Here is a 56,881-nt window from a genome sequence, read left to right as displayed (position 1 = left end):
ACCTCCTCGGAGATGAAGGGCGAGTCCCCGGAGGACACGGTGCGCACCTTCTCCAGCTACGTGGACCTCATCATCATGCGCCACCCGACGCCGGGCTTCGTCGAGAAGACGGCCTGGTTCATGAACCGGGTCAAGCGGCCGGTGCCGGTCATCAACGGCGGCTCGGGCAAGGACCAGCATCCCACCCAGGCGCTCCTGGACGCCTACACCCTCCATCGCAGCCTGCCGGGCGGACCGGAAGGCAAGACGCTGGTCATGGTCGGGGACTTGAAGCGCGGCCGCACCGTGCGCTCGCTCTCCTACCTCATGAAGAACTACCAGGGCGTCAAGCTGGTCTTCGTGTCCCCGCCCCAGCTGCGCATGGAAGCGGACATCCTCGACTTCCTCAGGCGCCACTCCATCCCCTACCGCGAGACCGACGACCTCGGCCCGGTCCTGCCCGAGGCGGACGCCATCTACATGACCCGCATCCAGGACGAGCACGACGCCGCCGGGGAGTCGAAATCCCTGGACTTGAGCCGCTTCCACTTCCGCGCCGAGCACCTCAAGGCCATCAAGCCCACCGCCATCATCATGCATCCCCTGCCCCGCCGCCAAGAGATCGAGACCTCGGTGGACGAGGACGACCGGGCCGTGTTCTGGCGCCAGGAACGCAACGGCATGTGGGTCCGCGCGGCGCTGATCTCCTACATCTTCGGCGTGGACGGCCAGATCCCGGCCCCCGGGAAGCACTGAGTCGGAGCAGGCCATCTGGACTTCCCGGCCTAGGACCAGGCCCGGCAACAGGCCCTGATATCCATAGGCCATCTTCCTCCGCCCGCCTGCCCTCGAAGACCTAAGCCCGCCGCAGCAGGGTATAAGTAGAATTGGGATACTATATTGATGTTCCGGAGGATCTCAATGCCCTGGCGCCACCTTTCCTTGTTCAAGAGCATCGTCTCTGTCGCCTTGTCCGCCGCTTTGGTCGCCCTCTCCCCGGGCTTCGCCGCCTATGAAGCCGCGGCCGCGACGATGACTTCCGCCGCCGGCGTCGCCAGACAGACCGGCGTGGCCCCCATCACGACTCTGAGCAGCATCGCCATCGGCTCCAACCTGAACACCACCTTGGCCCCGGCGCAGGACCTACGCCTCTCGGGTTCCCTGTCCGCGGGCATCGCTCCGGCCGTGAAGGTCGGCATGACCGCCGCGCCGGTCTCCCCCATCAGCCAGATCCCGTCTTTGGCCGCCCCTCTCCAAGCCCCTTCTCTCTACCAGACTCGGACTCTCTCCAAGACTCCGGCGCCTGCAGCCGCCACGCCCGTGGCCCAGAAGATCACCGGCCTCTCGCAGCAGGTCGACGTCACCCTCAAGTCCGCGGGAGACATCTCCCACGCCGGAGCCGAGGCCGCCAACGGCGTCGGAGCCCGGATCGAATCCATCATGACCGGCGCCCCGGCCGCCTCCTGGGCCGACGGCGGCTTCGTGGCCGCGGCGGAGTCCATGGGCGACCTGTCTGCGGGCGTTCAGCTGGCCCGGCCCGCGGGCGAAGAGATCGCGCTGGCCGCGCAGGCCTACTATGGGAAGAGCGAGACCAAGGTGGTCAGCGGCATCCCCGAGATGAAGGACCAGAACCCGGGCCCCAAGAAAAACAGCCCCTTCTGGCCCCGCGTCATGGCTTCCGGCCTGGCGCTGCTGCCCGCGGCGCTCCTGGGCTGGCCGCTTCTAGCCGGCGGTTCGCTTGTGGCCGGCGGAGCCGTGGTCCTGGCCAGCGTCCTGCTCGCGGTCCTGCCCTTCGTGGGCGACCAGACCCCTAAGGCGGTCCGGGTCCTGCCCGGCGCCGCGCTCCTCGGCCTGGGCGCTCTGGCCATAGCCTTCGGCTCCTACGGCATCGGCACGCTCGTGGCTTTGGGCGGCTGGGGCCTGATGCGCTACGGCAAGTCCCCCCAGGACGGCAACGATTATGACAGCGGCAAGTCCCTCTCCGCCTTCTTCGGCGGCCTCGGCGCCATCACGGGCGCGGGGCTGGCACTGCTCTCCCCGGCCGGCTGGCTGGCCGCGGGTCTGGGCATCCTGTCCTATCCGTTCGCGGCCCTGCTGCTGATGCATCTGCCCTCCTGGGTCGGCTACGGCATGACCTCTGCCTTCAGCAACATGTTCGAGAGCATCCGCGGCCTGGACAGGGTCGAGTCTTCCTTAAGACGCGACACGAACGCCTATGAGCGCCTGACCGCCTATACCCGAGCCCAGCTGAAGCAGTCCTTATGGAACGCGGTGTGGCTGGCCGGCATCTGGGTCCCGATCTGGCTCTCACAGCTCGTGCAGTGGGCCTTGTCCGTGGCGGGCGGAGCGGTGGTGGGCGCGGCGCAGGCCCCGGTCATGTTCCTCTGGGGCGCGGCTCACGAGCTCAAGGCGGATTCCAAGCCGACCAAGTTCCTCGCGGCCTGGGCGCACTTCATGTTCGACAACGTGCAGGGCGCCAAGAAGTCGCTCTTCAACCGCGTGGAGGAGCCGCTCATCCCTTACGCGAACTCCCGCAACAAATTCGTGAGCCTGCCGGCGACCTTCGCGATCCGGCTCCTGCAGTGGGCCTGGCTCGCCTACGCCGTGGTCGGCACGCCGGTCCTGGGCATCGCCGGCTTCTTCCGCGCTTTCGGCAAGCTCTCCGAGACTTATGACGATGCCAAGCACGACCCGCGCCGCATGCACGTGGACCGCAATGACCGGCCCGGAACGCAGCCCGGCCCGCAGGACCCGGACCAGCCGGGACAGCCGGGCACGAGCAACATCATGCCGCGCCTGATAGCGGCCGGGCTGGCGCTGCTGCCGGTCTACTTCCTGGGCCTGCCGCTGTTGGCCGCGGCCGGGCCGCTCGTCGGCGGCGTCTATCTGGCCGCGACCTTGAGCCTGGCCGCCTTGCCTTTCGTGCCGGCCAAGACCCCGAAGCTGGTGCGCCAGCTGCCGGGGTTCCTGCTGGCCGCGATGGGCCTGGGCATGCTCTATCTCACGCCGGTGCTGCCCTTCAGCCTGCTGGGCTTGCTCGCGCTGGCCAAGACCAACGCGTTCTGGATGGCGGCCCTCTCCATCGTCGGAGGCTGGGGCCTGACGCGCTATCTGGGCAAGGCGCTGGCCGAAGGCAAGTCCACCTATTCCGTGGACGACCCGGAATACATCGGCGCCTTCTTCGCCGCCGTGGCCGCGGCCGCGGGCGTGGGCATCGTGCTGACCGGCCTGGCCGGCCTGCTCCCCTTGTCCGTGACCGTCCTGGCGTATCTGACCAGCCCGCTGCTGCTCATGCACCTGCCGCGCTGGGTGTTCAGCGGCTTCGCATCCGTCTTCGAGGGGCTCTGGACGAGCTTCAAGGACTCCTACCGCCTCGTCAGCGTCTGGGACCGCGAGACCGACTTCTACAGGAACCTCAGCCATCACGCCCGCTACTGGCTGGACAAGAGCGTGTGGAACGGCTCGTGGCTCTCCGTCATCTGGGTGCCCATGGGGCTGATGATGCTGGCCGACCTCGCGGTGAGCGCGGCCTTGGCCCTGGTCTGGGGGACCCTGCGCGCCCCCTTCAATTACGCCAAGGGCGCGATCGATGAGGCTTACCCGAAGTCCGCGGCGGCCCGGTTCTTCTCCGGCTTCCTGAAGGCCTGGGAGGAGCACACCGAGGGCAAGGCGACCAAGGAGTCTTTCCTTGCGCTGGCCGAGCCGCTGCTCAAGGGAGCCAGCGACAAGACGGCGGTTAGCGGCCGGCCAACGCTTGCGGCCGCGGCCAGTTTCCTGGGCCTGCGCCTGGCGCAGCTGGCCCTGCTGACCGTCCTCCTTCTGGGGACGCCGCTCATGGCCCTCTTCAGCGCGGCCCGCGGCGTGAGCGACGCGCTCAAGGGCGAGCCGCCCGCCCAGCCGCCGGCCGCTCCGGCCTCACAGGCCCTCGCGGCAAGCCAGCGCAGCTCAGAGAGCGGCAGAGCCAATCCCGCCCTGCTCGGGACCCTCGCAGCCCTGGGGCTGGCGCTCTTGGCCGGCGTCGGTGTCAATGCGGCCCTCGCGCTGCTGACGGGGACGCTTTTCGGAGCGGTGGCCATCGGAGCCGGTCTGGCGGCACTCGCCGCCGCGGCGATACTGGCGTTCAACACCATCGGCACGGGACGCGGGCAGCCGCTCTGGAAGGACATCATGGCCGGGGTCCTGGGTCTGGCGGGGGTCTTCGGCGTGGGCGCCGGCGTCCAGGCGCTCGTCGTTTCTCTGACTTTGGCCGCCGCGGGCTACGCCGTGGTGGGCATCCTGGCCGCCATCGGGCTCGTCGCCGTCCTCAAAGGATTGGGAAAGACCCGCAGGTCCTGACTCAGCTTCAGGGCTGGTCCGCCCGCCGTAAAGCCGCAGGCAGCTTTGCGGCCCACCTGGCCGGAGCCCGTTTTTATTGTAGAATCCAATCATGAAACGCGCCACCTCCACGCCCGCGGCAGGATTCGAGTATCATCCCCCGTTCCCGCTGGGCAAGGACCGCACCAAGTACCGCCTGCTGACCAAGGCCGGAATCAGCGTCTCCAAGTTCGAAGGCCAGCCCATCCTCAAAGTGGAGCCCCAAGCCTTGGCTGGGCTGGCCAAGGAGGCCCTGCGCGACATCCAATTCCTCTTGCGCCCCGCGCACCAGCGCCAGGTGGCCGACATCCTCAAGGACCCCGAGGCCTCGGCCAACGACAAGTTCGTGGCCCTCACCATGCTGGAGAACTCCGTCATCTCCGCCAAGTTCGAGCTCCCCTTCTGCCAGGACACGGGCACGGCCACCATCGCGGCCTGGAAGGGCCAGCAGGTCTGGACCGGGGCCGACGACGCGCAGTGGCTCACCTGCGGAGTCTGGCAGACCTACACGCAGGAGAACCTGCGCTACTCCCAGACCGTGGCCCTGGACATGTACGAGGAGAAGAACTCGGGCAATAATTTGCCCGCACAGATCGACATCTACGCCACGGCGGGCATGGAATACAAATTCCTCTTCATCGCCAAGGGCGGCGGCTCCGCCAACAAGACCTATCTCTTCCAGGAGACCAAGGCGTTGCTCAACTGCGCCAGCCTCAAGAAGTTCCTCATCGAGAAGATGAAGTCCTTGGGCACGGCCGCCTGCCCGCCCTATCACGTCGCCTTCGTGGTCGGCGGGACCTCGGCCGACGCCTGTCTCAAGACCGTCAAGCTCGCCTCGACCGGCTACTATGACGCGCTGCCCGCCAGCGGCGACAGCCACGGCCGAGCCTTCCGCGACCCGACCCTGGAAGGCGAGCTCCTGGAGGCCGCCCGCAGATCCGGCTTCGGCGCCCAGTTCGGAGGCCGGCACTTCGCCCACGACGTGCGCGTCATCCGCCTGCCCCGCCACGGCGCGTCCTGCCCCGTGGGCATGGCCGTCTCCTGCTCGGCGGACCGCAGCATGCTCGCCAAGATCGACGCGGCCGGGGTCTGGCTCGAGGAGATGGAGCGCCGCCCCGAAAAGCTCATCCCGGCCGAGTACCGCAAGAAGGGCGTAGACGACGCGGTCCGCATCGACCTCGACCGCCCCATGCCGGACATCCGGGCCGAGCTTTCCAAGCATCCGGTGGCGACCCGGCTGTCGCTGACCGGCCGCATCATCGTGGCGCGCGACATCGCCCACGCCAAGTTCAAGGAGCGCCTCGACCGCGGGGAGGGCCTGCCGCAATACCTCAAGGACCATCCCGTGCTCTACGCCGGTCCCGCGAAGACCCCGCCCGGCAGACCCTCCGGGTCCTTGGGGCCGACGACTGCTGGGCGCATGGACTCCTACGTGGACCTCTTCCAGGCGCAAGGCGCGTCCTTGGTCATGATCGCCAAGGGCAACCGCAGCGCGGCGGTCGCGGAGGCCTGCCACAAGCACGGCGGCTTCTACCTGGGAACCATCGGCGGCCCGGCCGCGATCCTGGCGGAGCGCAACATCAAGAAGGTCGAGCTGCTGGAGTACCCGGAGCTGGGCATGGAGGCGGTCTACGCCATCGACGTCAATGACTTCCCGGCCTTCATCCTGGTGGACGACAAGGGCAACGACTTCTACCACAAGCTCTCGTTCATCGGCGAGGTGAAGAGCCTGCCCCACCGTCCTAGCGCGGCCGAAGCGCTGAAAGGCTATGTGGAAAACCGCTGAAGGCTCCACCGGACGGCTGGTCCAGCTCTGCCTGGCCTACTACTTCTTCTACGTCATCTTCGGCGTAGCCACGAAGTGCTTCACCGGCCACTACGCCGTGGTCGCGCCGGTCATGACGGACATGGAGTTCCTGGTCTGGAGCACCTTCGGCGGCTCGCTCATCTGCCTGGTCGTGGTGCTGGTCGCGGGCTGGTGGCGGACCGGGAACAAGCCCGGCCGGTACGTGGAACTCGGGCCGGTGCGCCTGCCCGCCGAATTCCTCTACATCATCCCCTCCGGCATCATGACCGCCGTGGTCATCCCCACCACGACCTTGATGTACATGCTGCTCAAGTCCGTGATGGTGGCCATGATCATCATGCGCGCCAGCGTCATCGTGATCAGCCGCCTGATCGACGAGGCGCAGATCCGCCAGGGCATCCTCCGGAAGAAGGTCTACTGGGAGGAGAACGTGGCGATGATCTTCGCCGTGTCCGCGGCCGCCACGCAGATCTTCCTGGCCCGCAGCGAGGATTTCGACTTCCTGCACAACGCGGCGGCGATGGCCGTGCTCTCCGCCTACATCGGCGCCTACTCCATCCGCATCTACATCATGAACTACTACAAGAACACCCGGCCCAAGGGCGCGCCGCTCGACAACAAGTGGTTCTTCTCCATCGAGCAGATCTCGGCCTCCGTGGCCATGGCGCTGATCGCCCTGGGCGTCTTCGCCAGCTCGTCCCAGGCCCGGCCCGTGCTGGAGTTCCACGCGGCCCTGGTCAACATCCACCCCAAGTGGCTGCCCGCGACCGGGGCCGGCGCGGTCTACGGCATGGTGGCCTTCTTCTCGGTCTTCATCTTCATGTTCAAGGGCCGCACGGCCACCTTCGCCGGCCTGGTCAACCGCCTGACCTCCTTGGTGGCCGGCACCACCGCGACCTTGCTGTCATACTTCATCTTCGGCGCCAAGTTCCCCAGTCCGGCTGACTGGGGCTCCTTGGCTCTCATCCTCGTGGCCGTAGGCTTCCTGTCCCTGGCCGAGAAGAAGCGCGTCTGGGAGCTGGCCAAGGCCAACGAGATACCAATACGACCCGTGGAGGTCAAATCATGAACGAAGTCCTCGACACCGTCCTTCTGCTCGCCCTGCCCGCCTCGGGCAAATCCGAGGTGCGCCGCTATCTGGAGCTCATGCCCGCCGAGCCCCGCCGCCAGGACTTCCACATGGGCCCCAGCGTCCAGCTCGACGATTTCCCCTACGTGCACATGATGCGGCGCGTCGACGACGAGCTGGTGCGCCTGGGCCACGAGCGCGTGTTCTTCCAGTCCCCGGAGCAGCCCTTCCGCAACCCTTTGGATTGGGGCACCTTGATCGAGCTGGTCAACGAGGACCACGAGGACCTGCTGCAGAAGAGGCTGCTCATCCCGAAATCCGCGGCCTTGGACCTCCTGGACCGCCTGGACCGCGCTTCGGTCAAGGTCGGCGCCCCGGCGCGGCTGGTTCAGCTCGATAAGTCCTGCCGGATGAAGCTGGCCGAGGCCCTGGAGACCGAAGCCCGCAAGATGGTCAAGGAGAAGCAGGAGAGCTATCCCAGCACCTTGGAGGGCAAGACCTTGGTCATCGAGTTCGCCCGGGGCGGCCCGCTGCACTCCCAACAGCCTTTAGCCGAGCCGTTCGGCTACCGCTATTCGCTGGCCCGGCTCTCGCCCAAGCTGCTGGAGAAGGCCGCCATCCTCTACATCTGGGTGACCCCCGAGGAATCGCGCCGCAAGAACCAGGCGCGCAGCAACCCCAAGGACCCGGGGTCGATCCTGCACCACGGCGTGCCGCTGGATGTCATGCTCAACGACTACGGCCAGGACGACATGGAGTGGCTGCTCAAGAACTCCGAGCGGCCCGGCACGGTCACGGTCAAGGCGCACGGCAAGACCTACCATCTGCCCGTGGCGCGCTTCGACAACCGGGTGGACAAGACCTCGTTCTTGCGCGAGGCCCAGGGCTCCTGGAAGCCGGCGGCGGTCAAGGCCGTGCACGAGGGCCTGCGCGAGGCCTTGGACCACCTGGCCGGCGTGGCCAAGCGCTAGGAGGCAGAATTTAAAGCGGCGGGCCAGAGGAGACGCCAATGGACATCCTACTGTGTGCATTCGCGGCCGCATGCCTGTTCGCGTGGACGCCGAGTCAGGCAGGGCAGATGGTCAGAGTGCATCTGCCCGATTCATGCAAACCTCTGATGGAGGCGGCCCGCGACGGGAATGCGGCAAGGATCGAACACGCATTAAAGGGCGGAGCTGATCCGAATTGCCGGATGGAACCAGGAAAGACTACGGCGCTCATGGTCGCGGTTACCAACGGACCCCTTGCCGCCGCTGAACCCTTACTGCGGAGGAAGGCCAATCCAAACGCACAGGACAGTGCCGGCGCAACAGCGCTAATGTTCGCAGCTCAGCTAGGCAAGGAAGACATAGTGAAGGCGCTTCTAAAGCGCGGGGCGAGGACCCGGATTAAGGCAAAAAATGGCGTGACAGCAATCGACTTGGCCAAAGACGCGGGGCATAAAAGCGTTGTCGCTATCTTATCAACGGCGAAGCGATGAGAGCTTGCGCTACCGGTCTCCGCCCAACATTCGCTTCAGCCGCGCGCGCTATTGGACTCCACGAGGCGCGCCGCCGAGCCCGGCGTTGAGCCAAAAATCCAAATACACGGCCCGTTCAGCGCCTTTCCTCGTCTCCGATTCCGCGTTGCCTCACGACACGATCCCACCACGGAACTTTTCCAGCCCTCAATCGTATATAGAGTAAGGCCCCGATGCCGCACCTGGCGCCCTCTAGGTATAACTGTTATACTCTCTATGGAGCACTTCGAGTTCGACCCCAAGAAGGACCGGATCAACAAAGAGCGCCACGGAGTCGACCTCTCCTGGGCTCAAGAGCTATGGGACCAGCCCCACGTCATCATCCCAGCCAGGGACGTCGTCGGCGAAAGCCGCTTCCTGATCCTGGCCAAGGCGGACGGCAAGTGCTATTCTGCCGTCTTCACGAAACGAGGCTCAGCCATACGGCTCATCAGCTGCCACAGAGCGGACCGCCGCTTGGAGAAGTCATATGAAAGCCACATCCAGGACGAAGAAGATGCGCAAGAGCATTAGCGCCGCCGCATTCGACAGGAAGTTCGACCGCGGCGAGGACATCTCCGCCTTCCTCGACCTCGAGAAAGCCGCCGTCGTCCGGCGGGTCAACGTCGATTTCCCGTCCTGGATGGTCGAACTCCTCGACCAAGAGGCCCTCAAGCTCAACGTCTCGCGCCAGGCCATCATCAAGATGTGGATACGCGAGCGTCTCGACCCATCCCATCGCCTGACGCGCTGAGCCCCAGCCGGCAGGGCCTGAAACCTCAGAACCCGAAAGGCTCGGGACTCGCGGCCCACACCCGGCCCGAATGCACCGTCAAAGCCACGGCGCCCTCGGCCACATTGCTCAGACCCCGGCCTCCCGGAGACAGCACCGCCCGCCGCAGAGGATAGCGCACCCCGCTCGCCGACAGCCTGGCCCGTGATGTGGCCGCCAAAAGCGAGAGCATCCCCCCTCGTTTGACCCCCAGCCGGTAGCGGCCCGGCCCCAACAGCGTGGCCAACCCCCGGTCCACCATGACCAAGCTGCGCCGGCAGCCCCAAGCCTCGGCCAAAGCCAGGTTGACCAAGGAATGGTCAAGCCGACCGCCCAGGATCCCCGCCACATAAAGCCGGGAGATGCCGGCGCGCGCCAAAAAAGCCAGCGCCTTCTCGAAGTCCGAGGAGTCCTCGCCGAAATCGCACAGGAACGAGGTCCCCCGCCAGGACCGCGGCAGAGGCTTGGGCACCGAGTCCATGTCCCCGATCACCACGTCCGGCCGCAGGCCCAGCCGGACCGCGTGGCGCGCCCCCCCGTCAGCGCAGACCAGCACGGAGCAGCGCCGCGCCAGGCGGCGCACCAGACCCGGCTCGGGAAGCCCCCCGTTGAGCAGCAGGAGGGCGGCAGAGTCCCGCTTCATCAAGGCTCTGTCGGCGGCGGGACCGTGTCCTCGCACTCGGGCTGCCCCGAGGTCTCCACCTGCAAGGTCACGTGCGTGATGCCGAAGCGCTCCTTGAGCAGCTTGGCGCCCGCGCGCAGGGTCGCGGCGGTGTGAGCGTCGGACTCCACCACCACGTGCCCGCTCATGGACTCCGTGCCCCGCGTGACGGACCACAGATGAAGGTCATGGACCGAGCTGACCCCGGGCAAAACGCTCAGCGCGGCGCGGATCTGCTCCAGTTCCAGGTGCGACGGGGTGCCCTCAAGCAGGATGTGCACCGAGTCGCGCACCAGCCAATACGAGGTCACCACGATCCCGGCGCAGATGACGGCGCTCACCAAGGGGTCCGCCTGGCGCCAGCCGAACTCCAGGATGACGATGCCGGCGATGACCGCGCCCACCGAACCCAGGGCGTCGGAGAGCACGTGCAGGAAGGCCCCGCGCAGGTTGATGTTGGAGCGGCTGGAACGGTAGAGCACGGCTCCGGCGGCCAAGTTGCTCAAAAGCCCGATGACCGCGATGACCAGCATCTCCTTGGCCTTGATATCCTGCGGCGCGAAGAACCGCACGTAGGCCTCGCGCAGGATGACGCCGGTGATGAGGATCAGGGTGACCCCATTGATGAAGGCGACCAGGACCTCCACGCGCTGATAGCCGAAGGTCCGCTTGGGATCGGCCGGACGCCGCGCCATCCGGGCCGCGAAGAGTCCCAGACCCAAAGCCGTGAGATCGAAGCCCATGTGCAGGGCGTCCGAGACCAAGGCCAAGCTGCCGGTCCACCAGCCGCCCACCAACTCCACCACGAAGAAGACCGCGGTGATGCCCAGGGCCCAGGTCAAAGACTGGACCGCTGAAAGCCCGTGATGCGCGTGGCCGTGGGAATGCCCGTGCTCGTGGCCGTGGCTCATGACCCCTTCCTGACCTGCCGCGCCACCTCGTAGAGGAGCACGCTCGCCGCGCAAGAGGCGTTGAGGCTCTCGACGCCGGCGGCCGCCTGCGGGATGCTGACCACCTCGTCGCAGAGCGAGGCCACCAAAGGCCTCATGCCGTAGCCCTCGGAGCCGATGACCAGCACCAAGGGCGTGTTGAAGACCGCGTCCCAGGCCGGACGGCCCGCCGCGTCGGCGCCGTAGACCCAGAAGCCCGCTTCCTTGAGGCGCTCCAGCGCCTGGCCCAGGTTGACCACGCTGACCACCGGGAGCTTCTGGATGGCGCCCGCCGAGGCCGCCACCACGGCCCCGGTGACCGGCGCGGAGCGCCGCTCCGGCAGGATGAGGGCTTTCGCCCCCAGGTTGACCGCGGAACGAGCGATGGCGCCCAGGTTGTGCGGGTCCTGGACCTCGTCCAAGGCCACCAGGACGAGCCCCTTGCGCGAGTCCTCAGGGAAGCGTTCCAGCAAGCCCTTCAAAGACCCGCCTTCGTGCAGAGCGGCGCGCAGGGCCACGCCCTGATGGCGGGCGCCGCCCGCGACCCGGTCCAGTTCCCGTCGGTCCACGTAGCGCAGGCGCACCCCCGCCTCCCGGGCCAGACGCATGAGCTCCTCGAACTCCGGGCCCCGGCTGCCCTCGGCCACTAGGAGCTCCTTGGCGCTGCCCGGCTTGCCGCGCAAGGTCTCGAGCACGCTATGGAAGCCGCTCAGCCATTGGGCGTCGGACCCCTGCTCCCGGCGGGACATCCGGCTACTTCCTCCGCCAGCGCTGGCCCTGCTTGGTATCCTCGACCAGTATGCCGCGGCTGTCCAGCTGCTTGCGCAGCTCATCGGAGAGCTTGAAGTCCTTGGCCGCGCGGGCCTGGGCGCGCCGGTCCACGAGCTCAGCGTCCTCGGCGGAGAGGGCGGCCTGCGCCTCTTCCTTGAAGAGGCCCAAGGCCAGGACCTTCTCCGCCTCTTCCACGAGAGCCTTCTTGGCGCCGTCCGGGGCATCGCTGTGGAGGCAGTCCCAGACCGCGGCCACGGCCCCCGGCATGTTGAGGTCGTCCTCGACCGCAGCCCGGAACGTCTCCAGGCCTGCCGGGCAGGCCGGCATAGGCTCGCCGCCCTTGACCGCGGCGGCCGCCTCGCGCAGGCGGCGGCGCGAGGTCTGGGCCGAGGCCAGCAGCTCCCAGGTGAAGTCGAGCTGCTTGCGGTAGTGCGCGGTGTAGCAGTGATAGCGGTAGTCGAGCGGGTCGAAGCCCTTCTCCTTGAGGTCGGCCAAGGTCACGAAGCCCCCCGCGGACTTGGCCATCTTGGCGCTGTTCATGAGCAGGAACTCGCCGTGCAGCCAGTAGCGGACGAACGGCTTGCCCGTGGCCCCTTCGGCCTGGGCGATCTCGTTGGTGTGGTGGATGGAGATGTGGTCCACGCCGCCGCAGTGGATGTCGAAGCTCTCGCCCAGGTACTTCATGGCCATGGCGCTGCACTCGATGTGCCAGCCCGGGAAGCCCTTGCCCCAGGGCGAGTCCCATTCCATGTGCCGCTTCTGGCCCGGCGGAGTGAACTTCCAGAGCGCGAAATCCTCCGGATTCTTCTTGCCTTCCACGACGTCCACCCGAGCTCCGGCCTTCTGCCCCTTGAGCCGGGCCGGGTCGAGCTTGCCGTAGGCCGGGAATCGTCCCGTGTCGAAGTAGATGCCGTCGGAGATCCTGTAGGTGAGGCCCTTCTCCGCGAGCTTGGCCACCAACGAGATCTGCTCGGGGATATGGTCCGTGGCCTTGCAGAGCACGTCCGCGGGGAGTACGTCCAAAGAAGCGATGTCCTTGAGGAAGGCCTGGGTGTAGAAAGCCGCGATGTCCCAGGCGGTCTTGCCCTCGCGCTTGGCGCCGACCTCGAGCTTGTCCTCGCCGGTGTCGGAGTCCGAGGTGAGGTGCCCCACGTCCGTGATGTTCATGACCCGGCGGACCTGGAAGCCGGCGGTCTGGAGGGTGCGGACGAGCACGTCCTCGAAGATGTAGGTGCGGTAGTTGCCCACGTGCTGATAGTTGTAGACCGTGGGGCCGCAGGTGTAGATCCCGACCCGCGGCGGAGCCAGAGGCTGCAGCTCCTCCAAAGAGCGCGACAAGGTGTTGAAGATCCTCATGTGCGGGGATATTCTAGCAATTGCGGCTGGCCCGGCTTCACGCTCAAGCGCCTAGGTCTTTCGGCCCAGTCCACCTAGGCCCTTGGGGGCCCTGGCATCCTGGGGCAAAATGGCCTACACTCATGTCATGCGCTACCTCCTGCCAGGCCTGCTCTTGCTCGCGACCGCCGGCGCGCCCTCGGCCCAGGGCCAGCCGGACGCGGCCCAAGCCATCCTGCAGAGGGACCGGCTCAAGCTCTCGGACGCGGCGCAGAACTGGACCGATTATCTGGACAAGGTCGCGCCTCAAGCCAAGGAGAAATACTCCCCGGAGCTGGCCCGGATCAAGGCGGACATCGGCGCCGCCAAGGACCTGGAAGAGCTCAGGCCGGCGGAGCTCAGGCTGGAGGCCTGGAGAAAGGCCCTGCTCAGCGAACTCTTCCCCTCCTTGGGCGGAGCCTTGGGCCAGACCGCCCAGTCCACGCGTCTGGCCCAGGCCCAGGTCGAGGCTTTCCAGGCCTTGGCCAAGCTCCAGCAGACCTCGCTGTCTCCGGCGCAGAGGAAGGCCGTGGATAGCCTGCGGACCCGCGTGGCCGCGGCGACCGACGCGCAGTCCCTGGACCGCCTCTTCGACAATGCGGGCCTGGCCCGGCCGGCTCCGATACCTCAGACCGTCTTCCCCACCGCCCAGGCCGAGCCCAAGTTCGCGGCCCGTCCGGCGGCGCCCAAGACCGCGCAGCCTCCCGCGGCCGACGCGCCGCTGGTCCTCAAGGACGAGGGCATCATGGCCTACCTCGACGGAACCAAGGCCAAGGCGCTCGCCCAGAAGGTCTGGGCCAAAGCCAAGGGTTTTTCGGGCTACTGCTACGCGGCGGTCAAGGGCGCTTTGGACTCCATACTGCCTTCGGGCTGGCGCAGCCAGGTGGGGTCTGCCAGCGCCTACCAGTTCGCCACTTCCCTAAACCGCAACCCGAAGCTCTTCGACAAGCTCAAGCTGCGCAAGATCGATCCGAGCACCTTGCCCGACAAGAAGCTCCCGCTGGGCGCCATCATCGTCTACGGCCGGGGCATGTGCGGCTTCAGCCCGGAGCACGGCCACATCGAGGTCGTGGTATCCGTGGACCCGCCCAAGGCCTGCAGCGACGGCTGTGAAGGCATCCCGCCGAGCCGCCTGCGCTGCATCGAGCGGAACAGCCCGAAGAACTGGGTCAACGTGTACGTGCCGGTGCGCAGCCCGGCGGACTGACCCCTTCGCGCCCGAAGCTCCCGGCGCAGTGGAACCAGAACCCCAGCAGGACCAGGACCGGGATGGAGTAGGCCACGGTCCAGAGCCCTGAGGCGAAGGCGACCAGCCGGTCCTGGGCCAAGAAGCGGAAAGCGATGACCGGCACGAAAGCGGCAAAGAAGCCGTAGTAGAGCAGGCTCGCCGTGCGCACCCGGCGGCGCTCCAGGAGCAGCAGCAGCGGGACGAGCAGGAGCGCCTGGTGGTGCGTATCGCTGTGCGGAGAGAGCAGCAGAGCCGTCACCAAAGCCAGGCCGAAGCCCTCGTCGAAGTCCCCTTCGTCGCCTGCTCTCAGCGTGACCGAGACGAAGCCCGCGCACAGGAGCAAGGAAGCCAGCGCCGTGAGCGCCCGGGCCGCATTCGGAGCGTTGACGAGCCCCATCGTATAGCCGCTGTCCGTGAGAGCTCTATAGAACAGGCCCGTCAGGGACTGGTTGTCGTAGAAGGACTCGATGCCCAGCTGCCGGCCCAGTTGGGCGTAATACTGGACCTGCGCCGGCCAGGGCACGAAGACCAGGCTCGCACCGGCCAGGACCGCCAGCCAGAAGACCACCCCGCCGAGCTGGCGCCAACGGCGTCTGAGCAGAAGGTAAAGGAGGATGAAGCCGAGGAAGACCCGCAGCCAGACCGCCACGGCCAAAGCCAAGCCGGCGAGCAAAGGCTTTCCCCGCCAAGCCAAGGCTAGGACCACCAGAAACAGGACCAAAGCATCATTCTGCCCGAGCTGGGCCGCCAGGTCCAGCGGGAAGAAAAGCAGGATGAGCGCGAATGCCAGATAATAGGTCTCTGAGAACGGCTGGAGCCGGCGGTGCTCGGCCCAGACCAAGAAGACCCCGAACACGGCGGCCATAGACAGCAACTCGAAGAAAGTCAGCGCGGCCCGGAAGGGCATGGCCGCCAACGGAGCGTAGACGAGCGCCACCGGCGGCGGATACATGAAGAACATGGTGTTCTCGTTCTCCGGCCGGTAGGCCATGAACTCCGCATAGACCTGCGCGCCCTGGCCCGCCAGGACCCTGGCCCCCGCCCCGTGGGCCAAGGCGAAATCCGAGCCGTTGGTGAACCAGGAGAGATAGAAGCCGGCGCAGAGGAACTTGAGCAGCGCCGCGCAGACCAAAAGCCTCACGGGCAACGGGGCGGACTCCAGGCGGTCGCGGAACTCGCGCAGCATAGGCCGCCAGATTCTACCACATCAGGTATAATACCGACGATGAGCGAAGACGCGCGCGGCGCGCCGTTCTGGCCCCGCCTCCTGGCCCGTCCCGGCTTCATCGAAACGCTCTTGGCCCTGGCCGTGCTGGGGCTCTACCACAAGCTCCTGATCCGTCCAGCCGCGGGCTGGGGCGAATTCCTTTATCCGCTGGGAGCGTCCTGGGGCTTTCGGGATTGGCGCGGGCTCGGCGCCATCTTCACACCCACCTATTGGGTCGCTTTCTGTTACGGCAAGGGCGACTGGGTCCCGGCGACCTTCGTCTGGTTCTTCCTGGAGCGCTGGCTGGGCGGAGCCCGTCCTCTGGCGGTCAACGGGGGCGCGCTGGCGCTCTTGACGGTGAACTCTTGGCTGGTGGCCGCGGTCGGGCGCCGCCTGACCGGCCGGCCCCTGGCCGGCCTCGTCGCGGGCCTCGCCTTCTGCCTGCATCCCCTGCTCTGGGACGCCAGCAAGCTCATGCTGACGTCCCACCTCCTGATGAGCCTCTTCGGCCTGCTCGCCTTCTGGGCCCATCTCAAAGGCCGCGAGCCGGGACGCAGGAGCGCGGCCTGGACCGCGCTGGCCTGCGGCTCTTACCTGCTGGCGATGTTCTCCAAGCCGCCCGGAGTGGTGTTCCCCGCTTTGCTCCTGGTCCATGAACTCTTCTGGGCGCGGGACGCAGACCCCTGGCCGCGGCGCCTGCGCCGCGGCAGCCTGGCCCTGCTGCCCTATCTCCTGCCGGCGGGGATATTCTTCTTGCTGTTCCACTGGGTCCATCCCGGACTCCAGCTCCTGGGCGTCACCAGCGCCGGCTTCAGCAAAGGCTGGACGATCCAGGATCCCATCCTGAGGATCAAGGAGGTCGTCGAGCTGCTGCTCGGCCGCCCTCAAGGGCCGGCGGTATTCGGACTCTGCACCGCCTTGCTGCTGTGCGCCGCTTTCTCCGGGCGGTTCCTCTTCTTCCTGGCCTGGTCGCTGGTCGCCCTCTTCCCCTACCTCAACCTCATCCCGCTCGAAGGGCTCTCCCGCGCCATGTCCTCCAAGGATTTCCAGCCCCGCTACGCCCTGCTGGCTTGCATCGCCTTCTCCTGGACGGCGGCGGCGGGCCTGATCCGGGGGCTCGACCGCGGCGGCATCGCCCGCAGAGCCTCCCAAGGCCTGCTCATCCTGCTGGGACTCGCCGCCGGCCTGCGGGTCTGTCGTCCGGTCCGGTCCGGCCTGCCCGCGCAGCCGATGACGCGCTTGCTGTCGTTGCCCTTCGTGCGCGCGGCCGACCCGCGGGCTTACGAAGCCCTTCTGGAAGAAGCCTCGGCGCGATATGGGGCGCAGACCGCCGCCGCTTTCTCCGGCATCTCCGGCAGCGGGCTGCTCTACGAGGACCCGGACCTGGCGGGATTGGTCAGGCACGCGGTCTATGCCCTGGATTTCCACCCCCTCTTCGATCCGGCCCTGCCCGAGGCCTTCCTGGATCGGCTGCGCTCGGCCGTGCTCGTGCAGCGAGACTGGGAGCGCGCCCGAGACTTCATCGCGCGGGGAGACCCCGGCCAGGCGCTGGCCGCGCTCCAGGAGGTCCTACGCCGGGACCCCAACCATGCGCAGGCCGCCCTGGCGGCCTCCGTGCTCCTGTGGCGGGAAGGCCGAGTGGAGCTCGCCAAGCACCTCTACGTCCTGGCTCGAACGGAGACCGGCCTGGGCCACGCGGCTTTGGTGTCCATCGCCTGCGCGCGCCTGGGCGCGGATTGCGCTCGGCTCGGCCTTGCCGACGGCGGATACCGCGACGCCATGCGCAAGACGCGCGGCGCCGATCTTGATGCTCCCGGCCCCCTCGGCGCGGGCCTGGTCCGCGAGGACCAGGACTTCATGTTCAGCTATGCCCGGGCCATGGCCGTCGACGAGCACTTCTTGGATGCGGAGCGGGCCTTCACGGCCGCGCTGCGCCTATTGGAGCGGGGAGCGCCGCAGCGGCGCGCGGCCGTCCTGCTGCAGAGGGCCGAGGCGCGGCAGCACTGCCAGGACCAGGCCGGGGCCGCGGCGGACCTGGACGCCGTGCGGCGCCTCGGCCCTTAACGGATGCCCGGCGGTAGGCGGTGCAGGAGCTCCAGGGGCTTGGCGTCCGGCGGCGCCCGGAAGAGATGGTGCCACGGCTCCGCGGAATCAGCCAGCACCAGGTCCGGGCAGACCAAGTCGATCCTCTCGTAACGGCTCTGGTCCACCCCGCCGCCCAGCACATAGCGGACCACATCGTAGTCGTTGCCCGGCTGCAGGCTGATGACTTGGGAGCGCAGCACGATCCAGTCCGGGTCCGGGACCAGAGGGCGGCCCTGCATGCCTCCGAGCACTTTCAATCCCGTGTAGTACTGCAGAGGGAAGTCTCCATAGGACGCGAGGACCACATCCCCGGGCCGCGCCCGCGCGCCCAGGTACTCCCGCAGCGGCCGGTCGCAGCTCGGCAGAGGGTGGCTGAGCTCGTAAAGGAAGCCCGCCAGAGGGAAGCGCACCGGACCCAAAGCCGGGAACCGGTCCGCGAGCTTGGTCCCCGGAGCCTTCAGCTGCTGCAAGGGGATCGAGTGCAGCACATCGGTGCCGGCCAGAAGGAGGAATACGGCCCCGGCAGCCAAGTTCCGGCGCTCCCATAGCGCCGACAAGGCCAGACCGCAAAGCACCGCCGCCACGGGCAGAAGAACGCTCAGGTACCGGAACATCCCCCACGACCCGGCGGAAAGGACCAGGATGAACGAGGCGCAGAAGATCAGCAGGAACCTGGCCCAGCGGCCGGCCTCTCCGGCCCCCGGGCGCCACGCCTCCCGCCCCGCTAGAAGCAGCATGGGCAAGGGCAAAACGAAGGTCACGAAAGCCCCTGCATAGAAGATGAGCTGCCTCAAATATCCGAGCGGGGCTCCGGCCTTTTGCGGGAGCACGCCATGATAGACGGCTCCGGGCAGGGCCAATAGGAAGGCGGTGGCCAAGGCCCAGGCGAAGCCCTTCCAGAACGCCCGCCCCGGCACCACGGCCCAGGCCGCGATCGCGAAGGCCGCCACCACGCCCATGGCCACGAGATGATTGGTGTAGAACAAGAGAGCGGCGCACAGCGCCCATTGCGCGGCGGCCTTCTTCTCTCCGCGCGCCAGGCCGGGCAAGGCGCAAAGCATCCCGCTGACGAAGACGTAGGCCAAGGCATACCAGCGAGCTTGGCGCGCATGGAGCAGGAACGGGACCGAAGTCAGCAGGACCGCGGCGCTCCAGCGCGCGGCCTGCCGCGAGGCCCAAAGGCGCAGGGCCAGCAAGTAAGCCAGCGGGACGCACAGCAGGCCCGCCAAGGCGAAAGGCAGGCGGCAGGCCCAGTTGCCCGGCCCCAGGAGCTTCAGCGCCCCCGCGGCCGCGTAGAACTGCAGCCACGGCGACCAGCGCCACAAATGCCGCGGGTCCAGGTCGCGGCCCGCCTCGGCGGTCACCCAATTGAGGCCGTCGTAGGCGTAAGGCAGGCCGCGGGCGAGTATGCCGCGGGCGAGCAAGGCGGTGTGCGCCTCGTCCTCCCAGAGGTCGCGGCCGCCCAGGTCCCAGAAGATGAGCAGGGCCCCGAGCGCCAACAGGACGATGAGCCAGCGGTCCGGGCCCTTCGGATTGGGTTCCGCCATCCGGCGCCTTACTCCAATATGACCGGCCCCTCGTCGGCCGCCGGCTTGCTCTCCAACTCCTCGTCCGTGGGCAGCGGCGGGGGCGGCGCTGCCGCGGCCGGCGCGCTGGAGGCGCCGATGCCGTTGATGGACGGGCCGATCACCGCGGCGGGCGCTTGGGAAGGCGTCTGCCCGGCCAGCGGCTTGGAATGGTCCACTTGGCAGTACTCCTTAGGCTCCGTACCCTCCAAGAAGGCCTCCAGGATGCGGTGCTTCTTGGGACAGGTCGGCAAGGCCAGCAGGCCCGTCTCCGAGTCGATGGTCTGGAACACGATCTTGGCCGGCTTGGGGAAATCCCGCTTGGGATAGTCCTTCAGGATCTGCTCCATGATGTCCGTCCACCAGGGGACCACGGTGGAGCCGCCGGTCCAGTCCTTGCGGCCCAAGGACGCGAAGTCGTCGTAGCCCATCCAGGCGCCCGCGACCAGGTCGGGGGTATAGCCGATGAACCAGAGGTCGCGGTTGTCGTTGCTGGTGCCGGTCTTGCCCGCCAGGGGCCGGTTGAGCTTGCTGGCATGGACCGCGGTGCCGTTCCTGACCACGCCCTTGAGCAGGTTGGTGACCAAATAGGCCAGCTCCGGCGACATGGCCTCATGCTCGACGGGGACGTGGCTTTCGAGCTGTTTGCCCGTGGCGTCCTCCACGCGCTCCACTGTGTAGGGGACCACGGCGATGCCGCCGTTGGCGAAGGTGCCGAAGGCGTCCACCATCTCCAGCGGGCTGACCGCGGAGGCGCCCAGGCCCAGCGCCGGGACCGCCTCCAGATCGGAATGGATGCCGGCCTTGTGCGCGATATCCACCACCAGGGGCGGCCCCACGTGCGTGATGAGATTGATGGAGGCGATGTTGCGGGAGAGGGCCAAAGCCTTGCGCAAAGTGATGGTTCCCAGGAACTTCCCGTCGAAGTCGTTGGGGACCCAGATCTTGAAATCCGTGGACTGGGCGAAGGGCTGGGTGGCCAGGTTGATGGAGTACTGGTCCGTGGCCCCCTCCAGCAGCCGCCAGTCGCGGCCGTCGTAGTAATAGGCCAGCGGCGTGTCCTCCACCAAGGACGCCGCGGTCATGCCGGAGTCCAGGGCCGCGGCCCAGACGAAGGGCTTGAACGTGGAGCCGGGCTGGCGGCGGGCCTGGGTCGCGCGGTTGAACATAGAGTCGCGCCCCCCCACCATGGCGCGGATGGCGCCGGTCTTGACGTCCATGAGCACGAAAGCGCCCTGGATCTTGGTCGGCGGCGAGGTCGAGACCTCGGGCGCCGCGTCGAGCATGGGCGGCGCCTCCTTTAGCTTGCGCTCCCACTCCTTGCGCGCCGACTCGTCGAAGCCGGAGAGCCCCTTCTCCATGAGGGTCTCCACGGTCTTCTGCTGGTCGAGGTCCAAAGTCGTGTAGATCTTGAGGCCCCCGCGCCAGAGCGCTTGGTAACCGTAGCGCTGCTCCAGGCGCTTGCGCACATGCTCCACGAAGAACGGGGCCTGGGTCTCCTGGCCGATGGGCTTGGAAATCGGGATGGGCTCGCGCAGGGCCGCCTCCAGCTCGGGCTTGGTGATCATGCCCGACTCGAACATGCGGTTGAGGACCGCGCCGCGGCGCCGGCGGGCCTGGTCCGGATGCGAGAACGGGGAGTTGCCCCGCGGGGCCTGGATGATGCCGGCCAAGAGCGCGCAGTCGGCCAAAGACAGCTCGCCGACCTCCTTGCCGAAGTAGTTGCGCGCCGCGGACTGGACGCCGTAGGCGCCTTCGCCGAAATAGACCTGGTTGAGATAGAACTGCAGGATCTCGGGCTTCGAGAAGGTGCGCTCGATCTGGATGGCGAGCAGGATCTCGCGGAGCTTGCGCACGACCTTGCGCTGCCGGGTCAGGAAGATCTGCCGGGAGAGCTGCATGGTGATGGTCGAGCCCCCCTGCCGGACGCGGCCGGCCAGGAGGTTGGCGAAAGCGGAGCGCAGGATGCCGCGCGGGGAGATGCCCCAATGCTTGAAGAACCGGTCGTCCTCGATGGCCATGACCGCGTTCTGCAGGTCGACGGGGATATGATTGAGGCTCAGCAGCGCCCGCTTCTCGATGGAGAGCTCGGCCACCACGTTGCCCTTGCAGTCGAAGACCCGGCTGGTCAAGGACGGGGTGTATTCCTCCAAGGTGTGGATGTCCGGCAAACCGGCCAGCAGGCGCCGCAGCACATAGGCATCCGCGGCCACGAAGAGCAGGAGGAGCAGGGCCCCCAGGTAGAAGTAGGAACGCCTCATCTGGGGTATTTTATCTCTTTCCGCATCGCCGTAGGCGATGCGGAAACCGAACGGCCCCCCTTTGCAGGGGGGCCGTTCGTTCCGTGGGGGTAGCCGTCGCCGTTCTTAAGATCCCCTCTCCTGATACCAAGGCTTGCCCCGGCTCGAGGGATGGGTGCAGTCCACGAAGATGACGACCTGCCGCTCGTTATGGACGTAGCCCCACTTGCCCGTGTCCTTGAGCTTGGTCCCGTCCAGCTGGCCGCCGCGGAGCAGGTCGCTGGGGTAGTATCTGACAGCGTTGGTCTCGTGGTGCCCGCTGACCACGATGTCGACGCTCGGGATCTGGGAGAGATACTTGGGCACGAGCTCATCGAGCCTCTCCGGGATGCGCCGCTCGCCCTTGACGAAGCTGGTCAGGGCCGTCTCCATCGCGGCCAGGCCCGCGAGGGTCCGGGTCTCCCCGACCTGCCGGTCGGATTCCTGGAAGTTGCGTTCCAACTCGCCGGAAGACTCGTCCTTCAGGCCCAGACTGCGGCAACCAGCCAAAGTCAACAACAGCGCCAGACCCAGATTCCACATCCTCATGCCTCTGCCTCCGCAACGGCCTCTTATTTCCCGAACAACCGGGACAGGAAGGAAGCCTTCGGGACCTCCAACTGCTTCTCCAGCTCGGCTTGCCGGCGCGCGGCCTGCTCCAGCGCCGCCTGCTTGGCCGCCAGATCCCGGCGCAGAACCGCGGCCTCCGAAGCCTGCCGGCCTGAAGCCTCCAGCAATTTAGACATTTCCTGGGCCTGCCGCGCCACCTCCGCCTCGGCTCTCTCCCGCGCCTGCTCAGCCGCGGCCACGACAGCGGCCGCCTTGTCCCGCTCCCCCATGTACATGCGCCCCAGGTGGGCCTCCCGCGCGACCTCCCCGCGCAGGCGATCGAGAGACTCCTCCACAGCCTTCACCTGGGCGGACTGGGCGGCGGCCAGGCGCTCGAGCTCCGCCTTCTCGGTCTGCAGGGCCTGGCCCTGGACTTCCTCCTTCTCAAGGCGCCCCCGCACCTCGGCGAGTTCCCGGCGCAGGCCCCCGAGCTCCTCCCGGGCCGCCTGCAGAGCCTTGTCCAGCTCGAGGTTGCGCGCGGCGTCGTCGCGGCGCAGTTCCTCGGCGCGTTCCCGGCGCGAGGAGAGGTCCGCCGCCTGCCCCTGGGCGTTGACCAACTCGGTCTCCTTGGCCAGCATCTTCTGGGCCCACTCCGTCGACTGGCGCGTCATCTCGGCGCGCATGCGTTCGACCTCGGCTTCCAGCGCCAGACGGGCCTTCTGGCGCTCAGCCTCGCTCTTCTCGAAGCGATCCAAGGCCCCGCGCTCGATCTCGATGCGCAGAGCCGCCTCGCGCCGGCGCACCTCGCTCTCCAAGTCCTTCTCCATCTGCTCGGAAAGGCGCGCCGCGCGCTGGCCGATCTCCTCCTGGGCGGCCAGCTTGATGCGGGCTTTCTCGGACTCCAGCACCTGCATGGACTGGGCCGAGACCTCGGAGCGGATCTCCTTCTCGCGTTCCACCCACTTGCGCTGCAGGACCACGAACTCGGCCTTGAAGCGCTCCTGGGTCCTGTCCCACTCCGCGGCGGCGCGCTTGAGCTCCTCGTTCTGGGCCCGGCCCGCGGCCATCTGCCGCTCCAGGGCGCCGCAGACCGCGCGCAGCCGGGCCAGCTCGGCGCCCGAACGCTCGGCGGCCTCCTTATACTTCGCGGAATCGGACTCCACATCCATCTTGACGCGGCGCAGGTCCGCCTCGTGCTCCACGCGCAGGCGCTCCGCCAGCGTGGACAGGTCGCGCTGCAGGCGCTCATGGTCCGCCAGCAGGCGCTCCTCCCGTTCGCGGGCGCTGGAGCGCACGGCCGCCAGATCGCGCTCCAGGCGCTCCTGCACCATGGCGAGCTGCTGGCGGGACATGGACAGGTCCGCGCGCATCTGGATGGATTCCTTCTCCTTCTCCGTCGCGCTGGCCACCTTGGCCACGGCCTCGGCCCGCTCTTGGACCAGCTCGGCCAGCCGGGCCTCCAACTGCTTCTTCTCGGAGACCGTCTGGGCCAGCTCCGCGTCGGCGCCCTTGAGCTTCTCAGCGAGCGAGCGCAAGTTGCGGATCTCATCGTCCTTGGCCAGGACCGCCTTCTGCCAGCCGGCCTTCTCCTCCAGCCAGCGGCGCTCCATCTCCTGCAGGCGCATGGAGAAGTGGCTCTCGACCTCCTTCTCCTGGGTCTCGCGCGTCTGCATCTGGTTCTTGAGCGTGGTGACCCAGGTTTCGCGCTCCTGGGCCAGGCGCGCCTCGAGCTCCTGGACCTTGACCTGCTGGACGCGGCGGGACTCCTCGGTCTCGGCCTCGCGGCGGTCGCGGCGCAGCTTGTCCTGCAGCTCCTTGATGGAGATCTCCACGCGCGCGGACGTGGCGGCCTCCTGCTGGCTCTTGAGATTGGCCAGCAGCAGCTGCTCGTGCTCTTGGGCCAGGCGCGCCTCGAGCTCCGCGACCTTCTTCTCGTACTCGATCTGTTCGTTCGTCGGACCGTACGGACGCTCCGGCGCGGCCGGCGCCGGGGGCTCCGAGGCCACCGAAGAGGCCGGCGGCTCCGGGGGTCTCATGGGATCCTGGTTGTCCTCAGCCATGGTGTATTCTCCTGCGGCTCATCGACTGCAAAAGGGGCATCGCTGTATGAGTGTAAAGGCTTTATGTTAAATTTTCAATACATATACGGCTTTCTTGAAATGCCGGCCAAGTCCCGAGGCCTTGCAAGATAACAACAACACTGTTACACTTTTATTGTCCCACGTCTTCACCCCGCGGAAGCGTCATGGACCCCAGAGAAGAGGCCACAAAGCGCAATCGCACCACCCTTTATCTTCTACTCGCGGGCGGTGCCATCCTCCTGGTCCCGCTCCTGTATCTCCTCTATCTCCGGTCGGTTGAGGCAGGCTCATCGGCCGCCAACGCCGCGGCTCATCCTTTCGCCCCCCGGCAGAGCGCGGCCGACCGGATCAAGGCGGCCCAGACCCCGGCTCCACCGATGCAAGCCCAGAGCTCACTGACCGGCACCGGGGGGCCGGTTCAGGCCCAGAGCGCTGCGCCGGGATCCGTATCCGACTCTTTGGGCTTCATCAAGGGCGGCTCCGATTTCCTGCCCGCGGAGAAGACCGCGACCTCCACTGCGCCGGTCGTCAAGGCCGAGGCTCCCCCTCCGCCGGCTCCCGTACAGCAGGTGGCCAAGAACGAGCCCGCTGCCAAGACCAAGGCCGGGGCCAAGCCCTTCGTTCAACCCCGTCTGAAGGGCACGAGCTTCGGCAGCACCGGCCGCGGCGCACAGGGGACTCAGATGGGGAAGATGGGGCAGATGGGACAGAAGGGACAGATGCCTCCGGGCATGCCTCAGATGCCTGGAGGCGCGGGCGCGCCTGACATGAGCAAGATGCTGCAGGGCATGATGCCTGGAGGAGCCGGCGGGGCAGGCGCTCCAGGAGCTGCAGGCGGGGCGGGCATGCCTGACATGAGCAAGATGCTGCAGGGCATGATGCCCCCCGGAGGCGCGCCGGCCGCGCCGCAGGGGGCGCCCGCGGCTCCCACGACGCCGACGCAGTAGGAAGTCAAAGGCCACCCCTAACGCAACCGGCGCCCCCCTCATAGGGGGGCGCCGGTTGCGCGTCGACTTCGTCGACGCGCTGGTTTAGACGGAAGTCTTCTGCTGAAGGGCCTTGGCGACGGTGGTCCCGATCTCGCTGAGGTTCTCGACTATGGTGACGCCGGCCTCGCGCAGAGCCTTCACCTTGGAGGCGTGGGTCCCGGAGCCGCCCTCGATGATGGCGCCGGCATGGCCCATGCGGCGGCCCGGAGGGGCGCTGCGCCCCGCGATGAAGCCGAACACCGGCTTGCTCATCCGCTCGCGATAGAAGCGCGCCGCATCTTCCTCGGCCGAGCCCCCGATCTCGCCGATCATGACCACCGCGTCAGTGGCCGGGTCGGCTTCAAAAAGCTCCAGGATGTCGACGAAATTGGAGCCCGCGATGGGGTCCCCGCCGATGCCGACCACGGTCGACTGGCCCAGCCCCTGCTGGGAGGTCTGATGGACCGCCTCGTAGGTGAGCGTGCCGGAGCGCGAAATGATCCCGATGCGGCCGGGCTTATGGATGTAGCCGGGCATGATGCCCGCCTTGCACTGCCCAGGAGTGATGACTCCCGGGCAGTTGGGGCCGACCATGCGCACGCGCGCGCCCAAGGCCCGCTTGACCCGCGCCATGTCGAGGACCGGGATGCCCTCCGTGATGCAGATGACCACGGCCACCCCCGCGTCCGCGGCTTCGAGCACCGCGTCGGCCGCGAACGGGGCGGGCACGAAGACCAGCGAGACGTCGGCTCCGGTCTGGCGCACCGCCTCGGAGACGGTGTTGAACACCGGCCGGTCGAGGTGCATGGTCCCGCCGCGGCCGGGCGTGACGCCGGCCACGATGTTCGTGCCGTACTCCAGGCACTGCTTGGAGTGGAAGGTCCCGGTCCCGCCGGTGAACCCCTGCACCAGCACGCGCGAGTCTTTGTTGAGAAGGATGCTCATCTTGCCGCCTCCACCGCCTTCTTAGCCGCGTCCCAGAGGTCCTCCGCCGGGGTGATATTGACCTTGGCCTGCGCGAGCAGCTCGCGGCCCTTGTCGACATTGGTCCCTTGCAGGCGCACGACCAGGGGGACGCGGAGCTTGACCTTCTTGAGCGCGGCCAGGATGCCCGCGGCGATCATGTCGCATTTGACGATGCCGCCGAAGATATTGACCAGGACCGCCTTCACCTTGGAGTCCTTGAGGATGAGCTGGAAGGCCTTGGTCACCCGCTCCTCGTTGGCCGCGCCGCCCACGTCTAGGAAGTTGGCCGGCCGGCCGCCCGCCAGCACGATGGTGTCCATGGTGCCCATGGCCAAGCCCGCTCCGTTGACCATGCAGCCGATGGAGCCGTCGAGGCCGATGTAGGAGAGGTCGGCCTTCTTGGCCTCGCGCTCCAGGCTGGAGAGCTCCGGGTCCTTGCGCTTGGCCAGGTCCGGATGCCGGAACAGGGCGTTGTCGTCGGTCACCACCTTGCCGTCCAAAGCCAGCAGGCCCTTCGGGGTGAGGACCAGGGGGTTCACTTCGACCAGGCTGCAGTCGTGCTCCAGGAAAAGCCGAACGAGGGACTTAGCCAGATGGCAGAACCCCGCCACATGCTGGGCCGGCAGGCCCAGTTGGAAGGCGAGCCTCCGCGCCGCGAAATCCGGCAGCCCCGTGCTGGGATCCACGGGCTGGCGCAGGATGGCCCCGGGCTTCTCCGCCGCGAGCTTCTCGATCTCCATGCCGCCCTCGGCGGAGGCGATGATCGTGGGCCCGCAGGCCTTGCGGTCCATCACCACGGAAAGATAGATCTCCCGCTCGATCTTCGCGCCGCCCTCGATGAGGACCTCGCGGACCTTGAGTCCCTGGCCCTGGGTCTGGTGGGTCGTCAAGGTCATGCCCAGGATGGACCTGGCCGCCTCGCGGGCCTCGGCCGGGGTGCGGGTCAGCTTGATGCCTCCGGCCTTGCCCCGCCCGCCGGCCAGGACCTGGGCCTTGATGACCCAAGGCCCCTTGCCCGCGCGCTTGAGGGCCGCGGGCAGCTGCGCCAGGGTGCGGATCACCCCGCCCGAGGGAGGGACCGGGATGCCGTGGGCCCGGAACAGCTCCTTGGACTCGTATTCGAGCAGCTTCATGAGCCGCCCTCTTCCGAGGCGTTGAGGACCGCCTGCAGGTCCGTGGGCGCCGCCTGCTTGGCCTTGATGATCTGCTCCTCCATGAGCTCGTGCAAAGCCGGCTGGCGAACCGCGCGGAAGACCCCGACCGGCATGGGGCATTCGGTCTCGTTCATCTTGGACAGGAGGTAGGCCCCGTGCGGCGACTCGGCCTTCTCGTCGTGCACCATCAGGTCCTTGGGGGGCTGCCCCGCCGGGAATTCCACCACCTCCGGGTCCATGCCGCGCAGGCGGATGCCCTTGTTCTGCTCCTTGCCGAAGATCAGGGGCTTGCCGTGCTGCAGGCGCACGATCCGCTCCTCCCGGGTGGCCTTGTCCTCCAACTCCTTCCAGGCCCCGTTGTTGAACACCACGCAGTTCTGGAGGACCTCCACAAAGGCCGTGCCATGGTGCTTGGCCGCCCGGGAGATGATCTCGGTCATGCCGGGCACGTCGGCCGCCATGCCCCGGGCCACGAAGGTCGCTTCCGAGGCCAGGGCCATGTTGATGGGGTTGATCGGATACTCGATGGAGCCCCAGGGGGTCGACTTGGTCTTCTTGCCGAACTCCGAGGTGGGCGAGAGCTGTCCCTTGGTCAGGCCGTAGATGCGGTTGTTGAACAGGATCACCTTGAGGTCCACGTTGCGGCGCAGGGTGTGGATGAAGTGGTTGCCGCCGATGGAGAGGGCATCGCCGTCTCCCGTGGCCACCCACACCTGGAGCTCGGGATTGGCGCATTTGACCCCGGTAGCCACCGGCAGGGCGCGGCCGTGGATGCCGTGGAACCCGTAGGTGTTCATGTAGTAGGGGAAGCGCGAGGAGCAGCCGATGCCCGAGATGAAAGCGTACTTGTTCCTCGGGATGTCCATGGACGCCAGGACCTTCTGGACCACGGCGAGGACCGCGAAATCGCCGCAGCCCGGGCACCAGCGGACCAGCTGGTCGGACGCGAACTTCCGTGAGTCAGGCAGCGGGCCGGAGCCCGGGAGACTTTCCGTCGCATGGTCTTGCATATCAGCTCCTTTTACCCGTGAGCAGGGCCGTGACGGCGCTCTCGATCTCCGCGACCTTGAAGGACATGCCCTTCACCTTATGCAGGCCTTGGGCGTCCACCAGATATCGGTCGCGCAGCATGTGCACCAGCTGGCCCAAGTTGAGCTCCGGGACGAGCACGTGCTCGTAGCGGGACAGGACCTGGCCCAGGTCGGCCGGCAGGGGGTTGAGGTAGCGCAGGTGCGCGCAGGCCACGGACTCGCCCTTGGCCTGCATGCGGCTGACCGCGGCGGTGATGGCGCCGTAGGTGCCGCCCCAGCCCACGACCAGGACCTTGCCGCGCTTGGGGCCCAGCACCTCGATGGGAGGGATCTCGCAGGCCACCTTGTCGATCTTGGCCTGGCGCAGCCGGCACATGCGCTCGTGGTTCTCCGGGTCGTAGCTGACCGTGCCCGTCACGTCGGCCTTCTCCAGCCCGCCGACCCGGTGCTCGTAGCCCGACATACCGGGCAGGGCCCAGGGCCGCGCCAAGGTCTGCGGGTCGCGCAGGTAGGGCTTGAACATGTCCGGCGCCGGCAGCTTGGCAGGCGGGAATTTCGGGAGTTTGGACACATCCGGCACCCGCCACGGCTCGGAGCCGAAGCCGAGGAATCCGTCGGAGAGCACCAGCACGGGGGTCATGTACTTGATGGCGATCCGGCAGGCCTCGATAGCGACCTGGAAGCAGTCCGCGGGGGTGGACGCGGCGAGCACCGGCATGGGGCACTCCCCATGGCGGCCGTAGAGGGCCTGGAACAGGTCGGACTGCTCGGTCTTGGTGGGCAGGCCGGTGGACGGCCCGCCGCGCTGGACGTTGACGATGACCAGGGGCAGCTCCACGATGGCGGCCAGGCCCAAGGCCTCGGACTTGAGCGATACGCCGGGGCCGCTGGTGCCTGTCATCCCCAGGGAGCCGGCGAAAGAGGCGCCGATGGAGGAGCAGATGGCCGCGATCTCATCCTCGGCCTGGAAGGTCTTGACCCCGAGGTTCTTGTACTTGGAGAGCTCGTGGAGGATCTCCGAGGCGGGGGTGATGGGGTAGGAGCCGTACCAGAGCTGCAGCCCGGAGAGGTGCGCGCCGGTCAGCAGACCCAAGGCCATGGCCTCGTTGCCCGTGACGTTGCGGTAGACCCCGGGCTCGACCGGAGACTTCTTGACCCGGAAGGACTGGCCGAAGAGCTCGGTGGTCTCGGCGAAGGCGTTGCCCGCCAGGAGGGCCTTCTTGTTGGCCTCCACCATCGCGGGGGTCTTCTTAAACTTGCCCTCGATCCATTTGAGGGTCCCTTCCATGGGCCGGTCGTAGAGCCAGTACATCATGCCCAGGGCGTAGAAGTTCTTGCAGCGCTCGACCTGGGGCTTGGTCAGAGGCATGCCCGCCAGGGCCTCGCCGGTGCGCCGGGAGAGCTCCACCGTGATGAGCCGGAAATCCGAGAGCGAGCCGTCCTCCAGAGGGTTGACGGTGTAGCCGGCCTTGCCCAGATTCTGCTGCGTGAAAGCGTCGGAGTTGGCGATGAGCAGCCCGCCCTTGCGCAGGTCCTTCATGTTGACCTTGAGGGCGGCGGGGTTCATGGCCACCAGGACGTCCGGGCTGTCGCCCGGGGTGAAGGCGCGGCTCGAGCTGAAATGGATCTGGTAGCCGCTGACTCCGAAGAGACTGCCCAGGGGGGCGCGGATGTCGGCGGGATAGTCGGGGAAGGTGCTCAGGTCGTTGCCCGCCAGCGCCGTGGCGGTGGAGAACTGCGCGCCGGTCAGCTGGATGCCGTCGCCGGAGTCTCCGGCGAAGCGGATGGTGACCGACTCCAGCTCCTCGGCGGGCTGCTGCCTGGGTTTGGCCGTCTTGGTCTTGTTCATCGTGCGCTCCATTAGGGATTCTTATACAAGGTGTTCCCGGTAAAAACAATATACCGATTATACGGCCCGGAATCAATGACGGCGGAGGGTAGGCCGGACCGCCCGAACGGCGCCGGCTCAGGAACCGGCGGCGTCGAGCTTCAGCAGCGGCTTCGGCGTCAATGCTCCCACAACTTCGAGACCTTGCGCCAGAATCCCAGCGCCGGGGCCGCGCCCAGGCGGCCGCAGATCAACGTGATGTTGTCCAATCCCCCGGCCCGGCGGGCCATGTCCACCAAGGTGTCCACCACCCGAGCCGGTGCCGGCTCCCGGGCCAGCACCTGAGCGAGCCCCTCATCGCTGACCATCTTATTGAGGCCGTCGGTCGCCAGGAGGAGCACGTCTCCGGGCAGGACCGGATGCTCCGCGACGTCGACCTTGACCTCCGGCTCGGCGCCCACGGCGCGGGTCAGGATGTTCTGCAAAGTGGAGTGCGCCGCCGCCTCGGGGGTGATGAGGCCCCGCCGCACTTGGTCGCCGACGAGGGAATGGTCCTCGGTCAGCTGCCTCAGGACGCCCCGACGGAACAGATAGAGGCGGCTGTCGCCGACATGCGCCACGCTCAAGGATCTCTCGTCGGCCAGGACCGCGACCACGGTGGTGCCCATGCCCGCGTCCTTGGGCAGGGCGCGGCCCTTCTCGTAGATGACGGTGTTGGCGGTCTTGATGAAGTGCTCCAACTGCCGGCAGCGCGCCGACGAGTCGGGGTCGGCGCCCTCCGGGACGAGGACCTTCTCCCCGCCGAGCATCCGGCGCGCGTAGTCCCGGATGGTCGACACGGCCAGGTCGCTGGCCACCTCGCCCGAGTTGTGCCCGCCCATGCCGTCGGCCACGATCAGCAGGCCCAGATCCGCGTCGATGCCCAAGCTGTCCTCGTTGTTGGCGCGCACGCAGCCGGCGTCCGTCCTTCCGAAGAAATCCCAGACGCGTTCAGGGCTCATGGCTTCTCCTGGTCCGGCGGCAGTTGCAGCGTGGTTTCCGTATCCGGGGCCTGCTCCCCCGGGGGAGGCAGACGGATGGCCCCAGCGGGCGCCGGGGCCGCCGCCGAAGGCAGGGCCACGTCCCCGCGCGGGTCCGGCGCCGGCTCGGGCAGGATCGGGACCGGCTCCGCAGCGATGGGCGGCGGAGCCTCCAGCCGGATGGCGGCCGCGGCCTCCGGAGCAGGCGACGCCTGCGGGACTTCCGCTGCCGCAGGCGCCGCCGGCAGGGGCTGGGTGACCTCCTGGGCGCAGACGCCGGACTTGACGGCCGCGCAGCAGGCCCGGAGGTCGGCGGCCAGGAGCGCCGCGCGCGCGTAGCGCTGGTCGGGATCCTTGGCCAAGCCTTTGGCGAGGATGGGGAGCACGCAAGGCGGCAGGTCCGGACGGGCGAGGCGGGGGTCGGGATGAGGGTCGTTGGCGATCTGGAACAGGAGGGTCCAAAGGCCCTCGCCGCCCTGGAAAGGCCTCTGCCCCGTCAGCAGCTCGTAAAGGGCGACGGTCAGCGAGAAGATGTCGGAGCGGCCGTCCACCTTCTTGCCCGCCACCTGCTCCGGGCTCATGTAGGACGGGGTGCCCATGACCTTGCCCGTGGATGTCTTGGACGAAGCGGTGATGCGGGCGATGCCGAAGTCGGCGACGCGGATCGTCCCGTCCTTGAGGAGCATGATGTTGGCCGGCTTGATGTCCCGATGCACGATCCCCTTGGTGTGGGCGTAGTCCAGGGCGTCGGCGACCACGGCGACGGACTCCAGCGCCCGGTCCACCGGCAGCAGGCCCTCTTTGCGGGTGTAGCGCGTGAAGTCGTGCCCTTCGAGGAGCTCCATGGCGATGAAGGCCACGTCGGCCGCCTCGCCGGCGTCGAAGATGCGCACGATGTTGGGATGGTTGAGGGTCCCGGCCGACTCCGCCTCCCGGAAGAAGCGCTCCTTGATCTCCTTGGTCGCGGCCGCGTCCGAGCCCTCGGCGAGGACCAAGGTCTTGATGGCCACCTGCCGGTTGATCTTGGGGTCGCGGCCCAGATACACGATGCCCATGGCCCCCCGGCCCAGTTCGCTCTCGATCTCATAGCGGCCCAAGGTCGGCTTGGCGGCACCTGCGGTATCGGAAGTCCCGCCGGCGCCGGCGGGACGGATCTCCTTGCCGCCGGTCCCGGCCTCCGGGGCCGGGGCGGCCGCGAGTCCCGTCCCCTTCTCCAGGGCGAAGAAGCGCTTGAAGATGACGGCCAGATAGGCCAGCACGAGCAGGATCGCGGGGTAGCCGACCTTGATCCAGTAGCCGCTGCTGACGAAGGGATAGATGCCGCAGGCGGCCAGGCCCGCCAGGAGCAGGATGCTGATCGCCAGGCCCGACAATGCTCTCAGACGAGGCAGCACGAACATGACGAACAGCCCGACGGCCAGCAGGAGGCCCAACTCGCAATTGGCGGCCCAGGAAGGCCGCGTGAGGAACCTGCGGTGCAGGATGTTCTCGATGACATTGGCGGTCAGCTCGGCGGGCGGGACGCTGCCGCCCAAGGGCGTGGTGAAGAGGGTCGCCGCCGAGGAGGCCGTAAGGCCGACGATGACGATCTTGCCGGCGAAGGCGTCCGGGGAGGCCTTGTCGTTCATCACGTCCTGGTACGTGAAGGACCGGAAGGTCCCCTCCGGTCCGTCGAAGGAGATGCGCATGCGGCTGTCAGCGTCGAGGGGGATGGCGATCTTCCCCGCGCGGACCTCCCGGCCGGGCTTGAAGACCGCCTCGCGGGGGCTGAGCCCGCTATAGGCCAGGGCCAGCTCCAACGCATAGGATGGGAAATAGGAGTCCGCGTACCGGAAGACCGGCGTTTCCCGGCGCAGGACTCCATCGGGATCCGGCGCGGGGCTGACGGCGCCTATGCCGGCGCAAGCCGAGGCGAACCGCGAGATGGGGAAGGCGGCCTTGAGGCCGTCCGGGCTGAGGAGATCAGGGACCCCGGCCGCGGCCTCGCGGGCGACGGTGAAGCTCGACACCGCGGCCGCAAGCGCCTCCGGCTTGGCCCCGGACCTGCCGCTCTGGGAGAATGACATGGCCAAGACCACGTTGCCGGCCTTGCGCAGGGACGCCTCCAGCTTGGAGTCCGAGTCCAGATGGACCATGGCGGATGAGAATTCCAACTCGAAGACCTTCTTCTTGTCCGTGACGGCGCGGGCGGTGACGAGCCCCGCGTAGCGCTCCTGCAGGCGCTGGATCTCGGCCAGGCCCGGGTTGTATTCATCGTCGGAGAGCACGAAGCCGAGGCCCACGACCTTGGCCCCCGCCGAGGAGAGCCTGTCGACCAAGGCCGCCAGGCGCCAGCGCGGCCACGGCCAGCGGCCGATGGCGGCCAAAGAGTCGTCGTCTATCGAGACGAGCACGACCTCGTCGGCCGCGGTGAGGCTCTGCCGGAGCTTGGAGCGCAAGTCATAGAACTTGAGTTCGACGCCCTCGCAGACGGACCAGTTCAGGAGATAGGCCGCGAGGACGCAGAGCGTGAGCGCGAGTCCGGTGACGATGTCCCAGACCGTCGTTCTCTTCATCTTCGCGCACTTATACTCGGGCGCCCGCGCACCCGAGATAAGTCGGCAAAGTGTAACTGTTGCGCTCTATTCTGTCCTCCCTGGTCCGAATTGCGGCCGAGCCGCCTCCAGCCCCAAGGCAGGAGGGCGCAGCAGACCGCGGATTTGAGCAAGTCCCCCACCAGGAAGGGATAAAGCCCGACGGACAAGAGGCGGCCGGCGGGAACGAAACGGGCCAGTCCGGCCAAGCCGCAGGCCAGGATGACGGCGGACCCGGCCAGCAGCAGGGCCAGGTTGGAGCCCAACCGGCGGTCCCAGCCCCGCGCGGCCAGCAAGCCCGCCAGCCAGGCGCCGGGCAGGAACCCCAGCAGATAGCCGCCCGTGGGCCCGAGCAGGCAGGCCCAGCCCGCGGCCCCGCCCGCGAAGAAGGGCAGGCCGCAGCCGCCTTGGAGAAGGTAAAGCGCGGCCGCGGCGCTGCCGCGGCGGGGTCCCAGGAGGGCCCCGGCGTAGAGGACCCCCAGCGTGCTGCCGGTCAGGGGCACCGGGGTGAAGGGCAGGGGCACGCAAAGCCGGGCGCAGACGGCGATGGCCCAGCTCATGGCTACGACGGCCGCCGCGTCGCCCAGGACCGAGTCCCGGCCTCCGGCCGCGTCATAGAAGACTGTTTGGTGCATCGGCAGCGTCTGGGCGTAAGCCATTCATGCCTCCGGTTCGAAAAGAGCGGTGTCGCAGGGTGATCCCCTCAAGCGGTGAGTCTACTAAATCGTCGAGAGAATATGCTAATTTGTGCTTATGCGGGGTTGGGCGACTGCCGGCATCCTGGTCATGGCCGTTTTGGCGGGCCCGTCCGCCTGGGGCGCGCCGGGCTTCACTCCGCCCGCGGAAGAGGCCGTGGCGTACAAGGAGCTGCCCTCGGGGCGCTACTCCGTCAAAGTCATCGGGATGCTGACGACGACCTGCGCTCGAGGCATCGAGATCGAGTTGATGCTGCTGCCGCAGGTCGAGTCAGCCAAAGTGGATTTCGATAAGGAGACGATGATCCTGACGATCAAGCTCAACCACTCCCTGCCGCTGAAGACCCTGCGCAAGGCCCTGCACTTGGCGGCCGACCGGGTCAACCTGGGCGTGGACTACTTCGTCGGCAAGATCGCTTTCCTGCCCTGACATAGTGTGGTAAGATGACCGCAGTGGGTCGTTAGCTCAGCGGTAGAGCATTCGCCTTACACGCGAAGGGTCGCAGGTTCGAATCCTGCACGACCCACCACTTCCCCGCCTAGCGCATCCGGATGGAATGCAGGACCAGGTCCGCCGCGCCGCCCTCTCGCGCCGGATGGCTGAAGACGTAGAGGTAGACCGCGGTCCCGGGCTTGAGCCAGGAGAAGGCGCCGGTCAGGTGCTGGCCCTGCGCGGTGTCGACCTTGACGGTCTCGGGAGACACCGACAAGGTGACCATGCGCGAGGGCTTGGCGTCGGTCTTGGCGGCGCCGTAGTCCTCGTCCCGGTCCTGGGTGTTGGTGAAATAGAAGACCCCCTCCTCGTCGGACTTGCGGGCCCAGTGCAGCCAGACGTTGGACTGGCGCCAGACATCCGCGTCCTTGACCGCGGAGAGCGCGATGCAGAAGCCGGTGCTCTGGTCGTTGCCGAGGGCGAAGTCGAGGGTGAGCGGGGTCTTGGCCATGGCCTCGGTCACGGTGAAGAGAGGCTCGCGGCTCATGATGCCGGTCTTGCCCCAGGAGTTCCCCGCGGGCACGGACACGGCGAGCTTGCCGGGGTCGATGCGCACGAAGCGCTTGTAGCTGCCGCCCACGGCCTGCAGAGGCTCCCACCGGTCGGAGAGCTTGCCGCCCTTGAACTCGTCCGTGAAGCGCTTGTTGACGGGCGCCAGCGCCGCCGTGCCCTCCGCGGGGGCCTGAGCGCGGCACAGGACAGCGGCGAAGACGAAGGCTGAAGCCAGCAGCATGGACCTCTTCATGTTCCCTCCCATAGGACCCGACTATCTTAGCATCCGCGAGGGCCTTTTCCCAAGCCCGCCGAATTTTGATATAGTTGTGGCTCGGATTTCTGGGGTCGTGGTGTAGCCTGGTTTAACACGCTGCCCTGTCAAGGCAGAGACCGCGGGTTCAAATCCCGTCGACCCCGCCATTATCTTCCGCGGAATATACTCAGAACGAAAAAACCGGAAGCGCTGAAAAGCGCTTCCGGTTTTTTCGTTCCCGTGGCTTGGTGCCTTATCAGATGAGGATGCCGGCAGGATCTGTCTTAAGAAAATCGCCGAGCTCAATCCCGCCTGGCCCTATGACCAAGGTCTTCGACACGCCGATCTTCTTCGCCAATTGCTGCAGCGCTCGGCCTGATCGCTTCTTTTGAGATGCAGTCACCTCGATGGCGCAGATGACGCCGCGGCGCCTGGTGACAAAATCGATTTCCTCGTCTCTTTCTCGCCAATAGAAGACTTCAAAGCCCGCCTGCAACAGGTGCGCGCCGACCGCGTTCTCTGCCCACCGGCCATAGAGCGCTCGGTTCTTGATCAGCTCTTGGGGCGTCGGCCCTTGCACGGCGGCGATGAGCGCCTGCGCCGAGACGATCAACTTCGGGCTCGAGGATCTCACGCGCAGGATTTCCGGGCTGTACTTTTGGAGCGGGACGATCAAGAAGGCCTTCGCCAGCAAATCCAAGTAGCTCGCAATCGTCGTGACGTTGCCTTGGTCGGTCAACTGGCCCAACATTTTCTGAAGCGAAACGATCTCTGCCGGATGATGGCAGGCGAATTCGAAGAGCCGCCGCAGCAGAACCGGCTTCTCGACAGGATGCAGCAAGAGAATGTCCTTGCTGATCACCGATTCGATGATTGAATCGCGGACGTACTCGAGGAACCGGTCGCTGTCGCCAGCAAATTCTCTCAATCGGGGATAACCGCCGAGCGCAATATACCGATCCAGGCCGACTTTAAAAGCGCGCGATTCCTCATCGAGCCCCCAATGGGGGAAGCGGATTAGCTCGAACCGCCCGGCCAGGCTCTCGGTCAGACCCCGCTCCACCATGAGTGCCGACGAACCCGAAATCACGACCCGCGGCCTTCTTGCCGGCTTCGATTTCTGATTCGCATCAAACTCCTTCTTAACGATCTCGCTCCAGCCAGGGATCTTCTGGAGCTCGTCAAAGGCCAACACGACAGGCTTGTCGGACTTCGCCAGGGCATTCGCCTTTGCCCAATGCTCGGCAATCCAGGCCTTGGGCGGCGAGGCGAGCGCATCAGCATTGACCGAAATCGTTGCAAAGCCCTTGCGGCGCAGCGACTTGGTCACTTGATCGATAGCTGTCGTCTTACCTACCTGGCGGGGACCGATAAGGATCTGCAAGAGCTTCTGCGGCTCCCGCAGGCGGTGCAAAAGCAGCTGGGTCATCGGCCTCAGGAATAGTTTCATGGGGTTCCAGTTAGTTTAACAGAAAAACCGATTCCTTTCAACAGATTAGTAGGCTGTCCTACCAAATTGTAATCAGGCCTGAGCGATGGCATTGGGTGTCGCACCCGCGAGACCTCCCAGGCGCCCGGCAGATCGGGGTCGGCATGGCCTCACTCCAAGAGCGCGCTTGTGCCCATTCTTCCTGAGCAGAATGCCGGCCAAATCCCGGTCTGCGAATAGATACTCGTTCCTACCCCTCTTAGAATCGGCTGCCACTGCAAGAGCCCTCAGAGATGACCTTAACCACCTTCGCCGGCTCGGACTAATGGCCTGCCAAGGCTACGCCCGCGGCGCCAGGTGGCATCTGAAGCAATCCGGATCATGCCGAATGTGAATCTGCAACGACATTATATTCCACCTCCAAAAAACGCACTTGCTGCGTTTCTGCTGGGAATAGCGCGTTGTGGAATTCATTCCGCCCAGGTGAAGGCCGCCCGGTGAGTTCCATTTTTTGACCAGACTGGGCCGCCAGCTTCGAAGACAAGACCGCATAGCAAAACCGGAATCGCGACGCCCGCGCTTCCGGTTCTTTCTTTCAGGGACCGGGCCGCTGGAGAGCTCGTCCGAATCTCGGCAGATCGTCCGCGTTGGCCACCCAGGGATCCGACAACAACTCTGCCGCCTTCTGGTTCGATAGGAGCGACCAGTACATGTTCCCGGCGGGGCCTGTATAGTCGGCCCAGGTCTTGAAGTAGACCACATCCGGCATGACCGCCTTGATCTGGCTTATCAGCGTGGTCAGGTCCAGCGCGCCGGTCTTGGTCGTCGTCTTGTTGTCGGGGCCGTATTCGGCCAGGGCGAAGGGCTTGCCATGGCGCGACAGCTCCCGGTAGGCCTTGACGGCGGCTCCGTCGAGCGTGTCGTTGTAGATGTCGATGCCCACGATGTCGACATAGGCGTCGCCCGGATAATATTTGTCGATCGGCTGGACCCAGGGGCCCGCTTCGCGCGTGGCGGCCCAGACCCAGATCAGGTTGTCGAGCTTCTTGGTTCCGACGAGGTAGTCGTGCATATGCCGCCACAGGGCGACGTAATCTGCGCCGTCCGGCGCGGCCCCCCACCAGAACCAGTCGCCGTTGAACTCAGGGAAGGGACGCCAAAGCACGACGACGCCGGAGTCCTGCAGATCGGCCAGAGCGGCCGCGAAGTCGTCGAGCTGCCGCATCCAGGCCTTGTTGGCGGCAGTGCCGGGTGTGACCGCCTCGACGAGGCGATGTCCGTTCAACTTGGGGTCGTTGGCCGGCCCCCCGGTCCAGGGATTGTGGGCGGCGACGCCTAGCTCCACCAAGCCGCCCCGGTCCCAGTGCGCCTTCATGACCGCATTGACCGCGAGCAGGCGGCGCAGCGGCGCCGGAGAAGGCATGAGCGCGTCATAGGCTCCTCCCGCTATGGCGACGCGCTTGCCCGTGGAGGCCGCCAGGGCGTCGATGAATTTCGCGTAACCGGACTGCGCGCAGAATGGATTTTGAGCCGGCTGAGAATCCCCGGCATGCTGTCCTGAGAGGACCTTCTTATTCGCCCTCTTGGGCAGGCCGGCGATATAGGCCAGGACCTGGGCGCGGCGAGCGGCCATCGGCCCGGAGACGACGGCGGCCGATTTGGCGGCGGGTGCTGCCGGCGGCTGCTCCGCAGCGGGCGGGGCTGCGGGAGCCGGGTGGATGTGGCTTGCGCCGGGCACTGTCCTCGCGCTGCGGCAGGCGGCGGAGAGCTCGGATTCGTGCCCGTCGAGACATATCATGACCCGGCCTCCGCCCGGCTCCACGTTCCCGCAGAACCTCTGCCGCTCCTCCGTGCAGGCCGACCACCAATCGGAGGCCTGCGCCGCGGCGCCGCGGGGCGCTGCGGAAAGAAGAGCTGCGGCGAGAGTTGTGCAAGCGGCGAGCCGTCGTGTACGAGGTTTGCCAGCGTGTCTGGGGCGCATTTTCAATGCTTATCCAATCAAATGCACGGATTGCAACGGCAGGAGGAAAGCCGCGGCTATCGGCCTTCCCGCCACTGCGGCTCCTGGTCGGCATTGTACTCCTGCCGCGCGACCCTGGTGACCTCGGGCTTGAGGTACGCGAAGACCTCCTTGAGGTCGGCGCCCTTCTCCTGCAAGCCCTTCAGGAAGAAATAGGTGAACAGGCCGTGGCCCTGCTGCCGGAAGGAATTGCTGACCTGCTCCGCCGCGCCGGCGGAGATCACGGTGATCCGCTCCGGGACCGAGGACAATTTGACGGTGACCAGCGGCCGCGTCCCCTGCGCGATGACCGAACGGCCGCCGGCGCCGCTGAAGCATGAATCCAGGACCACGGTCGTCCGCTTCGCCGGGAGCTTGGCGAGCGCGGCATAGAGCCGCTTGAGCGAGTAGCCCGTCTCGTCGAGATAAGTCGGGTCCCCATCGAACGGGACGAGGTAGGCGTCGCCGGTGCTGGGCTTGGGCGCGCCGTGGCCGGAGAAATAGACGAACACCTCGTCGTCCGCTTCGACCCGGTTGGGAAGCCAGCGCTCCAGGTACTTCTCGAAGTCGCTCTTCGAGGCGCCGTCGTCGACGAGCACCGCCACGTTCGCGTCCGGATACCCGAGGACACCTTTGGCATACCGAGCCATCGCCTGGGCGTCCCGGTCGGCGAAGTCGGCGCGCGGCAGGGCCTGGCGGTACCGCGAGACGCCGATGATGACGGCGTGGCCCTTGATCCGGACCCTCGCGGTGGACGGCGCCTGGTCGACGTCCGATACGATCTCCGCCGCGGCCGGCGCAGCGGCGGGAGCGGAGGCGACCTGACTTTGGCCTTTGGCCTTGCTCTGCGCCAGTTGCTCAAAAGCCGGGCGTCCGGGCTGGAAGGCCAGCCTCAGGGCCCTGATCAGCTCGGGAAAGACAGAGCGGCCGAAGCCGCCTTTGCCCCGCGCTTCCCAAAACTGTTCGCCCGTAAAGGCGGAGTGCGCCTTGATCCAACCGTTCGCGAAGGTGCTCCCTCCGTCCACCCCGACGTGGAGGAACACGGCGCAGCCGGAACGATCCTGCGACCGCAGCCGCAGGTCCCGGAACCTCCCTGTCTCGACTAGATAGAATTCCAGATCGATCGGGCCCGAGACGCTGGCCACGCAGAAGGTGGGCTCGCTCGGGTCACCTTCGATCGCCGCGAAAGCCATGTTGGGCGCGGGCTCGGGCAGAAGCGCGCCCGGCCGTCCGACCATGAGCGGCGGTCCGGAGCAGCCTGGCAGGGCCAGAAGAGCCGCGGCGAAGACCGTGAGAAGCCTCCCCGTCGCCCCTCCCTGCGCTGCAGCTCCTGGTCGGCCGGGGATATATCCCATCGAGCCATCATAACATAGACCCAAGCTACGACGCTTAGAGATAGTGGCGGGAATCCGAGGTTCCCCTTCATCCCCATCGCAGCCAACGGGTTTGTTCGTGGAGTCACGGCAAGAACCACAAAATATCGTTTATTCCACCCAGGCGAAGGCCATCCGGTGAGTTCGACCTTTTACCCAGACTGGGCCGCCAGTCCCCTGAGAAGCCTTCCCGCGCGGAGGGCTTCGTGATTTTCGGCCGGCGCCCCGGCGAGCGCCTGGCCGCCGACTTTGTCTATACTCTACCCGTATGATGCCCGATCTGGCTCGGATATACGATGCGGCCTTCTTCAAGGAGTGGGGCCCTGAGAACTCGGACTATGTCCGCTCGGCGCAGATCATCACGGATGAGATCGACCGTCAGTTCCATCCCGGACGGATCGCGGACCTCGGCTGCGGGGGCGGCGTCTTCAGCCACCTGTTCGCCTCGCGCGGCGTGGATGTCCTCTCCATCGATGGAGTGCTCCCGCCCCCCGACCAGTCATTCCCGGCCCGGATCCACAAGCAGGACCTGACCGAGCCCTTCGAGAACATCTGGGGCGCATTCGACCTCGTCCTCTGCCTCGAGGTGGCCGAACACATCCCCGAGCCGCTGTGCGGCGTGTTCCTGGACAACCTGATCCGTTTCAGCGGCACCATCCTCCTCTCCGCGGCCCGCCCGAAGCAGGGCGGCCTCCACCACGTCAACGAGCAGCCCAAGCGCTACTGGGTGCGCAGGCTGGCCGAGCGGCGCTATGCCTATTCCCGCCCCCGGACCGGACGCCTGGAGGCGGCCTTCCGCGCGCTGCGCCCGCCCTGCATGTGGATGGCCTGCCAGATCAGCGTCTACGAGAGGATGCCCGCCGGCGTCGCGCCAGCGCGCTCCCTGCCGTTCTCCGTCAAGCCCCCGCAGCGGCCGCCGATCGGGGCGAAGTAGGATTCATTCCTCGCGCTGCGCGCTGCCCCGCGCGGGCTCCTCGCTCTTCGCGCCCAGGCTCAGGACCTGGTTCAAGGAGACGGCCAGGACCGTGCTCAGCGTCAAGGGAGAATCGAACAGCGGCTTGATCCAGCGCGGGACGCCAGCGTAAAGCTCGGGCATGGCGTCGAGGCTCAACCCCGCGATGATCGCGATTCCGATCACGAAAGTCCGGCGCGTGTCCGCCCCGGAAGACAGGATGATCTGCAGGCCGGAGAGGATCATGAAACTGGTCACGAAGACCAGGATGGCGCCCATCACCGGCATGGGCATGATGGAGAGCACGGCGCTGAGCTTGGGCGAGAAGCCCAGGGCGATGAAAAGGGCGCCGGCCGCGAATCCGATCCATCGGCTCGTGGCGCCGGAGGCCCGGCTCAGGGCCACGTTGGAGGCCGAGGTGTCCGAGGCCATCCCTCCGATGAGCCCCGAGACCGTGACGCAGGCCGCGTCCGCCAGCAGGCCGTCGCCGATGCGGCGCACATCCGGCTCGCGCCAGTCCTCGTCGTTGACCATCTCGCACATGATGAGGTTGCCGAAGGACTTGAGCGCGCCGCATATGGAGACGATGCAGAAGGTCGGCGCCAGCGACCAGCGGAAAGAGAGCTCCGTCATCCCTTCCAGGCGCGGCAGGGCCAGCCAGGGCGCCGCCGCCACCTCGCGGAGCTGCTCGGCGCCGGTCAGGCCGGCCGCGATGGAGAGCGTGTAGCCGGTCGCCATGCCGAAGAGCACGCTGTAGAGCTTGAGCTTGCCTTTCCCCCACACGTTGACGCCGACCATGACGGCCAAAGTGAGGGCCGCGACGAGGAGGTTGGCGCCCTGGATGGGCTCGCCCGTGAAATTGACGCCCAGGAACTTGGACGTGCCGATGGGCACGAGGCTCACGGCCACCATGAGCACCACCAGGCCCGTGATCTCCGGCGGGAACAGGAACTTCAGGCGATGCACCAGCCGCGCGAACACGGCTTCCATCAGGCCGGCGACGATGGTCATGCCGCGCATGAGGGGCAGGCCGCCCAGCCACGCCGCCGACATGGAGGCGGCGAAGAAATTCGGCCCGCAGAGATTGGGGCACAGGAAACCCGAGCCCAGGCCCCGCCAGCGCAGGGCCTGCAGGATGGTGCCCAGGCCGCAGGCGATCATGGTCAAGGCCACCACGGCCTGGACCTGGCCGAAGGAGCCGCCGATCTCCCGGACCAGGACCACGGGCAGGACCAAGGTGCTCGACATGAGGAAGATGTGCTGGACCGCCAGGAGACCAAGCTCCCAGCCAGGCGGCCTCTCCTCCACGCCGTAGATCAGGCTCGCCGGCTTCCTCGCCATCAGAGCCTCATCCAGATGGGCGTGGCCATGAAAAAATCGGCGCCCACCACGAGATCCTCGCCGCCGACCCGGACCTTGCGCACGTAGGCGACCTTGCGCGACGGCAAAGACGCGCCGGGCTTGGGCCACAGATACTGGACCCAGGCCTCCTCCCCCTGGGCCAGTTTTTCCAGCATCTCCCGGACCACGTAGCGGCCCATCGCATCCTGGAAGCCGCTGAGGTCCCGCCCCGCGTGGACGAGGATCGCGGGATCCAGCAGCGACCGGCCATCCATGCGCATGACGAAGATGAAGGTATCCAGGAAGGCGAAAGGCGCGCCGGGGTCGCGGAACTCCGCGAAAGCGCGGTCTTTGCCCTTGGTCCGCAGCAGCTCCGCGGCCATCGTCACGCGCTCCCGCACGAACTCCTTTTCCATCTTCAGATTGTACAGACCGCTGCCTATGGCGTAGACCTTGCCGTCCGGGCCGTTCACCTTGCGCACATAGGCGCCCTTCGCGGAAGGGCTCATCTGGACGCGGTCCTCCCAGAGGTAGAAGACCCATCCGCTGGCGCGGTCCCCGGGCTGCCTGGCCACGTCCGTGATCATCCGTATCACGGGCTTGCCGTCCATGTCCTTGAGGTCCATGAGGTTCTCCCCGACCAAGTGGGGCTCCTGGGCATGGAAGACGCAGTTGCCGTCGCGGTCGTACACGAAGAAGTAGCGCTCGTCGTCGAACCAGCGCGAGCCCTTGCGGCCCAGCTCCGCGAAAGCTCCGCTGCCCTCGCGCTCCAGGAGGTCCGCCGCGTCCTCCACCAGCGCCACCAAGCGCCGGGTATCCTCGTAGATGTAGCGGTTCAAGTGCCGGGGATCGGCTCGGGCCGCCGCCTGGCCCGGGGAGAATGCGATGGCGCAGAGAAGGCACAGCACGGACTTCCCTCTTCTGACGAGATGGCGGCGCATCGGAGGAGATTATAACAACGTTCCGACAGGCCATGTCATCCCGGACGAAGCGCACCCAGGCCTTAGGCCTGCCCGGGAAAGATATACAATGCGCTATGCGCTGGCGCGACAGCCGCTGCTGCCTGACGGGATTGGCCGCGCTATCCCTCGCGGGCTGCGCCTCCCAGCCGGCAAAACGCGCGCTGGCCGACGCGCCTCTGGGCACGGGCCTCGCCGCCATCGCCGTCGCCCCGGACCCTCCGGCGACGTTCAACGAACAGAACGAGATGCGCGCCGGCTGGATCGTGGGCTGGCGCCAGATGGTCTCCACGGCAGCCATCGACGACGCCATGGATCTGGCCCAGGCCGCCGGACTCAACACGTTATTCGTGCAGGCGAGGGTCAACGGCGACGCCTACTACCACTCCGACTTCGTGCCCCGCGCCGAGACTCTGAGCGGACAACCGGACGACTTCGATCCCTTGGCTTATGCTCTGCGTAAAGGCCATAAAAAGGGCTTTCAGGTCCACGCCTGGGTGAACCTGGGAGTCGTCTGGCGCAGCAGCACCACCTTGCCGGTCGATCCGCGGCACATCTTCAACGCCCATCCGGATTGGATCATGCGCGACGCCGCAGGGAAGCCCTCTTTCCCGGACCCGAAAGACCCCCAGCCCGGCTACGTCGAGGAGAACTACTGGATCAACTGGAATCATCCCGATGCCCAACGACACCTGGTCCAGGTCATCGCAGAGCTCTCGCGGCGCTACGCGGTCGACGGCATCCACTACGACTTCGCCCGTTACCCGGCCCACATGGGGCCGCGCACGCCGGGCGCGGGCTACGATCCGGTCTCCATCCGACGATTCCAGGAGGAGACCGGCCGCCAGCCGGCCGAGCATACCCAGGAATGGGACGAGTGGCGTCTCAAACAGATCACTGCCGTGCTGGGATCCTGTCGCGAGGAGATCAAGCGGGCACGTCCGGCCGCGGCGGTGTCCGCCGCCGTCCTGGCGGCCTGGAACCTCGGTTATGGGCGGAACTTCACCGGCTATCGCGGCTGGCTGCAATCGAATCTGCTCGATTTCGCGGTCCTGATGTCTTATTTCAAGGACCCGACCCAGAACTGGCAAAGCGTCATCAACGCGCGCGAGACCGCCGATAGCCGCCGCATCGTCCTAGGCTTGTATATGCCTCTTCTGTCCCCTGAGGCCGCCGCCCGACAACTTCTCTTTTCCAGGGAACAGGACCTCAAGGGGTTCTCCCTCTTTTCCCTGGACCATGTCGACTTGAAAGACCCCCGATCGTACCTGGCCAGGCTGCGGGCGCTGGCCCTCCCGCCGGCGAGCGACACCCGCTATCAGGAACGCGAACCGCTGTGGAACCGCGTCGCGATCATCGATCCCGATCACCGCGGATTCTCTCTGCGCTTTTTCAGCCGCACCGGCAAGACCAAACTCGTCGTCTATCCCCGGGGGATCACCAGCCTGCGCTTCGCCGTCAACGACCGGAAGTTCTCCCCTATCCTGGCGTCAGGGACCGCTCCGATTCAAATCGACTTGAGCCCCTGGCTCAACCCTTTCGCGCGCGAGGTCGCCGCCAACCATGACTTCACCCTGACGGTGTCAGCGGACGGACCGCCGGATTCCTTCGCCGAGATATTCACCGTCGATTACTACAACGCCCCGCCGCGATGAGCAAAGCCCTCGGGCCCGCCCGCAGGGACCGATTGGCGGCTGAAAGCTGGGACCAAAGTCTCTAGGCGCGGGCGCGGGCGCGTGATTCAATATATACGTGCGCTCCACGGCGTCGCCCCGATACGGGGGGCCTGCTTCGCGGGCCGTCCTTCTCGCGCTCCTGCTGACCGGCCCTGCCGCGGCTTCTCCTCGCGGCGTCTCGATCCCGTTGCGACGGGCTTTTCTGCCCGCGACTTTCGCGCAGCCGGTCCCGGCCCTGCGTCTGACCGGTGCTCTCCATGCGGGCCCATGGTCGCCATTGCTCGATCCCACGCTCCTGGCGCCTTCCCTGCGACCTTCTGCCATCCCGGTCGCGACCCCGGTCCCGATCCCGGTCCTGGCCCCGCCGGCGATCTTGGCGCCGGAGCCCGTCGCCCCCGTTCCCCGGACGCCGGAGGCCGGGCGCGAGCGCGCGTCCACTGTCGAGTCCCTGGAGAGCCTGGCCGCCCGGACCCGGGAGGACGGCGGCCGCTGCCTCGACGCCGCCTACGACAAATCCTCGGTGCTCCCCGAAGAGGCTCCCGTCCTTCCCGCCAGGATCGCGGTGGGCCCCGGCACCTTCGCGGTGGGCGCCCTGGACGGCGCCGCGGCGGACCGGCTGGAGGAGAGGCTCGGGAAGTTGGCCTCGCAAGAGGAACGCTCGCTCATGCTCGCGGCCTTCACGCCCAATGACTTCAGCCGGATCAGCCGGATCTACGCTGGCGAACACCCCGGCCTCTGGCTGCCGGAAGGCGCGGGCGGCGAGGAGGCGCGCCGGCGCACGACGGACGCCCTGGCGGAGGTGGCGGGCTTCGCCGCGTCTTTGCCCGAGGTCCTCAAGAGACATTTCCTCGGGAACCTGCAAAAGCACTCCTACCGCGTGGAGAAGCATGAGGGCTTCGACGTCTACGAGGTCGCCGATGGCCTCGCCTTCTGGAAGGACCTTCTCGGCTCGGAGCAGCCGGAGGAGCGCATGGCCGGCCTGGTCATGCTCCGGAGCCCCGGCCGCGCCGCCCAGAAGGACCGCGCCTGGAGGATCTACGACAATCTCCTTCCCGAGCGCCGCCACACCACCCAGGTCCTCTCCGCGCGGGGCCTCACGGCCGGGGAGCTCGCCCTCGTGACGCAAACGGCCGCGAGCCTCGGCCGGAGGGTCGCCCGGGACGGCGACACGCTCCTGGTCGGAGACGGCTTCGGCTTCCATCTCGCCCGCGGCATCGTCGAGGCGGCCCGGACCCTCAAGGATTCCGCTCTGGCCAAGCGCTTCCAGCGGGTCCTGCGCTTCCTCGCGGGCCGGGGCATCGGCATCGTCTCAGACGAGGCTCAGGGCTCCATCGCCTACTACGACCCGAGCGCCGACCAGTTGGGCTTCGTGATGCCCGGCTTGGTGGGCGTCCGGGCGCTGACCCATGAGGGAGAACACGCGCGCTTCGAGCGCTTCCAGGCCACCCTGCGCCGATGGATCGAGAAGAAAGGCTACGCCGTGCCCTACCGGATCGACGGCCCCGGACGCGAGCGTCCCGAAGCCATCCTGGGCTTGCCGCGCTCGCAATCGCACGGATCTTTCGGCTCCTTCATGGGACTGCTCAACGAGCTCAACTCCGGCCGCGCCGAGGAAGGAGCCGCCTGCGACGAAGGAATCCTGCGGACCTTGCTCGAGGTCTACGGCCTCCAGGAGGGCTGGCAGAACGTGCAGGTCTTCGCCAGGCTCTGGCCCGCCCCGGCCGTGGCGGGCCGCTCCGTGGCCAAGCTCGTCATGGACGCGGTGCGCTCCTTCAACCGGATCGACGAAGCCGGACTCGCGGAGCTTGGCCGGCAGGCCCTGGCGGACGACGACCCGGTCAAGGCCCACGATTTCATGCGCCTCGTCTCCACCCGCTACCATGACTTCGCGGACCTGCCGCCGGGCATGACCGCGGCCCTCGCTGCCCTGCGCCGGCATCCGGACGCGGCTGTGGCGTGGGAAGCGGCCGGGCTCTTGGGCGGGCCGTCGCCCGCGCCTGCGCCAAGCCCGGCGCCGGCGCCCAAGACCGACGATTTCGCCTTGATCGCGGACCCCAAGACTCCCCGGGCCGAGGCCGAGCGGCGCCTAGCCGGGCTGGTGCGGCAGGCCCTGCTCAAGAACGACCCCTTGACCCCCGGCCGGCAGGAGAGGGCCCTCTCCGACTTGGAGTCGCTCTGCGAACGTTGGGGCCTCGATCCCATCTACCCGGAGAGCAAGCTCGAGTCCATCAACAGCATGGCCCGCTCCCGGGCGGAGGGCATGCCCAGGCCCTTCTGGGCGAAAGCGCGGTTCGAGGAGATCCGCAACCGCCCCCCCCGGCCGGATCACATCCTCTTCAGCCCCGCGCTGGACCGCCTGCTCAGCGAGGGTCTTTTCGACGGCGGGCGGAGCGTCCACCGTCTCGGGCTCATGAACCTCCTCAAGGCCCGGACCTACCCGTCGGAGCTTCCCCTGGTGCACCGCAGGCTGCTCGCAGCCGCCGCTGCGGGCGGCCAGGACGAGGCCAGCCAGCACGACCGCTACCTGGCGCTGCTAGCCCTGCTGCCGAGCGGCGAGTCCGCGCAATACCACCTGGCCTGGCCGCGGAGCGTGGCCGAGGCCGTCCGCCGCGCCGACGCCCCCGCGGACGCGGCCCTGGTGTTCGTCGCGGAATACTACCGCCAGACCTTGGGCCCCGCCCTGCTCGGGACCGCCTGGGGCAAGTGGGCGGACTCCCGCCTCGACGCCCGCAGCCGGGAGGAAGCCCTCGCCACGCTCCAGAAGCTCTCCCCGGAGGAGCGGGAGCTCTACGACGGAGCCCTGGACAATCTTTGGCTCCTGCTCGGCCACCCGCAAGACAGGGTCCGCGTCGCCGCGCGCTTCGCCATCGCGGGAGTCCCCGGCTATCTGGTCGGCCTGGAGGGCCGCATCCTGGAGGCCCTGGCAGGCGCGCCTGGGCCCCTGCGGACCGAGGCGGCGGCCCTCTTGTCCATGACGTCCCCGGGCTTCCTGCCCAGGGCGGATGCCGCGGTCAGGGCACTTCGGCGACGATGATCTCAAGGCGGCCCGAGGCCTTGGCTTCGGCGAGGACCTTGCGCGCCGCGTCCGCGTCCGCTTCGGCATGCTTGATGTAGCGGATGTGGTCTTTATATCCGCTGAGCAGCCTCTCGAACACGTCCGGCATGATGCGCTGGCCGCCGGTGGCCGCCGCGAATCCGTTATGGAGGATCAGGACCTTCAGCGGGATCCCGCGCTGCACGGCTTCGATCAGCCCCATATGGCCCGCGGCCACGAAAGCGTAATCCCCGGTGACGGCCCAGGCGTTGGTCTTCCCCGACAGGTAGAGGCCGATCGCCAAGGGTATACTGCCGCCGTAATAGGTCGCCATATCGATGCAGTCGAAAGGAGGGAAGGCGAAGGCGGTGGACGTCCCGGTGTCCCCGGCGGTCACGGCGTCGGCGCCTTTGACCTTCTTGAACGCCTCGAAGACCGGCACATAGCTCCTGGCGGTGGCCTGGAACTGCGGTGAGAGCTGGTCCGGGATGATGGGAAGCCGGGGCTTCTCGCCCGTTAAAGGCTTGCCGGCCAGCCGCGCCTCCAGCATCTTCTGCTGATACGGCGCGAGCAAGGGAAACAGGAGATACTGGTACACGTCGCGCCGATAAGCGGCGGCCGGGGCGGGCAGCCGCCGGCGCGCCACGCTCACCTCCTTGGCGAGGTCATTTGAGTCCAGGACCACGGCGACCGGGACCCGGAGCCTCTCGGAGGTCCGGAAAGCCTGCAGGACGTCCTCATAGGCCGCGCCGGGCTTGGGGACGACCACAGGGAGCTTGGTGCCGCGCACGAAGGGCAAGGTGTCGAAGTCGGTGTCGGAATGCTCGCCGGACTCGTCGTTGAACACCAGCACCACGAAGCCGGCCGTGTTCCCCGCGGTGAGGGAGTCGATGACGCTGTTGGCGGCCTTGGCGAAGCCGTGCGACTTGAGGACCGCCGCCGACCGCACCCCGCCGATGGCCGCGCCATGCGCCACGGTATAGGCCACTTCCTCGTTGTAGGAGTAGGTCTTCGGCTGTCCCGATAGGTCGCAGAAGGCGTCGAACACCTCGGTGACGCCGGTGGCCGGGACATTGGTGACGACCCGCGCGCCGGCGTCGACAAGAGCGGCGGCGATGGCTCGGGTCAGGGCCGTCTTCTCGGCCTTGGGGGATGCCGAGGCGGCGCTCCCGGACAGGAGGAGGCTGACAGTCAATAGCGCGGATGGGGTCATTTTCATAGGAGGCGCTCATTCCACGAAATTGAGGTCGCGGCCGTGGGTATCCTTGAGCCCGAGCAGGCTGACCGAAGCCAAAGCGAAGCAGGTCAGGCCCACGGCCCAGGCGCTGCCGAGCATGCCCAGCGGGGCCTTGAGGATGAGGAAGCCGTTGGTGATGAGGACCACCGAGCCCCGCACGAAATTGGGCACGGTCGTGGCCACGGTGGCGCGCAGGTTGGTGCCGAACTGCTCCGCGGCCATGGTCACGAACACGGCCCAATAGCCCGAAGCCAGGCCCAGCCAGGACACGATGACGTACATGGTCAGCGGGGTGAACCCGCGCCCCAGCAGATAGGCGGCCGTGCCCAGGAAGGCCATGCCCATGAACAGGCCCACCACCTTGGTGCGGGTGCCCCAGATCTGGCTCAGGAAGCCGGAGGCCAGGCTGCCGATGGTTATCCCGCTGTAGCAGCAGGCCACGGCGATGGCCGGGTCGAGCCGGCCGGAGACCTCCAGGCTGGGAGCGAACTCCGGGATGAATATGACCAGAATCCCGACCACGAACCACATGGGCAGTCCGATCAAGGTGCAGCGCAGGTAGCGGCCCAGGCGGTCCCAGTGCGTGAACAGGCTCAGGAAGTTGCCTTTCTTGACGTGGGCATAGGACAGGTTCTGGAACATGAAGCTTTCCCGGATGCCGGCGCGCAGGCAGAGCAGGGCCAATCCCAGCCCGCCGCCCACGAGGAAAGCCTGCTGCCAGGTCAGGTACTTGCCCACCAGGGCCGCGGTCACGGTGCCGAACACGCCCACCGCGGCCACCAGCGCGGTGCCGTAGCCGCGCAGTTCCTTGGGCAGGATCTCGCTGACCAAGGTGATGGCCGCGCCCAACTCGCCGGCCAAGCCCAGACCGGCCAGGAACCGCCATAAGGCATATTGCGGTATGGACGTCACGAAGGCATTGGCCAGGTTGGCCAGGGAGTACAGGGTGATGCTCCCGAACAAGGTGGAGAGGCGGCCCTTCTTGTCTCCCAGGACTCCCCAAAGGATGCCGCCGAGCAGCATGCCGAACATCTGCCAGTTGAGCAGATAAGCCCCGACCCGGACCTGGTCCTGCCCGACCACGCCCAAGGCGGTCAAAGACGGCTGGCGGACTATGGGGAACAGCAGAAGGTCGAACATGTCCACGAAATATCCCAGCGCAGCCACGATCACGGTGAGGTTGATGACGCTCTTGACCCTGTGCATGGTGCCTGACATTCTACTTTTTTCACCGTATTCCGTAAGGGAACTTTTCGCGCCCTCGCTCGTACTCTTAGTATGGGAGCCTGGGAGGAAGTCCTGTTCCGCCGCTGGGGACACGATTCGTTCCGTCCCCTCCAGCGGGAGGCCGTGGCAACGGCGCTCTCCGGGCGCGACTGCATGGTGGTGCTCCCGACCGGAGGCGGCAAGAGCCTCTGCTACCAGCTCCCGGCGGCGCTGGGGCGGGGGCTCGTCCTGGTGGTCTCACCGCTCATCGCCCTCATGGACGACCAGGTGGCGGCCGCGCGCAAGGCCGGGCTGGCCGCCGACGCGCTCCACTCCGACCTGCCGGAGGGGCGCCGCGGCGAGGCCCTTCGCCGCCTGGCCAGCGCGCGCACCGAACTCCTCTACCTGAGCCCGGAGCGCCTCCTCGCAGGAGACCTCCTCCCGCGCCTCTCATCCCGGCTGTTCCTCATAGCGGTGGATGAGGCGCACTGCATCTCGCATTGGGGGCACGAGTTCAGGCCGGAGTACCGCCGCCTGGCTCCGGTCCTGGAGCGCTGCCCCGGAGCGGCGCGCATGGCCTTGACCGCGACCGCGACGCCCGCGGTGCAGGACGACATCTGCGCCCAGCTCGCCTTGCGCGGCCCCGCGCGCCTCATCGGCCATCCCGACCGCGCCAACCTCGTCTATCGGGTCTGGCCGTCGCGCGACCGGCCCCGGCAGGTCCTGGCGGTCGTGCGCCGCCACGAGGGCGCGGGCGGCATCGTCTACGCGCGCACCCGCGCAGACGTGGAGCGCCTGGCCGAAGAGCTCCAGGAGGCGGGAGTCTCCTGCGCGGCCTACCATGCGGGGCTGCCCGCCGACGAGCGGCAGAGCGTGCACGGCGCTTTCGTCGCCGGAAGGCTCGACGTCGTCGTCGCCACGGTCGCCTTCGGCATGGGCATAGACCGGCCGGACATCCGCTACGTCGTCCATGCCGACACGCCGGGCTCGCTGGACCGCTACCAGCAGGAGTCGGGCCGCGCGGGCCACGACGGCCGGCCGGCCGAGTGCGTCCTGCTGTTCTCGGTCCGGGACCTCGCCGCGCTCCTGCGGCTGCGGCGCAAGGACGGGGGACTCTCCTCGCAGCGCCGCCGCGCCCTCCTCCTCCAACTCCGCCAGATGGGCGGCTACGGGCTGGGCGCGAGCTGCCGGCACCTGCTGCTTTCCAGGCATTTCGGCGCGGCCGACCCTCCGGCGCCGGCGGGCTGCGGGGCCTGCGACATCTGCCTGGGCGAGACGAGCCTTCTGGACTGCGCGCGCCGCTGGCTGGGACGGCTCAGCCTCCGGTTCCGCCTGCGCTGATGCGGCCGCCATTCCAGATGCAGTTCGTCCGTCTCGCGCCAGCCCTCGCGGTCATGGCGATGACCAGGACGGCTTCCGGGGACCCTTTATATCAACCGCTTGCTGATATGAGTCCAGGCGCCCTGAAGCTCCTTGGTCAGGCGCTGCAATTGCGAAGCTTGGACCCGCCGCGACCGCCCATAGCGCCGCGCGGTGTCATCCACGAGCCTGCGGTAGGCCTGCTCATCGATCTCTTTGCGGCCCTCGATCTGTTCGAGCACCTCGCCTTTCATCTTCAGGGACCAGCCCGCGATCGGCCTGAAGATCCTGGGGCCCCGCTTGCCGTAGAGGAAATAGCTCCCCGCCGCGGCGACGGCGGCCAGCCCGACACCCCTTCCGATCAGAGTATCCCGCTTTTTCATGTTCTCCTTGCTCCTAACTCAGGCGCGCGAGCTCGGCCTCGGCCTCGGCGACAAAACCTGACAGCAGCTCGCGCGTGGAGACGATCTCATGCACCCGGGAGACATTGAGCCCCGCGAAGACCACCGCGTGGTCAAGGTCGCCCTTCACCGCGTTGAACAGGGCCTTGGCGATGCAGTAGGGCGCCGTGCGCGGATCGCAGGTCTTGAGGCACTGATAGCCGCAGTGGAAGGGCTCGCCCTCTCCGCGCAGCAGGCGGTCCACGAAAGGCGTGCGTATGGCCCGTCCCGGCATGCCCACCGGGCTGTCGATGATGACCACATCCTCCGGCCGCGCCGAGACATACAAGTCTTTGAAGGGCTGAGAGACCGAGCACTCGTAAGTGGCCACCAGCCGGGTGGCGATCTGCACCCCGGAGGCCCCCAGCGCCAGGAAACGGGCCGCGTCCTTGCCGTCGAAGATGCCGCCCGCCGCGATCACGGGCACGGGGGCAGCGGCGCAGTCCCGCGCCACGGCCAGCACCTCCAGGACCCGCGCTTCCAGGACGCCCGGGACCGGGGCTTGGACCTCGTCCTTGCGGAAGCCGAGATGCCCGCCGGCCATCGGGCCTTCCACGATGAAGGCGTCCGGGACCCGGCCGTAGCGCTTCTTCCAGCCCCGGGCGATGATGGAGGCGGCCCGGCCCGAGGAGACGATCGGGATCAGGCGCGTTTCGGTCCCCTCCGCGTGTTGAGGCAGGCTGAGGGGCAGCCCGGCCCCGGAGGCGATGAAGTCCGCCCCGGCTTGGGCCGCCGTGCGCGCGAGCTCGTCGTAGTTGGTCAGCGCCCCGAGGATGTTGACGCCGACGACGCCGTCGGTGGCGGCCTTGGCCTTGCGGATCTCCTCGCGCAGGGCGTTGCGCGAGGCGGCGAGGTAATCGCTCTCGTTCTCCGGGGTGCCGTAGCCCAGGGCCACCCCCGCGATGGTGCCGGCGGCCCCGCAGTCCGCCACGGCCGAAGCCAGCGCGGCGGTGGACACCATGACGCCCATGCCGCCCTGCACGATGGGCAGTCGGACCTTCAGGTCTCCGATGCGCAACGGCTGCAGTCTTCCAGGCATGATCCTGCCGTCAATCGGGGCGAGGTCTTATGACAACTCCACCCGGAAGCGGATCGTCCGGGACAGGAATTTCTGGCCGTCGTTCTGCGGCTGTATCCTGGCCACGGCCTGGTGTCTGCCCGGCATATAGCCCGACCAGTCATACCACCAAAAGCCGTCGGCCTGGCGGCAGGGCTGCCAGACATTATCATCTATCGATATCTCCACCCGGCCCGCCGCTCTGGCCCAGATGCGGAACGTGTAGTCTCGGCTGGTGACGCACACTCTCTCCTGAGGGTAATCCACGGTGATGTCCGCCGCGACAGCCAGCCCCTTTTGTTCCGGCGATCTGCTCATTTTGTCTCCTGTCCGAGCCTGCCCTCCCTACGGGCTGCTAGCGGACATGCGCCAAGGCGCCTTATTTATTGTACCTGCCTCCCCGCCCCCCTGCCTATCCGTAATTATACTCAAGGCGGGCGGTAGAATCGCGTAGGCCGACTAAGCCTGGGCGGCGTCGAGCACCCGGCGCAAGGCTCACCGTGGATAGCCCGAGGCCGGTGCCCCGGCCGACCCCTTTGGTGGTGACATCAGCGCATCCCCCCGGCCCCTCGGTAGTACTCCGAATAGACGGCGACTGGGGAGTATCAGTATGATGGGTTCCAATGATGAAGATGATGAAGAAGGCATTGCCTGTCGTATTGGTTCTGACCGTGGGGCTGGCCGGTTGTTATGGGCCGTTCAACCTCACCAAGAAGCTCTATCGCTGGAATGGCAGCATCGGCGACAAATGGGTCAATGAGGGCGTGTTCCTCGGCCTGGTCATCATGCCGGTATACTGCGTCGCCGCGCTCGGCGACGCGATCATCTTCAATTCGCTCGAATTCTGGGGCGAAAAGAACCCGGTGCAGGCCAGGGCGACCAAGTCGCTCCAGGCCGGAGACGAGCAGGCCGTGCTGAGCTACACGCCCGAGGACAAGCGCCTGCGCATCGACAGCTTCCGCGACGGCCGGCTCCAGGGCACGGTGATCCTTGAGCCCGGCGCGCAGGGCATGGTGGCTCGCGACGCGCGGGGAGAGATCATCCTCAAGGCCAAGACCCTGGATGATGGCCATATCGTCATCAGCGATCCCCATGGCCGCCGGCTGGGGACCTATGACCCCGCCCGCCTGCCGGAGACCCTGGCGCGGATGGACTGAGGCTCAGGGCCCCACTATGGCCTCGACGAGGGCCCTCCCAGGAGCCCTCGTCGGGGCCGCACTCGCAGTCGATCGGTGATTCAAGGAGGCAGCGATCATGGGTTTGTTCTATTTTCTGATCGTCGGGCTCATCGCGGGCTGGCTCGCAGGACAGGTGATGAAGGGAGGAGGATACGGCGTCCTTGCCGATATCATCCTGGGCATCCTGGGAGGCATCACGGGCGGATGGATCTTCGGCATGCTGGGGATCTGGCCCGGCGGGGGGATCATCGGGGCGATCTTCGTCGCTTTTGTCGGAGCCGTGGTCCTGGTTGGGATCACGCGCCTGATCAAAAAAGCGTAGCCGCCCGGGTCTGTGGGAGTTCACAAGGACAATGGGGACGCGATGAAGGCCGCGGTTCTGCTCGTCCTCTTCCTTCTGCTTCCAGCGCAGGCCGCGGCCGCGGAGCTCAGCGAGCTTCGGGAGGTTCCCAAGGATTTCTGGAACGGCTTCAAAGAGCAGGGCCGGCCGGAAGGCCTTCTGACGCTGCTGGCGGCCGGGGCCGGCGCCAGCATCGCGAGGTACGGGGGCACGACGACCTTCGATGATGTCCGCATCGCCGGCACCCTGCAGAGGCATGCTCCTCTGGGCAGCCGCGCCACCGATTTCGGGGCCGTCATCGGGTATCCCCTCTACCTCATCCCCGCCATGGGCGCCACCTACTTCGCGGGGTGGTCCTTGGACGCGCGCTCGACTCAGGAGTTCGGGTTATCAGGCTTCGAAGCGCTGGCATTGGCGGGGCTCGAGACGGAGATCCTCAAAGTCAGCGTGCGCCGCGTGCGCCCGGACCACTCCGACCTCGCCGCGTTCCCGTCGGGCCACACCTCGGCGTCGTTCGCCCTGGCCACGGTGGCGGCATCGCAATGGGGCTGGGAAGTCGGCGTCCCCGCCTGCTTGTTGGCGGGCTTCGTGGGCTATACGCGCATGGAGAGCAACAAGCATTATCTTTCGGACGTCTTGGCCGGGGCCGGCGTGGGGATCATCTCCGGGCGGGCGGTCTATAAGACCCGCCGGCGCGCGCACCCCGACAGATACGTCTTCGCGCCGTTCGTCTCCCCCGGCGGCGGCGGAGTGACGGTGTTCTTCTGATGCAGGCGGCCCTGGCTCTGCTGTTGGGCCTGGCCCCGGCTCTGCAAGCCGCCGAGGGCCAGAGATTCGCGTGGGACGAGAGCTGGCCCAGATTCAGGAGAGCGGAGTATTTCATCACCGGGCTGGCGGCGGCCGGGTCCGCAGCGGATTATTTTCTCGTCTCGCCTCCCAAAGCGGCCGCCTGGAAAGGCGAGATATTGTTCGACCAGGGCGCCAGGAACACTCTGATGGCGCGCTCCGGAGCGGGCCAGAACAGGGCCGGCGCCCTTTCGGACCTCTTGGTCTATCCGCTGATAGGCTACTCCATGCTCGATGGCCCGGTCACCGCCGGCTGGGCCGGCGGCAACAAGGACACCGCGGTCCAATTGGCCCTGATCAACGCGGAGACCTTCGCCGTCACCGAAGTCCTTAATTTGTCCATATCAAACCTGCTCCCAAGAAGCCGCCCGGAGGGCGACGCGTGCCCTTCCAACTCCAAGTACGACCCGCATTGCGTGAGGAGCTTCTGGAGCGGACACGCGGCCAACGCGTTCGCCGCCGCCTCTTTGGTCTGCGCCGAGCATGGCGCGTTGGACCTGTACGGCGGCAAGGGCGATGCGGCCGCCTGCGGGACTGCGCTGACGGCGGCTTCAGCCGTCGGCGTCCTGAGGATCGTTTCGAACGATCATCACGCCTCGGATGTCATCGTCGGCGCCGCGGTCGGAGCCGCGACCGGGTACCTGATGCCGAATCTCCTGCACTTCAAGTCCAAAAGGTCCCGCCACCACCTCGGCTACTTGATCCCCAGTGTCGGGCCTACCGGCGGCGGCCTCACCTATGTCAAGGCCTGGTAAATGAGAATCCTTTCGTTG

General features: G+C 67.3%; 48 protein-coding genes and 2 tRNA genes (2 of these 50 running past the window's edge). 23 read left to right on the top strand and 27 right to left on the bottom strand.

Going from position 1 to position 56,881, the window contains the following annotated elements; genetic code table 11:
- The 8 genes from pyrB to NTY77_11090 all read left to right on the top strand — a co-directional run.
- Positions 1–735, top strand: the 3' portion of a protein-coding gene (gene pyrB / locus NTY77_11125; protein ID MCX5796036.1) for an aspartate carbamoyltransferase. 342 nt of this gene lie to the left of the window's left edge; only the last 735 of its 1,077 coding nucleotides appear in the window; the start codon falls outside the window, past its left edge; its stop codon occupies positions 733–735.
- 165 nt (positions 736–900) lie between these two features.
- A complete protein-coding gene (locus NTY77_11120) occupies positions 901–4,314 on the top strand; it encodes a hypothetical protein (protein MCX5796035.1) in 3,414 nt (1,137 codons plus the stop codon).
- Between the two features lie 91 nt (positions 4,315–4,405).
- A complete protein-coding gene (locus NTY77_11115) occupies positions 4,406–6,118 on the top strand; it encodes a fumarate hydratase (protein ID MCX5796034.1) in 1,713 nt (570 codons plus the stop codon).
- On the top strand, positions 6,102–7,208 hold the full coding sequence (locus NTY77_11110; protein MCX5796033.1) for a hypothetical protein: 1,107 nt from the start codon (positions 6,102–6,104) through the stop codon (positions 7,206–7,208). Before NTY77_11115 ends, NTY77_11110 begins: the two co-directional genes overlap by 17 nt.
- Positions 7,205–8,179, top strand: a complete 975-nt coding sequence (locus NTY77_11105; GenBank protein MCX5796032.1) for a hypothetical protein — start codon at positions 7,205–7,207, stop codon at positions 8,177–8,179. Before NTY77_11110 ends, NTY77_11105 begins: the two co-directional genes overlap by 4 nt.
- A gap of 38 nt (positions 8,180–8,217) precedes the next feature.
- Positions 8,218–8,688, top strand: a complete 471-nt coding sequence (locus tag NTY77_11100) for an ankyrin repeat domain-containing protein (protein MCX5796031.1) — start codon at positions 8,218–8,220, stop codon at positions 8,686–8,688.
- A 255-nt stretch (positions 8,689–8,943) separates the two neighbouring features.
- Entirely contained in the window at positions 8,944–9,240 is a 297-nt protein-coding gene (locus NTY77_11095; protein MCX5796030.1) for a BrnT family toxin, read from the top strand.
- Positions 9,236–9,460 (top strand): CopG family transcriptional regulator, encoded by a 225-nt coding sequence (locus NTY77_11090; GenBank protein MCX5796029.1) that lies wholly within the window; start codon positions 9,236–9,238, stop codon positions 9,458–9,460. The genes NTY77_11095 and NTY77_11090 overlap by 5 nt, the downstream gene beginning before the upstream one ends.
- A gap of 25 nt (positions 9,461–9,485) precedes the next feature.
- On the opposite strand, the gene NTY77_11085 is transcribed toward NTY77_11090, so the two are convergent.
- Genes NTY77_11085 through cysS form a run of 4 tightly spaced genes read right to left on the bottom strand, consistent with a single transcriptional unit; the run spans position 9,486 to position 13,195 of the window.
- Positions 9,486–10,121 (bottom strand): thiamine diphosphokinase, encoded by a 636-nt coding sequence (locus NTY77_11085; protein MCX5796028.1) that lies wholly within the window; start codon positions 10,119–10,121, stop codon positions 9,486–9,488.
- A complete protein-coding gene (locus NTY77_11080; GenBank protein MCX5796027.1) occupies positions 10,121–11,050 on the bottom strand; it encodes a cation diffusion facilitator family transporter in 930 nt (309 codons plus the stop codon). Before NTY77_11080 ends, NTY77_11085 begins: the two co-directional genes overlap by 1 nt.
- A complete protein-coding gene (gene rlmB / locus NTY77_11075; protein MCX5796026.1) occupies positions 11,047–11,817 on the bottom strand; it encodes a 23S rRNA (guanosine(2251)-2'-O)-methyltransferase RlmB in 771 nt (256 codons plus the stop codon). The genes NTY77_11080 and rlmB overlap by 4 nt, the downstream gene beginning before the upstream one ends.
- A 4-nt stretch (positions 11,818–11,821) precedes the next feature.
- Positions 11,822–13,195: a cysteine--tRNA ligase gene (cysS, locus tag NTY77_11070; GenBank protein MCX5796025.1), complete on the bottom strand. Its 1,374-nt coding sequence runs from the start codon at positions 13,193–13,195 to the stop codon at positions 11,822–11,824.
- Between the two features lie 127 nt (positions 13,196–13,322).
- On the opposite strand from cysS, the gene NTY77_11065 reads away from it, so the two are divergent.
- On the top strand, positions 13,323–14,420 hold the full coding sequence (locus tag NTY77_11065) for a hypothetical protein (GenBank protein MCX5796024.1): 1,098 nt from the start codon (positions 13,323–13,325) through the stop codon (positions 14,418–14,420).
- Here the strand turns inward: NTY77_11065 and NTY77_11060 are convergent.
- The gene (locus tag NTY77_11060) at positions 14,383–15,627 is read right to left on the bottom strand and encodes a glycosyltransferase 87 family protein (protein ID MCX5796023.1); all 1,245 of its coding nucleotides are present in this window, start codon (positions 15,625–15,627) and stop codon (positions 14,383–14,385) included. The genes NTY77_11065 and NTY77_11060 overlap by 38 nt on opposite strands.
- Before the next feature lie 39 nt (positions 15,628–15,666).
- On the opposite strand from NTY77_11060, the gene NTY77_11055 reads away from it, so the two are divergent.
- Positions 15,667–17,712, top strand: coding sequence for a hypothetical protein (locus tag NTY77_11055; GenBank protein ID MCX5796022.1), 2,046 nt, complete (start codon positions 15,667–15,669; stop codon positions 17,710–17,712).
- Here NTY77_11055 and NTY77_11050 read toward each other — a convergent pair.
- From NTY77_11050 to NTY77_11035, 4 genes are all read right to left on the bottom strand, one after another.
- Positions 17,709–19,280 (bottom strand): hypothetical protein, encoded by a 1,572-nt coding sequence (locus NTY77_11050; GenBank protein ID MCX5796021.1) that lies wholly within the window; start codon positions 19,278–19,280, stop codon positions 17,709–17,711. The genes NTY77_11055 and NTY77_11050 overlap by 4 nt on opposite strands.
- 8 nt (positions 19,281–19,288) lie before the next feature.
- Positions 19,289–21,559: a PBP1A family penicillin-binding protein gene (locus tag NTY77_11045; protein MCX5796020.1), complete on the bottom strand. Its 2,271-nt coding sequence runs from the start codon at positions 21,557–21,559 to the stop codon at positions 19,289–19,291.
- Positions 21,560–21,664: 105 nt separating this feature from the next.
- On the bottom strand, positions 21,665–22,126 hold the full coding sequence (locus NTY77_11040; protein MCX5796019.1) for a hypothetical protein: 462 nt from the start codon (positions 22,124–22,126) through the stop codon (positions 21,665–21,667).
- Between the two features lie 23 nt (positions 22,127–22,149).
- Positions 22,150–24,186 carry a hypothetical protein gene (locus NTY77_11035; protein ID MCX5796018.1) on the bottom strand — a complete coding sequence of 679 codons (2,037 nt, stop codon included), beginning with the start codon at positions 24,184–24,186 and terminating at the stop codon, positions 22,150–22,152.
- 185 nt (positions 24,187–24,371) lie between these two features.
- Here NTY77_11035 and NTY77_11030 point away from each other — a divergent pair, with 185 nt between their 5' ends.
- Positions 24,372–25,154 carry a hypothetical protein gene (locus NTY77_11030; GenBank protein ID MCX5796017.1) on the top strand — a complete coding sequence of 261 codons (783 nt, stop codon included), beginning with the start codon at positions 24,372–24,374 and terminating at the stop codon, positions 25,152–25,154.
- 84 nt (positions 25,155–25,238) lie between these two features.
- On the opposite strand, the gene sucD is transcribed toward NTY77_11030, so the two are convergent.
- The 7 genes from sucD to NTY77_10995 all read right to left on the bottom strand — a co-directional run bounded on the left by sucD (position 25,239) and on the right by NTY77_10995 (position 34,405).
- Positions 25,239–26,120, bottom strand: a complete 882-nt coding sequence (sucD, locus tag NTY77_11025) for a succinate--CoA ligase subunit alpha (protein MCX5796016.1) — start codon at positions 26,118–26,120, stop codon at positions 25,239–25,241.
- A complete protein-coding gene (sucC, locus tag NTY77_11020; protein MCX5796015.1) occupies positions 26,117–27,274 on the bottom strand; it encodes an ADP-forming succinate--CoA ligase subunit beta in 1,158 nt (385 codons plus the stop codon). Before sucC ends, sucD begins: the two co-directional genes overlap by 4 nt.
- Positions 27,271–28,305, bottom strand: a complete 1,035-nt coding sequence (locus NTY77_11015; protein MCX5796014.1) for a 2-oxoacid:ferredoxin oxidoreductase subunit beta — start codon at positions 28,303–28,305, stop codon at positions 27,271–27,273. The genes sucC and NTY77_11015 overlap by 4 nt, the downstream gene beginning before the upstream one ends.
- Before the next feature lies 1 nt (position 28,306).
- Positions 28,307–30,175 carry a 2-oxoacid:acceptor oxidoreductase subunit alpha gene (locus NTY77_11010; GenBank protein ID MCX5796013.1) on the bottom strand — a complete coding sequence of 623 codons (1,869 nt, stop codon included), beginning with the start codon at positions 30,173–30,175 and terminating at the stop codon, positions 28,307–28,309.
- 158 nt (positions 30,176–30,333) lie between these two features.
- Positions 30,334–31,155, bottom strand: coding sequence for a Stp1/IreP family PP2C-type Ser/Thr phosphatase (locus tag NTY77_11005; GenBank protein MCX5796012.1), 822 nt, complete (start codon positions 31,153–31,155; stop codon positions 30,334–30,336).
- Positions 31,152–33,728: a serine/threonine-protein kinase gene (locus NTY77_11000; GenBank protein ID MCX5796011.1), complete on the bottom strand. Its 2,577-nt coding sequence runs from the start codon at positions 33,726–33,728 to the stop codon at positions 31,152–31,154. The genes NTY77_11005 and NTY77_11000 overlap by 4 nt, the downstream gene beginning before the upstream one ends.
- Positions 33,725–34,405: a biotin transporter BioY gene (locus NTY77_10995; GenBank protein ID MCX5796010.1), complete on the bottom strand. Its 681-nt coding sequence runs from the start codon at positions 34,403–34,405 to the stop codon at positions 33,725–33,727. The genes NTY77_11000 and NTY77_10995 overlap by 4 nt, the downstream gene beginning before the upstream one ends.
- A 94-nt stretch (positions 34,406–34,499) precedes the next feature.
- On the opposite strand from NTY77_10995, the gene NTY77_10990 reads away from it, so the two are divergent.
- Entirely contained in the window at positions 34,500–34,871 is a 372-nt protein-coding gene (locus NTY77_10990) for a heavy metal-associated domain-containing protein (GenBank protein ID MCX5796009.1), read from the top strand.
- A gap of 25 nt (positions 34,872–34,896) precedes the next feature.
- Positions 34,897–34,971: transfer RNA gene (locus NTY77_10985), tRNA-Val, on the top strand.
- A gap of 9 nt (positions 34,972–34,980) precedes the next feature.
- On the opposite strand, the gene NTY77_10980 is transcribed toward NTY77_10985, so the two are convergent.
- Positions 34,981–35,679, bottom strand: coding sequence for a hypothetical protein (locus tag NTY77_10980; protein ID MCX5796008.1), 699 nt, complete (start codon positions 35,677–35,679; stop codon positions 34,981–34,983).
- 91 nt (positions 35,680–35,770) lie between these two features.
- Between NTY77_10980 and NTY77_10975 the strand changes: the two genes are divergently transcribed.
- Positions 35,771–35,849: transfer RNA gene (locus tag NTY77_10975), tRNA-Asp, on the top strand.
- An 89-nt stretch (positions 35,850–35,938) separates the two neighbouring features.
- Here the strand turns inward: NTY77_10975 and NTY77_10970 are convergent.
- The 3 genes from NTY77_10970 to NTY77_10960 form a co-directional block, all read right to left on the bottom strand.
- The gene (locus NTY77_10970) at positions 35,939–37,132 is read right to left on the bottom strand and encodes an ATP-binding protein (GenBank protein MCX5796007.1); all 1,194 of its coding nucleotides are present in this window, start codon (positions 37,130–37,132) and stop codon (positions 35,939–35,941) included.
- A gap of 574 nt (positions 37,133–37,706) precedes the next feature.
- Positions 37,707–38,909 (bottom strand): glycosyl hydrolase, encoded by a 1,203-nt coding sequence (locus NTY77_10965; protein MCX5796006.1) that lies wholly within the window; start codon positions 38,907–38,909, stop codon positions 37,707–37,709.
- Positions 38,910–39,148: 239 nt separating this feature from the next.
- Complete coding sequence (locus NTY77_10960) at positions 39,149–40,465, bottom strand: caspase family protein (GenBank protein ID MCX5796005.1); 1,317 nt, start codon at positions 40,463–40,465, stop codon at positions 39,149–39,151.
- Between the two features lie 286 nt (positions 40,466–40,751).
- On the opposite strand from NTY77_10960, the gene NTY77_10955 reads away from it, so the two are divergent.
- Entirely contained in the window at positions 40,752–41,417 is a 666-nt protein-coding gene (locus NTY77_10955) for a methyltransferase domain-containing protein (protein ID MCX5796004.1), read from the top strand.
- Between the two features lie 3 nt (positions 41,418–41,420).
- On the opposite strand, the gene NTY77_10950 is transcribed toward NTY77_10955, so the two are convergent.
- Both NTY77_10950 and NTY77_10945 read right to left on the bottom strand, forming a co-directional pair.
- The gene (locus tag NTY77_10950; GenBank protein ID MCX5796003.1) at positions 41,421–42,776 is read right to left on the bottom strand and encodes a purine/pyrimidine permease; all 1,356 of its coding nucleotides are present in this window, start codon (positions 42,774–42,776) and stop codon (positions 41,421–41,423) included.
- Positions 42,776–43,717 (bottom strand): cache domain-containing protein, encoded by a 942-nt coding sequence (locus NTY77_10945; protein ID MCX5796002.1) that lies wholly within the window; start codon positions 43,715–43,717, stop codon positions 42,776–42,778. Before NTY77_10945 ends, NTY77_10950 begins: the two co-directional genes overlap by 1 nt.
- A 95-nt stretch (positions 43,718–43,812) precedes the next feature.
- On the opposite strand from NTY77_10945, the gene NTY77_10940 reads away from it, so the two are divergent.
- Together NTY77_10940 and NTY77_10935 are read left to right on the top strand one after the other, a co-directional pair.
- Positions 43,813–45,390, top strand: a complete 1,578-nt coding sequence (locus NTY77_10940) for a family 10 glycosylhydrolase (protein ID MCX5796001.1) — start codon at positions 43,813–43,815, stop codon at positions 45,388–45,390.
- Positions 45,391–45,688: 298 nt separating this feature from the next.
- Complete coding sequence (locus NTY77_10935; protein MCX5796000.1) at positions 45,689–48,445, top strand: hypothetical protein; 2,757 nt, start codon at positions 45,689–45,691, stop codon at positions 48,443–48,445.
- Here NTY77_10935 and NTY77_10930 read toward each other — a convergent pair.
- On the bottom strand, positions 48,423–49,664 hold the full coding sequence (locus NTY77_10930) for a thiamine pyrophosphate-dependent enzyme (GenBank protein ID MCX5795999.1): 1,242 nt from the start codon (positions 49,662–49,664) through the stop codon (positions 48,423–48,425). The two genes, NTY77_10935 and NTY77_10930, sit on opposite strands and share 23 nt — an antisense overlap.
- Before the next feature lie 9 nt (positions 49,665–49,673).
- Entirely contained in the window at positions 49,674–50,888 is a 1,215-nt protein-coding gene (locus NTY77_10925; protein MCX5795998.1) for an MFS transporter, read from the bottom strand.
- Between the two features lie 72 nt (positions 50,889–50,960).
- Here NTY77_10925 and NTY77_10920 point away from each other — a divergent pair, with 72 nt between their 5' ends.
- Positions 50,961–52,229, top strand: a complete 1,269-nt coding sequence (locus NTY77_10920; GenBank protein ID MCX5795997.1) for a RecQ family ATP-dependent DNA helicase — start codon at positions 50,961–50,963, stop codon at positions 52,227–52,229.
- 86 nt (positions 52,230–52,315) lie between these two features.
- On the opposite strand, the gene NTY77_10915 is transcribed toward NTY77_10920, so the two are convergent.
- Genes NTY77_10915 through NTY77_10905 form a run of 3 tightly spaced genes read right to left on the bottom strand, consistent with a single transcriptional unit; the run spans position 52,316 to position 54,062 of the window.
- A complete protein-coding gene (locus NTY77_10915) occupies positions 52,316–52,630 on the bottom strand; it encodes a hypothetical protein (GenBank protein ID MCX5795996.1) in 315 nt (104 codons plus the stop codon).
- A gap of 13 nt (positions 52,631–52,643) precedes the next feature.
- Positions 52,644–53,726, bottom strand: coding sequence for a nitronate monooxygenase family protein (locus tag NTY77_10910; GenBank protein MCX5795995.1), 1,083 nt, complete (start codon positions 53,724–53,726; stop codon positions 52,644–52,646).
- A gap of 27 nt (positions 53,727–53,753) precedes the next feature.
- The gene (locus NTY77_10905; GenBank protein MCX5795994.1) at positions 53,754–54,062 is read right to left on the bottom strand and encodes a hypothetical protein; all 309 of its coding nucleotides are present in this window, start codon (positions 54,060–54,062) and stop codon (positions 53,754–53,756) included.
- Positions 54,063–54,367: 305 nt separating this feature from the next.
- Between NTY77_10905 and NTY77_10900 the strand changes: the two genes are divergently transcribed.
- The 5 genes from NTY77_10900 to NTY77_10880 all read left to right on the top strand — a co-directional run.
- Positions 54,368–54,901, top strand: coding sequence for a DUF3332 family protein (locus NTY77_10900; protein ID MCX5795993.1), 534 nt, complete (start codon positions 54,368–54,370; stop codon positions 54,899–54,901).
- A gap of 97 nt (positions 54,902–54,998) precedes the next feature.
- On the top strand, positions 54,999–55,244 hold the full coding sequence (locus NTY77_10895) for a GlsB/YeaQ/YmgE family stress response membrane protein (protein MCX5795992.1): 246 nt from the start codon (positions 54,999–55,001) through the stop codon (positions 55,242–55,244).
- A 42-nt stretch (positions 55,245–55,286) separates the two neighbouring features.
- Positions 55,287–56,030, top strand: a complete 744-nt coding sequence (locus NTY77_10890) for a phosphatase PAP2 family protein (protein MCX5795991.1) — start codon at positions 55,287–55,289, stop codon at positions 56,028–56,030.
- Entirely contained in the window at positions 56,030–56,863 is an 834-nt protein-coding gene (locus NTY77_10885; protein ID MCX5795990.1) for a phosphatase PAP2 family protein, read from the top strand. The genes NTY77_10890 and NTY77_10885 overlap by 1 nt, the downstream gene beginning before the upstream one ends.
- Positions 56,864–56,881 carry the 5' end (the start) of a hypothetical protein gene (locus NTY77_10880; GenBank protein MCX5795989.1) on the top strand. It continues 372 nt past the right edge of the window, so only the first 18 of its 390 coding nucleotides appear in the window; the start codon lies at positions 56,864–56,866; its stop codon lies beyond the right edge, outside the window. It abuts the gene before it with no gap.

This window comes from Elusimicrobiota bacterium (assembly GCA_026388095.1).
Lineage (GTDB): Bacteria > Elusimicrobiota > Elusimicrobia > UBA1565 > UBA9628 > UBA9628.
Note: the sequence above shows the minus strand (reverse complement) of the source record. Positions and strands in the feature narration are given on the sequence as shown.

Bases quoted from the DNA above. Each gene is read 5' to 3' on its own strand.
- NTY77_11120 (MCX5796035.1), top strand. From the start codon at position 901: ATGCCCTGGCGCCACCTTTCCTTGTTCAAGAGCATCGTCTCTGTCGCC.
- NTY77_11115 (MCX5796034.1), top strand. From the start codon at position 4,406: ATGAAACGCGCCACCTCCACGCCCGCGGCAGGATTCGAGTATCATCCC.
- NTY77_11110 (MCX5796033.1), top strand. From the start codon at position 6,102: ATGTGGAAAACCGCTGAAGGCTCCACCGGACGGCTGGTCCAGCTCTGC.
- NTY77_11105 (MCX5796032.1), top strand. From the start codon at position 7,205: ATGAACGAAGTCCTCGACACCGTCCTTCTGCTCGCCCTGCCCGCCTCG.
- NTY77_11100 (MCX5796031.1), top strand. From the start codon at position 8,218: ATGGACATCCTACTGTGTGCATTCGCGGCCGCATGCCTGTTCGCGTGG.
- NTY77_11095 (MCX5796030.1), top strand. From the start codon at position 8,944: ATGGAGCACTTCGAGTTCGACCCCAAGAAGGACCGGATCAACAAAGAG.
- NTY77_11085 (MCX5796028.1), bottom strand. From the start codon at position 10,121: ATGAAGCGGGACTCTGCCGCCCTCCTGCTGCTCAACGGGGGGCTTCCC.
- NTY77_11080 (MCX5796027.1), bottom strand. From the start codon at position 11,050: ATGAGCCACGGCCACGAGCACGGGCATTCCCACGGCCACGCGCATCAC.
- rlmB (MCX5796026.1), bottom strand. From the start codon at position 11,817: ATGTCCCGCCGGGAGCAGGGGTCCGACGCCCAATGGCTGAGCGGCTTC.
- cysS (MCX5796025.1), bottom strand. From the start codon at position 13,195: ATGAGGATCTTCAACACCTTGTCGCGCTCTTTGGAGGAGCTGCAGCCT.
- NTY77_11065 (MCX5796024.1), top strand. From the start codon at position 13,323: ATGCGCTACCTCCTGCCAGGCCTGCTCTTGCTCGCGACCGCCGGCGCG.
- NTY77_11060 (MCX5796023.1), bottom strand. From the start codon at position 15,627: ATGCTGCGCGAGTTCCGCGACCGCCTGGAGTCCGCCCCGTTGCCCGTG.
- NTY77_11055 (MCX5796022.1), top strand. From the start codon at position 15,667: ATGAGCGAAGACGCGCGCGGCGCGCCGTTCTGGCCCCGCCTCCTGGCC.
- NTY77_11050 (MCX5796021.1), bottom strand. From the start codon at position 19,280: ATGGCGGAACCCAATCCGAAGGGCCCGGACCGCTGGCTCATCGTCCTG.
- NTY77_11045 (MCX5796020.1), bottom strand. From the start codon at position 21,559: ATGAGGCGTTCCTACTTCTACCTGGGGGCCCTGCTCCTCCTGCTCTTC.
- NTY77_11040 (MCX5796019.1), bottom strand. From the start codon at position 22,126: ATGAGGATGTGGAATCTGGGTCTGGCGCTGTTGTTGACTTTGGCTGGT.
- NTY77_11035 (MCX5796018.1), bottom strand. From the start codon at position 24,186: ATGGCTGAGGACAACCAGGATCCCATGAGACCCCCGGAGCCGCCGGCC.
- NTY77_11030 (MCX5796017.1), top strand. From the start codon at position 24,372: ATGGACCCCAGAGAAGAGGCCACAAAGCGCAATCGCACCACCCTTTAT.
- sucD (MCX5796016.1), bottom strand. From the start codon at position 26,120: ATGAGCATCCTTCTCAACAAAGACTCGCGCGTGCTGGTGCAGGGGTTC.
- sucC (MCX5796015.1), bottom strand. From the start codon at position 27,274: ATGAAGCTGCTCGAATACGAGTCCAAGGAGCTGTTCCGGGCCCACGGC.
- NTY77_11015 (MCX5796014.1), bottom strand. From the start codon at position 28,305: ATGCAAGACCATGCGACGGAAAGTCTCCCGGGCTCCGGCCCGCTGCCT.
- NTY77_11010 (MCX5796013.1), bottom strand. From the start codon at position 30,175: ATGAACAAGACCAAGACGGCCAAACCCAGGCAGCAGCCCGCCGAGGAG.
- NTY77_11005 (MCX5796012.1), bottom strand. From the start codon at position 31,155: ATGAGCCCTGAACGCGTCTGGGATTTCTTCGGAAGGACGGACGCCGGC.
- NTY77_11000 (MCX5796011.1), bottom strand. From the start codon at position 33,728: ATGAAGAGAACGACGGTCTGGGACATCGTCACCGGACTCGCGCTCACG.
- NTY77_10995 (MCX5796010.1), bottom strand. From the start codon at position 34,405: ATGGCTTACGCCCAGACGCTGCCGATGCACCAAACAGTCTTCTATGAC.
- NTY77_10990 (MCX5796009.1), top strand. From the start codon at position 34,500: ATGCGGGGTTGGGCGACTGCCGGCATCCTGGTCATGGCCGTTTTGGCG.
- NTY77_10980 (MCX5796008.1), bottom strand. From the start codon at position 35,679: ATGAAGAGGTCCATGCTGCTGGCTTCAGCCTTCGTCTTCGCCGCTGTC.
- NTY77_10970 (MCX5796007.1), bottom strand. From the start codon at position 37,132: ATGAAACTATTCCTGAGGCCGATGACCCAGCTGCTTTTGCACCGCCTG.
- NTY77_10965 (MCX5796006.1), bottom strand. From the start codon at position 38,909: ATGATATGTCTCGACGGGCACGAATCCGAGCTCTCCGCCGCCTGCCGC.
- NTY77_10960 (MCX5796005.1), bottom strand. From the start codon at position 40,465: ATGGGATATATCCCCGGCCGACCAGGAGCTGCAGCGCAGGGAGGGGCG.
- NTY77_10955 (MCX5796004.1), top strand. From the start codon at position 40,752: ATGATGCCCGATCTGGCTCGGATATACGATGCGGCCTTCTTCAAGGAG.
- NTY77_10950 (MCX5796003.1), bottom strand. From the start codon at position 42,776: ATGGCGAGGAAGCCGGCGAGCCTGATCTACGGCGTGGAGGAGAGGCCG.
- NTY77_10945 (MCX5796002.1), bottom strand. From the start codon at position 43,717: ATGCGCCGCCATCTCGTCAGAAGAGGGAAGTCCGTGCTGTGCCTTCTC.
- NTY77_10940 (MCX5796001.1), top strand. From the start codon at position 43,813: ATGCGCTGGCGCGACAGCCGCTGCTGCCTGACGGGATTGGCCGCGCTA.
- NTY77_10930 (MCX5795999.1), bottom strand. From the start codon at position 49,664: ATGAAAATGACCCCATCCGCGCTATTGACTGTCAGCCTCCTCCTGTCC.
- NTY77_10925 (MCX5795998.1), bottom strand. From the start codon at position 50,888: ATGCACAGGGTCAAGAGCGTCATCAACCTCACCGTGATCGTGGCTGCG.
- NTY77_10920 (MCX5795997.1), top strand. From the start codon at position 50,961: ATGGGAGCCTGGGAGGAAGTCCTGTTCCGCCGCTGGGGACACGATTCG.
- NTY77_10915 (MCX5795996.1), bottom strand. From the start codon at position 52,630: ATGAAAAAGCGGGATACTCTGATCGGAAGGGGTGTCGGGCTGGCCGCC.
- NTY77_10910 (MCX5795995.1), bottom strand. From the start codon at position 53,726: ATGCCTGGAAGACTGCAGCCGTTGCGCATCGGAGACCTGAAGGTCCGA.
- NTY77_10905 (MCX5795994.1), bottom strand. From the start codon at position 54,062: ATGAGCAGATCGCCGGAACAAAAGGGGCTGGCTGTCGCGGCGGACATC.
- NTY77_10900 (MCX5795993.1), top strand. From the start codon at position 54,368: ATGATGAAGATGATGAAGAAGGCATTGCCTGTCGTATTGGTTCTGACC.
- NTY77_10895 (MCX5795992.1), top strand. From the start codon at position 54,999: ATGGGTTTGTTCTATTTTCTGATCGTCGGGCTCATCGCGGGCTGGCTC.
- NTY77_10890 (MCX5795991.1), top strand. From the start codon at position 55,287: ATGAAGGCCGCGGTTCTGCTCGTCCTCTTCCTTCTGCTTCCAGCGCAG.
- NTY77_10885 (MCX5795990.1), top strand. From the start codon at position 56,030: ATGCAGGCGGCCCTGGCTCTGCTGTTGGGCCTGGCCCCGGCTCTGCAA.